Source organism: Streptomyces sp. NPDC048255 (genome assembly GCF_040652415.1).
Lineage (GTDB): Bacteria > Actinomycetota > Actinomycetes > Streptomycetales > Streptomycetaceae > Streptomyces.
In genome coordinates this window covers 1-57,671 of the sequence record NZ_JBEZMA010000019.1, presented here as the reverse complement: position 1 = coordinate 57,671, position 57,671 = coordinate 1, and the positions used below count along the sequence as shown (strand labels likewise).

Below are 57,671 nucleotides of genomic sequence, written 5' to 3'. Positions count from 1 at the left end.
GCGACCGGGTCGCCGGTCTTCGGGGCGCCCTTCGCGTCGTACGCCAGGATCCGCAGCGGCCACGCCGCCGGGGCGTAGACCGTGCGGGTCGCCAGCTGGACGCCGGCGTGGGTGAGCGCGATCGGGCGGGCCCCGGTGGTCTTGGTGTACTCGACCCGGGCCAGGACCAGGCCGTGCTTGGCCAGCAGGGACCGGCCGAACTCCGTCACCAGGCCGTACGAGCCGTCGAACAGGGCCGGGGCGGCCGCGCGCAGGGCGGCCACGTACTCCGGGTAGCCCGGGGTGTGGTCGTCCGAGGCGAAGTTCACCGGGAGGCCGCCCCCGATGTCGAGGGTGTCGACCTGGCGGCGTCCGGCCGCCGCGTTGATCTCCTCGGCCAGCGCGTGCAGTTCCCGTACGCCCTCGGCGATCAGGGGCAGCGGGACGCCCTGGGAGCCCGAGTGGGTGTGCAGGCGGGTCAGCCACGGCCGGTCCAGGTAGGCCCGTACCAGCCATGCGCGCGCCCCGGGATCGCGCAGCGGGACGCCGAACTTCGAGGTCGCCGTGGCGGTGGACAGCGCGTCGATGGCGCCCGCCCCGGTCTGCGGGTTGATCCGGATCCCGACCGGGGACGAGGTGGGCGCGGCGGCGACGAGCGCGTCGAGGCGGTCCAGCTCCTGCCGGTTGTCGGCGTTGACGGCGATGCCCAGGGCCAGGGCCTCGCGCAGTTCGGCGGCCGTCTTGGCGGGGGAGTCCAGGACCGTCCGCTCCGGCTCCACCCCGGCCGCCCGGGCCAGGGCCAGCTCGCCGGGGCTGGCCACCTCGCAGCCGAGACCGGCGTCGGCGAGCAGCCGCAGCACCGGGACGAGCGGGGCGGCCTTGACGGCGAAGGCGTGCAGGACGGGGGTGCCGGGCGGCAGCGCGGCCGCGAAGGCGCCGGTCAGGGCGGCGGCCGAGGAGCGGATCCCGGCCGTGTCCAGCAGGCAGGCCAGCGGCTCGGCGGTGTCGGCGCCGCCGACGAGGCCCTGCTCCACGGCGGCCCGTACGGCCCGGTCCCGGCGCGCGGCGGCGCCCTCCGCGTCCGTCGGCGTGTGCGTCTCGGCAGCCATGACCGCCATCCCATCATCCGACGCCGCCGCCCGCAGCTGTTGACTGAATCTATTCAGGGCGCGAGGATGTGAATGGATTGACCAACATCGGAGGAGGCACCGCCATGTCAGGACCCCGCCCCGTACGGGCCGCGCGAGGCACCGAGCTCAGCACCCTGGGATGGCAGCAGGAGGCCGCGCTGCGGATGCTCCAGAACAACCTCGACCCCGAGGTCGCCGAGCACCCCGACAAGCTGGTCGTCTACGGCGGCACCGGCAAGGCCGCGCGCGACTGGCGCTCGTACGACGCGATGGTCCGCACCCTGCAGACCCTCAAGCAGGACGAGACGATGCTGGTCCAGTCCGGCCGCCCGGTCGGCGTGATGCAGACCCACGAGTGGGCGCCGCGCGTCCTGCTCGCCAACTCCAACCTCGTCGGCGACTGGGCCAACTGGGAGGAGTTCCGCCGCCTGGAGCACCTCGGCCTGACCATGTACGGCCAGATGACGGCCGGTTCGTGGATCTACATCGGCACCCAGGGCATCCTCCAGGGCACCTACGAGACCTTCGCGGCCGTCGCTGCGAAGAAGTTCGGCGGCACCCTTGCCGGCACCATCACCCTCACCGCCGGCCTCGGCGGCATGGGCGGAGCCCAGCCGCTCGCCGTGACGATGAACGACGGCGTCGCGATCTGCATCGACGTCGACCCGCGCGCCATCGAGCGCCGCATCGAGCACCGCTACCTGGACGTGAAGGCCGACAGCCTCCAGCACGCCCTCCAGCTGGCCGTCGAGGCCCGCGACGCCCGCAAGCCGCTCTCCATCGGCCTGCTCGGCAACGCCGCCGACCTGCTCCCGCAGATGCTGGCCGAGGGCGCGCCGATCGACATCGTCACGGACCAGACCTCCGCGCACGACCCGCTCGCCTACCTGCCGACCGGCGTCGACTTCGAGGACATGGCCTCCTACGCCGCCAAGGACCCGGCCGGCTTCACCACCCGGGCCCGCGAGTCCATGGCCAAGCACGTCGAGGCCATGGTCGGCTTCATGGACGCGGGCGCCGAGGTCTTCGACTACGGCAACTCCATCCGCGGCGAGGCCCAGCTGGCCGGCTACGACCGCGCCTTCGCCTTCCCCGGCTTCGTCCCCGCCTACATCCGGCCGTTGTTCTGCGAGGGCAAGGGCCCCTTCCGCTGGGCCGCCCTGTCCGGCGAGGCCTCGGACATCCACAAGACCGACAAGGCGATGCTGGAGCTCTTCCCGGAGAACGAGTCCCTGCACCGCTGGATCAAGATGGCCGGCGAGCGGGTCCACTTCCAGGGTCTGCCCGCGCGCATCTGCTGGCTCGGCTACGGCGAGCGCGACAAGGCCGGCGAGCGCTTCAACGACATGGTCGCGAGCGGCGAACTGGCCGCCCCGCTGGTCATCGGCCGTGACCACCTCGACTGCGGCTCGGTGGCCTCCCCGTACCGCGAGACCGAGGCCATGCTCGACGGCTCCGACGCCATCGCCGACTGGCCGCTGCTCAACGCCATGGTCAACGTCGCCTCCGGCGCCTCCTGGGTCTCCATCCACCACGGCGGCGGCGTCGGCATGGGCCGCTCCATCCACGCCGGCCAGGTCACCGTCGCCGACGGCACCCCGCTGGCCGGCGAGAAGATCCGCCGGGTGCTCACCAACGACCCGGGCATGGGCGTCATCCGCCACGTCGACGCGGGCTACGACATCGCCGAGTCGGTCGCCGACGAGCGCGGCGTGCGGGTTCCCATGCGCGAGGGTGACTCCGCGTGAGCGAGCCGGATTCAGCCTCGCCGGCGTTTGAGGCGCGAGGGTCCGGGGGCGGAGCCCCCGGGAACGGAGGAAGGGCGGGGCGGGGAGAAAGCAGCTCGTTCCACGCCATGTGGGCCGAGCTCGCGCCCATCGGCCGCCACGCCGACTCCGGCGGGTACCGCCGCTACGCCTGGACCGGGGCCGATGCCGACTGCCGGACCTGGTTCCAGGAGCAGGCGCTGGCGCGCGGGATGACGTACGAGACCGACCGCAACGGCAACCAGTGGGCCTGGCTCGGCGACCCCCTCGCGGGGGACGCCGTGGTCACCGGCTCCCACCTGGACTCCGTCCCCGACGGCGGGGCCTTCGACGGCCCCCTCGGGGTGGTGTCCTCCTTCGCGGCCCTGGACGAACTCCGCAGGAGGGGCGCGGAGTTCGCCAGGCCACTGGCCATCACCAACTTCGGTGACGAGGAAGGGGCCCGCTTCGGCCTCGCCTGCGTCGGCTCCCGGCTCGCCGCCGGACAGCTGACCAAGGAGAAGGCGTACGAGCTGCGCGACGCCGAGGGCATCTCCCTGCCCGAGGCCATGGAGGCCGCCGGGTACGACCCCGAAGCCATCGGGGCCGACCCCGAACGCCTGGGCCGCATCGGCGCCTTCGTCGAACTGCACGTGGAACAGGGCCGGGCCCTGGACCTCTCCGGGGACCGGGTCGGCATCGCCTCGGCGATCTGGCCGCACGGCCGCTGGCGGTTCGACTTCCGGGGCGAGGCCAACCACGCCGGCACCACCCGCCTCGTCGACCGCCGCGACCCGATGCTCACCTACGCGGCGACCGTGCTGGCCGCCCGTACGGAGGCGGCCCTCGCCGGGGCCGTCGCCACCTTCGGGAAGATCTCCGTCGAGCCCAACGGGGTCAACGCGATCCCGTCCCTGGTGCGCGGCTGGCTCGACTCGCGCGCCGCCGACCAGGCCACCCTCGACACGGTCGTCACCGCCATCGAGAAGGCCGCCCACGAGCGCGCCGGCCAGGACGGCATCGACCTCGCGGTCGTCCGGGAGTCCTTCACCCCGGTCGTGGAGTTCGAGCACGCCCTGCGCGACGAGATGAACCGGATCCTGGGCGGGTCCGTCCCCGTCCTCGGCACCGGGGCGGGACACGACGCCGGAATCCTCTCCGCGGCCGTCCCGACCGCGATGCTGTTCGTACGGAACCCGACCGGCGTCTCCCACTCCCCGAAGGAGTTCGCCGCGGAGGACGACTGCGTGGCCGGAGTCCTGGCCCTCGCCGACGTACTGGAAGGACTCGCATGCAGTTGAAGGGGCACGCGGTGACCGCGCACAAGACGTACTGGCTGGAGCACGCCTGGCTCGGCACCCACGTCGAGCCGGGCGTCGCCCTGGAGGTGTCCCCGGACGGGCGGATCGCCGCCGTCCGGACCGGGGCCCCGACCCCGCCCCCCGGCGCCGAGGTGCTGCGCGGCCTGACGATCCCGGGCCTCGCCAATGCGCACTCCCACGCCTTCCACCGGGCCCTGCGCTCCACCGTCCAGGTGGGCAGCGGCACCTTCTGGACCTGGCGCGACTTCATGTACAAGGTCGCCCAGAACCTCACCCCCGACAGCTACTTCGCGCTCGCGCGCGCCGTCTACGCCGAGATGGCGCTGGCCGGCATCACCGACGTCGGCGAGTTCCACTACGTCCACCACGCCCCCGGCGGAGCCGCCTACGCGGACCCGAACGCCATGGGCGAGGCCCTGATCGAGGCGGCCGCCGCGGCCGGCATCCGCATCACCCTCCTGGACACGGCGTACCTCTCGGCCGGTTTCGGGGAGCCGCCCAACCCGCACCAGCTGCGCTTCTCCGACGGCACCGCCGAGGCCTGGGCGCAGCGGGTGAGCGACCTCAAGCCGCGCGAGCACGCTCTGATCGGCGCCGCGATCCACTCGGTCCGTGCGGTGCCCGCCGACCAGCTGGCCACCGTGGCCCGCTGGGCCGAGGAACATCAGGCCCCCCTGCACGTCCACCTCTCGGAGCAGACCGCCGAGAACGAGGCCTGCCAGGCCGCCCACGGCCGCACCCCCACCCAGCTCCTCGCCGACCACGGGGTGCTCGGCCCGCGCACCACCGGTGTCCACAACACCCACCTCACCGACGCGGACATCGCCCTCCTCGGCGGGACCACCACCGGCACCTGCATGTGCCCCACCACCGAACGCGACCTCGCCGACGGCATCGGCCCGGCGGTCCGCCTCCAGCAGGCGGGCAGCCCGCTGTCCCTCGGCAGCGACAGCCACGCCGTGATCGACCTGTTCGAAGAGGCCCGCGCGATGGAGCTGAACGAGCGCCTGCGCAGCCGCACCCGGGGCCACTGGACGGCGAACGCCCTACTCACCGCCGCCACCGCCGACGGGCACGCAGCCCTCGGCCGGCCCGACGCGGGCCGCCTGGAGCCGGGCGCGCTCGCGGACTTCACCACCGTCGCGCTGGACTCCGTACGGACGGCGGGGGCGGTGCCCCGTCTCGGCGCCGAGACGGCCGTGTTCGCGGCCACGGCCGCCGATGTCCGGCACACGGTGGTCGGCGGCCGCCACGTCGTCCGCGACGGGCACCACACCCTGGTCCCCGACGTCCCGTCGGCCCTCGCCTCCGCCATCGCCGCCCTCCGCTCCTGACCGTGCCGTCTGCGGCGGGCCTTCTCCCCCACCCCGCCCCTTCCCGAACCGGGGCTCCGCCCCAGACCCCGCGCCTCAAATGCCGGCGAGGCTGAATCCTTCAGCCCGTCCGGCGTTTGAGGACCGGGTCCGGGCAGAGCCCGGTTTCGGGAAGGGGCGGGGTGGGGGACAAGCAAGCCCTGAGAGGAACCCATGACCACCACCGCCATCATGAACATCGGCAGCCTCGTCACCAACGACCCCGCCCTGGGCGAAGGCCCCCTCGGCCTGGTCGAGAACGCAGCCGTCGTCATCGAGGACGACAAGATCGCCTGGGTCGGCCCCGCCGACAAGGCCCCGGCCGCCGACACCACGTTCGACGCGACCGGCCGCGCCGTCATCCCCGGCTTCGTCGACTCCCACTCGCACCTCGTCTTCGCGGGCGACCGCACCGCCGAGTTCAACGCCCGCATGTCCGGCCGCAGCTACTCCGCGGGAGGCATCCGCACCACCGTCGCCGCCACCCGCGCCGCCAGCGACGCCGAGCTGGAGGACAACCTCCTGCGCCACCTCGACGAGGCCCGCCGCCAGGGCACCACCACCTTCGAGACCAAGTCCGGTTACGGCCTCACCGTCGCCGACGAGGCCCGGGCCCTGCGCATCGCCGCCGCGCACACCGAGGAGGTCACCTACCTCGGCGCGCACATCGTCTCCCCCGACTACGCCGAGGACCCGGCGGCCTACGTGGCCCTGGTGACCGGCGAGATGCTGGAGGCCTGCGCCCCGTACGCCCGCTGGGTGGACGTCTTCTGCGAGAAGGGCGCCTTCGACGGGGACCAGGCCCGCGCGATCCTCACCGCGGGCGCCGCCGCCGGGCTGATCCCGCGCGTGCACGCCAACCAGCTGTCCTACGGTCCCGGCGTGCAGCTTGCCGTGGAGCTGGAGGCCGCCTCCGCCGACCACTGCACCCACCTCACCGACGCGGACGTGGACGCCCTCGCGCAGGCCGCCGGCACCACCGTCGCCACCCTGCTGCCCGGCGCCGAGTTCTCCACCCGCGCCCAGTGGCCCGACGCCCGCCGCCTGATCGACGCGGGCGCCACCGTCGCCCTGTCCACGGACTGCAACCCCGGTTCCTCCTACACGAGTTCGATGCCCTTCTGCATCGCCCTCGCCGTCCGGGACATGCACATGACCCCCGACGAGGCCCTGTGGTCGGCCACCGCCGGCGGCGCCCGCGCGCTGCGCCGCGACGACATCGGCGCCGTCACTCCCGGGGCCCGCGCCGACCTGGCCCTCCTCGACGCCCCCAGCCACGTCCACCTCGCCTACCGGCCCGGCGTCCCGCTCGTCTCCGCCGTCTGGCAGCGGGGCGCGCGGGTGGTCTGAACGCGCGGAAACGGCTGAAACCGTGCGGCCGACGGGCCGCTGATCCGGGCTGTCCTTTGTCTTCCCTCCGTAAGGTCCCGGGCGTACCTTGAGCCACCAATCTGATGTGTCGTCAGTAACTTGTGGCCCGAGGGGAAGACGAAGGTGTCCGACCGGAAACGTTCCACCGCGCTCGCGCTGGCCTCCGCGCTGGCCGCATCGGCGGTACTGCTGGCCGCCCCCGCGGCGCACGCCACCGTCGTCGACGTGGCCTACGACTGCAAGACCCCCATCGGGGACAAGTCGGCGGTGTCGCCCATCGACATCAAGGCCGTCAAGGAGGGCGACGCCTACAAGCTGACGATGTCCTTCCAGAAGGGCGTCTCGTCCAGCCCCATCGAGCTCGGCAAGGGCGCGATGAACCCCAGTGCGGTCATCCTCGTCGACGGCGCCGAGAAGGCCTCCGTACCGGTCTCCGGCCCGCCCAACCCCGAGGCCGCCCCCGCCGACACCCCCATCAAGATCACCGACCTCTCGGGCACATACACGCCCAAGAAGAGCGGCAAGGTCACCTTCACCGCCGGGGTGCTCACCATCAAGGCCATGGGCACCACGACCACCTGCACCCCCGGCAACAGCCCCGGACCGGCCCTGGAACTGGACGTCACCGCCCCCGCCGGCAGCGCCCCGCCGCCCGGCGGCGAGGGGCCCGCCACCCTCCCGCAGACCGGACCCACCGACTCCGCCCTCGCCCTCGGCACCCTCGGCGCCACCGTGCTGCTCTCCGGCGCCGCCGGGGTGCTCTGGCTGACCCGGCGCGGTGGGCGGGCCCGGTCCTGAACGGAGCACCCCCGGCCATGCCCGTGCTCCACGCCCTCAAGCGGCACGCGCGCCTCCTCGTGCCGTTCCTCACCGCTGCCGCGCTGTACGCGGGCACCGCGCAAGCCGCGACCACCGTTGCCGCGCATGCCGCGCATGCCGCGCCTGCCGCGAGCGCCGCCGCCGCGCAAGCCGCGACCGCCGACGAGCCCGGCTGGACCGCCGAACCCGCCGCCGGAACCGCCGCCACCAGGCCCGGCGGCGCCCGCCCGTACTTCTACCTCGCGGGCACCCCCGGCACCGTCCTGGAGGACCGCCTCGCCCTGGCCAACACCACCGACCAGGAGCGCACCGTCACCCTGCGCGGGGCCGATGCCTACAACACCGCCGACGGCGCCCTCGCGGTACGCCCCGCCGCGCCCCCGGCCGGGACCGCCGGAGCCGCCGCCGGGGCCGCCGCCGGGGCCGGATCCTGGATCAGCTTCGGGACCGGCACCACCGTGAAGATCCCGCCCCGCACCCGCGCCGTGGTCCCCTTCACCGTCACCGTGCCGCCCGCCGCCCCGCCCGGCGACCACCCCGCCGCGGTGGTCGCCACCGAAGCCGGCCGCGAGGCGGGCGTACGGGTCCACCTGCGCATCAGCGGCCCCGCCCTCGCGGCCCTCACCGTCGAGGACGTCGCCGTCCGGGGCCGGGGCTCCGCCGCGGAGGTCGCGTACACCCTGGTCAACCGCGGCAACGTGGCCCTCGCCCCCGAACTGGAGATCCGCGCGAAGGGCCGCCTCGGCGAGGTGCCCGGCCGCGCGGCCCGCGCCCTGCCCCTCGAACTGCTCCCGGGCCAGCGGGTCGAGCTCACCGAACCCTGGCCCGGCGCCCCCGTCCTCGACAGGGTCGACCTCACCCTCACCGTCACCGCCCCCGGCGGCGCCCGGGCCACCGCCGCCGCCTCGGCCTGGTTCGTGCCCTGGCGGATCGCCCTCTGGACGGGCGCCGGGCTGCTCCTCCTCGGCGGGACCACCGCGGCCGCACTGCTCCTCGTACGCAGGCGGGCCCGTACGGGGACGCCGCCGGACCGGGCGCCCGAGCCCGAGCGCAGCCGCGCACCGGAACACGAACTGACGGGAGTATCCAGGTGAGTGCCAAGGCCGGCGCCGGCATCCGATCCGGAGCCACCGGAAGGCTCGGGGCCCTCCTCGCGGCGGGGCTGGCGGTGTGCGCCCTGGCCCTGCTCCCGGCGGCCCCGGCCGCCGCCGACGAGGGCAAGCCCGCCGTGACCCTCTCCCTCCAGGAGGCCGCCAAGGGCACGGAGATCACCGTCACCGGCACCGGCTGGCGGGCCAAGACCCTGGTGATGCTGCTGGTCTGCGGGCAGAACATGATCGGCGGCACCAACAGCTGCGCCAACGCCGACGGGGCCGCCGTCTCGGTCGCCGACGACGGGCGCTTCGCCGCCCAGCTGCCGGTGGTGGAGCCGCCCAAGCCCTGCCCCTGCGTCGTCAACGTCACCTCGGTCAACGGCGACCAGTCCACCGTCGCCGTCCCCCTGAAGATCACCGGCCATCCCGTCGCCGAGCTGCCCGCCGAATCCGGCACCCCGCGCCTCGCGATGCTCACCGGGGTCCGGCTGAAGGGCGAGGACGGGGTGCTGACCTGGTTCGGCGCCCCGCCCGGCCGGAAGTTCACGGTCACCGTCGGCAACCTGGGCTCGGCCCCGGTCAAGGACCCCGTCTTCCAGCTCGGCACCGCCCACGGGGTGTTCGCCCCGCTGTGGGAGGAGGTCCGGTGGAAGGGCACCATCCCGCCGGGCGGCAAGGCCGAGATCGCGCTCGACGTGGCCCTCACGGCGGGCGCGTACGGGGACTACACGATCTCCCTCAAGTACGGCGAGACGGTCCTGGCCACGCAGCCCTGGGGCGTGGACCGCCCGTACGGGGTCCTGCTCTTCTGGGGCCTGCTTCTGGTGGTCGTCCCGGCCGCGGTCTTCCGCATCGGCATGGCCGTCGTCGACAAGGTCCGCCCGCGCCGCCCCGTGCCCCCCGGCGGCCGCCACCGGGGCGCCCGGCTCCCGGAGGCGGCCGCGGCCGTGACGGCCCGGCTGCCGCGCGTACGGGCGGCGGCTTCCGCCGTACGAGGACCCGCGCCGGCCCGCTCCGCACCACCGGCGGAGCCCCCCGAGACCCCCACGGCGGTCCTGCCGTGGTTCACCCCGGACAGCGCGCCGGAGACAGCACCACAGACGTCCGCACCGTCTGAGAACCGTTCGACGACGAAGGGACATTCGTGAAAACCCAACGGAGGGTGAGCGCGGCCGCGGTCGCGCTGCTGCTCGGCGGCGCGGGTATCGCCATCTCGGCTTCTCCCGCCCTGGCCGGCGAGGCCACGTACAAGGTCAAGTGCGTTCCCCCGGCGGGCGGTGGCGACCCGGTCGAGGGCACGACCACCGCCAAGATCACCGCCCCGGCCACGGCCAAGGTCGGTGACGAGGTCGACGTGGTCTGGGAGACCGTCAAGCCCGCCTCGAACAACACGGACCTGATGGACATCCCGCAGGACGCGGTCCAGCCCACCGGCTGGATCGCGCTGGGCGGGGGGATGGGCGAGCTGAAGGTGGTCGGGGAGAAGAAGAACCCGCCCATCCCCAAGAAGGCCCCCATGGTCATGTCACCCATGAAGGGCAAGCTGAAGCTCACCAAGGCCGGCAAGATCACCCTGACCCCGGGCAAGTACGACGTCGCCGTCACCTTCTCCTTCGGCACGTTCGTCACCAAGTGCGCCCCGCAGGGCGAGGTGAGCGCCGGGGCCACCATCGACGTGTCGGCGGGCTCCAGCAGCGGCGGCACGACCGGCGGCACCACGGCCGGCGGCTCCACGGGCACCGCCGGCACGACCGGCGGCACCACCACCTCCTCGGGCGGCAGCACCACCTCGGGCGGCACCACCTCCAGCGGCGGCTCCACCAGCGGCGGGGGCGGCGGCCAGACCGACTTCCCGGGCAAGGCCGTCGAGGTGGCCTTCGACTGCGGCCCGGTCGTCCCCGGCGGCATCAAGACCCCCGTCACGATCAACGCCAAGAAGAACGGCGGCAAGTACGACCTGACGGTCAAGACCGCGAAGGGAGCGATGGCCGCGCCCATGGCGCTGCCCGCGGGGGCCCTCAAGCCCTCGATGAACGTGAAGCTGGGCGGCGCCGACAGCGGCATGGTCAAGGTCTCCGGCCCCGCCAACGCGGAGCCGATCCCGGACAAGGCCCCGGTCAGCCTCAGCGACATGACCGGCACCTACACGCCCGGCAAGACCGGCAAGGTGACGCTGAGCCCGGACCAGCTGACGATCGACGTCACCATGGCCCCGGGCGCCACACCGATCAACGTGCCCTGCAAGGCGGCCAGCAGCGGCGTCTCGCTGGAGCTGGACACCACCGCCCAGGCGGGCGGCTCCGGCTCGCCGTCCACCACGGGCAACACCTCCACCGGCCCCACCAGCTCGGGCGGCCTCGCCGACACCGGCGCCGAGGACGACGGCGGCATCAAGGCCCTGGCCCTGGTCGCCGGCACGGTCATCCTGCTCGGCGGCGCGGTCTTCACCTTCACCCCGTGGCGCCGCCTGCGCGGCGCCCGGTAGTCCGTACGGCAGAAAGGGAGCGGCCCGGCACACCTTCCGGTGTGCCGGGCCGCTCCCTTCGGTCAGCGACTCAGGGGCGTCAGTGGACGTCGCCCATCATCGTCTGGACCTTCTTGCGGTACATGTAGATCGCGAAGCCCGCGAGCGCCGCCAGCGCGGCCTGCGCCGCGATGATCGAGGTGCCGTTCAGGTCCACACCGGCGATCGACAGCAGACCCGTGGTGCAGTCACCGGCGGTGACCGCGAGGAACCAGACACCCATCATCTGGCTCGCGTACTTCTGCGGAGCCATCTTGGTGGTGACGGACAGGCCCACCGGGGACAGGCACAGCTCGGCGATCGTCTGGATCATGTAGATCGAGACCAGCCACATCGGGCTGACCTTGTCGCCGCCGTTCGCCATGCCCATCGGCACGACGAAGACGAAGAACGAGCCACCGACCAGGACCAGGGCCATCGCGAACTTCACGATGGTGCTCGGCTCCTGGTTCTTGCGCGCCAGCCAGATCCACAGCCAGGCGAAGACCGGGGCCAGGGACATCACGAAGAGCGGGTTCAGGGACTGGAACCACGTCGACGGGAAGTCGAAGCCGAAGACCGTGTTGGCGGTGTTCTTCTCGGCGAAGGCGGCCAGCGTGGAGCCACCCTGGTCGTAGATCATCCAGAAGACGGCGGCGGCGACGAAGAACCAGATGTAGCCGTTCATCTTCGACTGCTCGGGAGCCGAGAGGTCCTTGTCGCGCTTGATGCGGACGAGGACGCCGATCGGGATCAGCAGACCCGCGAGGGTCAGCGGCACCAGGGCCCAGTTCAGCGTGAAGACACCGGTGAAGCCGATGGCCGCGTAGAAGACGGCGATGATGCCGACGGAGGTCGCGACCTTCGTGATGATCGCGGTGCGCTCCTGCGCCGACAGCGGGTTCGGCACCAGGCTGCTGGTCGGGCTGAGGTGCTTGGTACCCAGCATGAACTGGACCAGACCCAGCGCCATGCCCGCACCGGCCAGGGCGAAGCCCAGGTGCCAGTTGACGGTCTGGCCGACGGTGCCGATGACGAACGGCGCGACGAAGGCACCGAGGTTGATGCCCACGTAGAAGAGGGTGAAGCCACTGTCACGACGCGGGTCCTGCGGACCGTCGTAGAGGTGGCCGACCATCGTGGAGATGTTGGCCTTCAGCAGACCGGAACCGGCCGCCACCAGGGCGAGACCGACGAAGAACATCGCCTGGCCGGGCAGGGCGAGCGAGAAGTGGCCCGCCATGATCACGCCACCGGCGATGGCGACGGTCTTGCGGGCACCCCAGACGCGGTCACCGAACCAGCCACCGGGCATGGCCATGAGGTAGACCATGGCCACGTAGATGGAGTAGATGGCCGTGGCCGTGGCGGCCTTCATGGCCAGGCCGCCGCCCTGGCTGTCGGTCGCGGCGTCGACGCCACCCGAGATCAGGTAGACGACGAGGAGGGCGCGCATGCCGTAGTAGGAGAAACGCTCCCACATCTCGGTCATGAACAGAGTGGCCAGGCCACGGGGGTGGCCGAAGAAGGTCTTCTCGGTGGACGGATCCGCCGGGTCCTTCGTCAGGCTGGAAGCCATGGTCGATCCTTGCTTGCTCGGGACGCTTGGCTTCGTGAGCTCATCCGCGCCCGGTGGGGGTTGGCCGGCACCGGCGACGGATGTCCCGAACCCCACGCCCGGGGGTCTCGCCGCCGGCGTGTGCGTCGGGGGCGAAGGTTCAGCCGTAACCGGGATCCACACCCTGTCGCGCACCTTCGCGCGCAGGGCCCGGGCCACAGGTCATTCACTGTCATCGGGCCGGACCGGGCAGTCCGTCGTGTCAGTCCGTCCAGACTGCCAAACCGGCCAGAACAGAATCAGAGACCTTCGGCTCGCTTTTCGGCACAAAGGTCCCCTGGGTAGTGCATCAGGCGTCTCGCCACCATACGACACGACACTGCGGCATATGGAAGGACTTGAGATATGGATCACAGGATTCCGGGGAACCGTTTGACGGTATTCGAAGGCCGTTAGTAGTTCATAACCCCAGATCGAGAGGGGTATGCAGGCACGCCCCTCCTTTCACCTCTCGCGGACTACCATCACCCACATGACGCGTGTACTGCTCGCCGAGGACGACGCATCCATCTCGGAGCCCCTGGCCCGCGCCCTGCGCAGGGAGGGGTACGAGGTCGAGGTCCGGGAGGACGGCCCCACCGCCCTGGACGCGGGACTCCAGGGCGGCGTCGACCTCGTCGTCCTGGACCTGGGCCTGCCGGGCATGGACGGGCTGGAAGTCGCCCGACGGCTGCGCGCGGAGGGACACGGCTTCCCGATCCTGGTGCTCACCGCCCGCGCCGACGAGGTGGACACGGTCGTCGGCCTGGACGCGGGCGCCGACGACTACGTGACCAAGCCCTTCCGGCTCGCCGAGCTGCTGGCCCGGGTCCGGGCCCTGCTGCGGCGCGGCGCCAACGAGACCACCCAGCCCCCCGCCACCCACGGCGTACGGATCGACGTCGAGTCGCACCGCGCCTGGATGGGCGAGGAGGAGCTCCAGCTCACGGCCAAGGAGTTCGACCTGCTGCGGGTCCTGGTCCGGGACGCGGGCCGGGTCGTCACCCGCGACCAGCTGATGCGCGAGGTCTGGGACACCACCTGGTGGTCCTCCACCAAGACCCTCGACATGCACATCTCCTGGCTGCGCAAGAAGCTCGGCGACGACGCCGCGAACCCCCGCTACATCGCCACCGTCCGCGGCGTGGGCTTCCGCTTCGAGAAGAGCTGACCGCCCCGGTCCCAGGCCCGGCTAGGGCATCCTCTAAGGCATGCGCCGCCGCCTCATCAACTCCACGCTCGCCGTGGTGCTCGTCGTGATCGCCGTCTTCGGGGTCTCCCTCGTCATCGTGGAGACCCGGACGATCACCAGCAGCGCCCAGGACCGGATCGACTCCGAGGCGCTGCGGCTCGTGGGCATCGTCGAGGCCGCCGTCCTGGAGAAGAAGCAGGTCGCCGCCGGCCCGCTCGCCGAGCAGCTCGACGCGGGCCACTACGCCCGCGTCGTGATCCCCGGCCGCCCCGTCGTGGAGGTCGGCGACCGGATCGACGGCAGCGTCGTCCGCGGCACCGCGCGCGGCGAACAGGGCGAGACCGTGATCGTCGAGGAGTCCCGCTCCACGGTCACCCGGGAGGTCGGGCGGACCCTCGCGGTGGTCGGCGCGGTGGCCCTGCTGGCCGTCGTGGCGGCCGTACTGCTCGCCGTACGGCAGGCGAACCGGCTGACGTCCCCGCTCACCGACCTCGCCGAGACCGCGGAACGCCTCGGATCGGGCGACCCCCGCCCCCGGCACCGGCGGTACGGGGTCCCCGAGCTGGACCGGGTCGCGGACGTGCTGGACTCCAGCGCGGAACGGATCGGCCGGATGCTGACCGCCGAGCGGCGCCTGGCCGCCGACGCCTCCCACCAGCTGCGCACCCCCCTCACCGCCCTGTCGATGCGGCTGGAGGAGATCACGGTCACCGAGGACCTGGAGACCGTACGGGAGGAGGCGACGATCGCCCTGACCCAGGTGGAGCGGCTCACGGACGTGGTGCAGCGGCTGCTGACGAACTCGCGGGACCCGCGTACGGGCTCGGCGGTCCCCTTCGACCTCGACGAGGTCGTCAAACAGCAGGTGGAGGAGTGGCGCCCGGCCTACCGCAGCGCGGGCCGGGCCATCGTGCGCTCCGGGAAGCAGGGCGTACGGGCCGTCGGCACCCCCGGCGCGGTCTCGCAGGTGCTGGCGACGCTGGTGGAGAACGCCCTCATGCACGGCGGCGGCACGGTCGCGCTGCGCACCCGGGTGATCGGGAACCAGGCGGTGCTGGAGGTCACGGACGAGGGCCCGGGAGTCCCGCCGGACCTCGGCAACCGGATCTTCGAGCGGGCCATCAGCGGCCGCAACTCCACGGGCATCGGCCTCGCGGTCGCCCGGGACCTGGCGGAGGCCGACGGCGGCCGGCTCGAACTGCTCCAGGCGGAGCCGCCGGTGTTCGCGCTGTTCCTCAGCCGCACCGCGCCGGACCGGACCGAACCGCAGACCACGGTCCGGTGAGGCCCGCCGAGGGGCCGCTGGGACGTACTAGTTGTTCGCCGGCTCCGGCTCAGGCAGGGGCCGCGGGCGGGGCTCGGGCCTCGGCAGCGGAGCCGGCTCGGGTATCGGCTCCGCCGGCGAGTCCGCCGAGGGGACGGGCAGGGCCTTGAAGACCCAGGTCCGGTAGGACCAGAAGCGGAAGACGGTGGCGGTGCCGATGCCGACGAACTTGAACACGTTGCTCGCGACCGGGCCGTCCCAGCCGAAGCCGTACGTGGCGGTGTACAGCACGCCGTTCTCGATGACCAGGCCGATCGCGCTGAAGGCGGCGAAGAGGATCAGCTCGCGGGTGCGGCCGCTCTGCGCCCGGTCCCGGTAGGCGAAGTACCGGAAGCCGAGGTAGTTCGTGGCGATGGCCACGACGGTGGCTATCACGCTCGCACGGACCACCTGGAGGTCGGTGGTGTGGCGGATCAGGTTGAAGACGCCCAGGTTGACCAGCACGCCGAGGCCGCCGACCGCCCCGAACTTGGCGACCTCTCGCATGAGGCCGCGTACGCGTTCGACGGCGGAACCGTTCCCCGGAGTGCTCATCTGATGGTTCAGTCCCTGTCGGTCACCGCCCCGCGCGGGGACGTCCGGATCATCGTCAACCCAGCCATCGTAAGTGTCCCCCCTGTGGTCCGTCTGTGCCATGGAGTCCCTTGCGACGCACGGCACACCGGCGGGTCCGCGCCAGGGCTGTGTCCACGCGGGTCCCGATGGCCGAATACCGCCGGATACCCTGGAGGAGTGACGTTCCCGGTAGTCGGCATGGTCGGCGGCGGACAGCTCGCCCGCATGACCCACGAGGCGGGTATCCCCCTCGGTATCAAATTCAAGATCCTCAGTGACACCCCAGAGGACTCGGCGGCCCAGGTCGTGAGCGACGTCGTCATCGGCGACTATCGCGACCTGGAGACGCTGCGCGCTTTCGCGCGCGGCTGTGACGTGATCACCTTCGATCACGAGCACGTGCCCACCGAACACCTCCGGGCCCTGGAAGCGGACGGCATCCCCGTCCGCCCGGGGCCCGACGCGTTGGTGCACGCCCAGGACAAGGGGGTGATGCGCGCCAAGCTCGACGAGATCGGCGCGCCCAGCCCCCGCCACCGGATCGTGCGCGATCCGGCGGACGTGGGCGCCTTCGCGGAAGAGGTCGGCGGTTTCCCGGTCATCCTCAAGACGGTGCGCGGCGGATACGACGGCAAGGGCGTGTGGTTCGTCCGCACCCCCGAGGATGCGCAGGCCCCGTTCAAGGCGGGCGTCCCGGTCCTCGCGGAGGAGAAGGTCGACTACGTCCGCGAGCTCGCGGCCAACATCGTCCGCTCCCCCCACGGCCAGGCGGTGGCCTACCCGGTCGTCGAGTCCGTCCAGGTGGACGGGGTCTGCGACACGGTGATCGCCCCCGCCCCGAACCTCTCGGAGGAGCTGGCGGGCGAGGCCCAGGCCCTCGCCCTGCGCATCGCCAAGGAGCTCGGCGTGACCGGCCACCTGGCCGTGGAGCTGTTCGAGACCACCGACGGGCGCATCCTCGTCAACGAACTGGCCATGCGCCCGCACAACAGCGGCCACTGGACCCAGGACGGTGCGATCACCTCCCAGTTCGCCAACCACGTACGGGCGGTCCTCGACCTGCCGCTGGGCGACCCGCGCCCGCGCGCCCGCTGGACGGTCATGGCGAACGTGCTGGGCGGGGACTACCCCGACATGTACGCGGCGTACCTGCACTGCATGGCCCACGATCCGCAGCTGAAGATCCACATGTACGGCAAGGACGTGAAACACGGCCGCAAGGTCGGCCACGTCAATACCTACGGCGACGACCTGGACGATGTGCTGGAGCGCGCACGTCACGCTGCCGGCTACCTCAGGGGAACGATCACCGCATGAGCACCACCTCTTCCGCAGGCTCCGCCGGTCCCGCCGTCGGCATCGTCATGGGTTCGGACTCGGACTGGCCGGTCATGGAGGCCGCCGCCCAGGCCCTGGACGAGTTCGAGATCCCGTACGAGGTCGACGTCGTCTCCGCGCACCGGATGCCGCGCGAGATGATCGCGTACGGCGAGCAGGCCGCCGACCGCGGCCTGAAGGCGATCATCGCGGGCGCGGGCGGGGCCGCCCACCTGCCCGGCATGCTCGCCTCGGTCACCCCGCTGCCCGTCATCGGCGTGCCGGTCCCGCTGAAGTACCTCGACGGCATGGACTCCCTGATGTCGATCGTCCAGATGCCCGCCGGGGTCCCCGTGGCCACCGTCTCGGTCGCCGGGGCGCGCAACGCCGGACTGCTGGCCGTACGCATCCTGGCCGCCCACGACACCGAGCTGCTGGCCCGGATGCGGGACTTCCAGCAGGAGCTCAACGACCAGGCCACCGAGAAGGGCAAGCGGCTGCGTACGAAGGTCGCGGGCGCGGACTCCTTCGGATTCGGCAAGTGAGCGCGGCGCAGCACCTGGCCGAGGCCCGTGAGCTGCTGGCCGAGCACCCCGTGGTGGACGGCCACAACGACCTGCCCTGGGCGCTGCGGCAGCAGGTGCGCTACGACCTCGGCCGGCGGGACATCGCCGCGGACCAGAGCGGCCGCCTGCACACCGACATCCCGCGGCTGCGGGCCGGCGGGGTCGGCGCGCAGTTCTGGTCGGTCTACGTCCGCTCCGACTACGCGGGCGACGAGGCGGTCAGCGCCACCCTGGAGCAGATCGACGCCGTCGCCCAGCTGATCGACCGTTACCCCGGCGACCTGGTGCGGGCCCTGACGGCGGAGGACATGGAGGCAGCCCGCGCCGACGGCCGGATCGCCTCGCTGATGGGCGCCGAGGGCGGCCACTCCATCAACAACTCCCTGGCCACCCTGCGCGCCCTGCACCAGCTGGGCGTGCGGTACATGACGCTCACGCACAACGACACGATCGACTGGGCGGACTCGGCGACCGACGAGCCGCGCCACGGAGGTCTGACGGACTTCGGCCGCGAGGTCGTCCGCGAGATGAACCGCGTCGGCATGCTCGTGGACCTCTCGCACGTCGCCGCGACGACGATGCGGGACGCGCTCGCGGTCTCCGAGGCGCCGGTGATCTTCTCGCACTCCTCCGCCCGGGCGGTGTGCGAGCACCCGCGCAACGTGCCGGACGACGTGCTGGCACTGCTCCCGGCCAACGGCGGGGTGGCGATGGCCACCTTCGTACCGAAGTTCATCCTGCCGGCGGCGGTCGAGTGGACCCTGGCCGCCGACGAGAACCTGCGCGCGCACGGCTTCCACCACCTGGACACCACGCCCGAGGCGATGGCCCTGCACCGGGCCTTCGAGGCGCAGCGCCCCCGGCCGGTGGCCACGGCCGCCACCGTCGCCGACCACCTCGACCACATGCGCGAGGTCGCGGGCGTCGACCACATCGGCATCGGCGGGGACTACGACGGCACGGCCTTCACCCCGGCCGGTCTGGACGACGTGGCGGGCTACCCGAACCTGATCGCGGAGCTGCTGGCCCGCGGCTGGTCGAAGGCCGACCTGGCGAAGCTGACCTGGTCGAACGCGGTACGGGCGCTGCGCGACGCGGAAGCGGTGGCGCGCGACCTCTCGGCCTCGCGGGGCCCGTCGAACGCCGTACTGCACGCGCAGCAATAGCGCGGTCCGGGGCGCGGAGCCCCGGGGAACGGTGGGGAAGGGCGGGTGGGGGACGGCTGCTCCGCGCAGCGGCGCCCCTGTCCGCCCCGCCCCCGCCCCTGTCCGCCCCGCCCGCCTCGCCCGGTCACGGCAAGGGCCGCCACCCGAACGCCACATCCGCCGGGCGGCAATCGCGTCCCACGTGTCACGGTGGCTCCATCTCTCCCTGCTGCCGCCGAGACCGGAGCGAATGCCATGGCCGACCTGCAGGATGAACGACCCGACGCGGGCCACGTCCCCGTCGGCCCCGCCTCCCTCGGAGCCGAGGACATCCCCGCCACGACGGTGCCCGGCGCCCTCGACCGGGCCGCCGCGCTGCTGTCCGTCCATCCCGTCGCGGACGGGTGCAACACCCTGGTCTGGACCCTGCGCCAGAGCCCGTACCACGACATCGACACCCCGGACACCGGGGTCGACACCGACATCCCGCGGCTGCGCGCCGGCGGGGTGGGGGCCCAGTTCTGGTCGCTGCTGACCCCGCACGAGGCGGTGGCCGCCGACCAGGTGGTCTCCGACACCCTCGAACAGATCGACGTGGCGCTGGCCCTGATGCGCCGCTACCCCGACAGCCTCTGCCTCGCGCTGAGCGCCGACGACCTGGCGGACGCCCGCAACCGGGGCCGGATCGCCTCGTTCCTCGGCCCCGTGCCCGGCCGCGCCCTCATCGACTCCCTGGGCGCCCTACGGGCCTTCCACGCCCTGGGCGTACGGATCCTCGCGCCCGCGGGAGCGCCCTGGGCGCAGGAGGGCCTCACGGCCTTCGGCCACGAGGCGGTCCGGGAGGCGAACCGGCTCTCGATCCTGCTGGACCTGGCCGGCTGCCCGTCGGCCGCGGCCTGCCAGATCGCGGGAGCCTCCAAGGCCCCGGTGATCATCTCGAACACGGCCGCGGCGGCGCTGAACCCGCACCCGGGGAACGTGACCGACGAGGTGCTGCTCGCGCTGCACGCGGCGAACGGCCTGGCCATGGTCACCTTCGACACCGCGCGGACCGGGGACTCCCTGCACGCGGTGGCCGACCACGTCGAGCACGTACGGGCCGTCGCGGGCCCGGACTGCGTCGGCCTCGGCGCCGCCTTCGGCGCCGAACCGGGCAGCCCCCGCCCCTCCGGCCTGACCGACCCCTCGGGCTACCCGAGGCTGATCGCGGAACTCCTGGACCGGGGCTGGTCAGAAGCCGACCTGGCCCTGCTGACCTGGGGCAACGCCCAACGGGTCATCCGCGACGCGGAATTCACCGCCCGCGCGGCCCAACACCGCAGGGCTGCTCCTACTCCCTTTTGACGCAGCCCTCGCACCGCTCGGCGCCGGGGCGCCTCCCGGGCATCGGCCCGCTGCGCCGAACTCCGTCCGTCGGAGGCCGGGCCGTACCTTCCCCCGGCCGGGGTCCGGCGCATCCAGCCTTGCTGGCGGCCCCCGGCCGGGGTCCGGCGCATCCAGCCCCGCCGGCGTTTGAGGCGCGGGGTCTGGGGCGGAGCCCCAGGAAGGGGCAGGGCGAAGCCCGAGCCCCCGGCGGGGTCCGGGGCGGCAGCCCCGGTTACGGGAAGGGGTGGGGTGGGGGAGGCCCCGCGCAGCGGCCCGGCGGCCCGGCGGCCGGCCCCCGCTCCCGCCCGGCGCTACGCGCGGGGCCGCCCCATCGCCCGGTAGGTCCAGCCGGCGGCCCGCCACCGGACCGGATCCAGCGCGTTGCGGCCGTCCAGGACCAGCCGGTCGGTGACGACGCGGCCCAGCTCCGCCGGATCGAGGTCGCGGAACTCGCGCCATTCCGTCAGGTGCAGCACGACCTCCGCACTCCGGGCCGCCTCCACCGCGGAGTCCGCGTACCCCAGGGTGGGGAAGACCCGCCGGGCGTTGTCCATGCCCTTGGGGTCGTAGACGGTGACCTGCCCGCCCTGGAGGTGGATCTGTCCGGCCACGTTCAGCGCGGGCGAGTCCCGTACGTCGTCGGAGTCGGGCTTGAAGGTCGCGCCGAGCACGGCGACCCGCTTGCCGAGGAAGGACCCGCCGACGGCCTCCCGGGCCAGCTCGACCATGTGCCCGCGGCGCCGCATGTTGATGGAGTCGACCTCCCGCAGGAAGGTCAGCGCCTGGTCGGCCCCCAGCTCACCGGCGCGCGCCATGAAGGCCCGGATGTCCTTGGGCAGGCAGCCGCCGCCGAAGCCGATCCCGGCCCGCAGGAACTTCGCGCCGATCCGCTCGTCGTAGCCGATGGCCTCCGCCAGCTTGACCACGTCACCGCCGGCGGCCTCGCACACCTCCGCCATCGCGTTGATGAAGGAGATCTTGGTGGCGAGGAAGGAGTTCGCGGCGGTCTTCACGAGCTCGGCCGTCGGGAAGTCGGTGACGACCAGCGGGGTCCCCTCCGACATGGGGGTCTCGTACACCTCCCGCAGCAGCTTCTCGCCGCGCTCGCCCTGTACGCCGACCACGATCCGGTCCGGGTGCAGGGTGTCCTGCACGGCGAAGCCCTCCCGCAGGAACTCCGGGTTCCACGCCAGCTCCACGTCCGCGCCCGCCGGAGCCAGTTCCGCGAGCTTCGCCGCGAGCCGCTCCGCCGAGCCCACCGGCACCGTCGACTTGCCGACGACCAGCACCGGCCGGGTCAGGTGCGGGGCCAGCGAGGCCATCGCGGAGTCCACGTAGGACATGTCGCAGGCGTACTCACCGTGCTTCTGGGGGGTGTTCACGCACACGAAGTGGACGTCGCCGAACGCGCCGACCTCCTCCCAGGAGGTGGTGAACCGCAGCCGCCCGGTCGAGCCCGGCAGTCCGGCCACGTGCTGGGCCAGCAGCTCCTCCAGCCCGGGCTCGTACATCGGCACCCGGCCCGAGGCCAGCATCTCGATCTTCTCGGGCACGACGTCCAGCCCCAGCACCTCGAACCCCAGCTCCGCCATCGCCGCGGCGTGGGTCGCGCCGAGGTATCCGGTGCCGATCACTGTGATCCTGAGGGGGGCCATGGGTGCTCCAGAGGTGCGGGGCCGTTTGCGGCCACTGAGCATAGTCGGGCCCGCCCGGGGGGACGTTCTCCAGCGGGTGCCCGGCTCCGACACCGCTGTCACGCAGCTCACGTACGCCGTACATATCGCTGCCGGGACGCCGGACACTAAGATTTGGGTTACTTAACGGTAGTTAGCATCACGCATCATCTTGGGGAGTGAGAGATCTTGGCGGGTTCTGCCGACTTCGACCTGTACCGCCCGGCCGAGGAGCACGACATGCTCCGCGAGTCGGTCCGCTCGCTCGCCGAGGCGAAGATCCTGCCGTTCGCAGCCGCGGTCGACGAGGAGTCCCGCTTCCCGCAGGAGGCGCTGGACGCCCTGGTCGCCAGTGACCTGCACGCCGTCCACGTGCCCGAGACCTACGGCGGCGCGGGCGCCGACGCCCTCGCCACCGTGATCGTGATCGAGGAAGTGGCCCGCGTCTGCGCCTCGTCCTCCCTCATCCCGGCCGTCAACAAGCTCGGCTCGCTCCCGGTGATCCTTTCCGGCTCCGAGGAGCTCAAGGCCAAGTACCTCGGCCCGCTGGCCAAGGGCGACGCGATGTTCTCCTACGCGCTCTCCGAGCCGGACGCGGGCTCCGACGCCGCCGGCATGAAGACGCGCGCCGTACGCGACGGGGACTTCTGGGTCCTCAACGGCGTCAAGCGCTGGATCACCAACGCGGGCGTCTCCGAGTACTACACGGTCATGGCCGTCACCGACCCCGAGAAGCGCTCCAAGGGCATCAGCGCCTTCGTCGTGGAGAAGGGCGACGAGGGCGTCTCCTTTGGCGCCCCGGAGAAGAAGCTCGGCATCAAGGGCTCCCCGACGCGCGAGGTCTACCTCGACAACGTCCGGATCCCCGCCGACCGCATGATCGGCGCCGAGGGCACCGGATTCGCCACCGCGATGAAGACCCTCGACCACACCCGCATCACGATCGCCGCCCAGGCCCTCGGCATCGCGCAGGGCGCCCTGGACTACGCCAAGGGCTACGTCCAGGAGCGCAAGCAGTTCGGCAAGCCGATCGGCGACTTCCAGGGCGTGCAGTTCATGCTCGCGGACATGGCCATGAAGATCGAGGCGGCCCGCCAGCTGACCTACGCGGCGGCGGCCCGCTCGGAGCGCGTCTCCGCCGGCGGCGCCCACGAGGACCTCACCTTCTTCGGCGCCGCGGCCAAGTGCTTCGCCTCCGACGTGGCCATGGAGGTCACCACCGACGCGGTCCAACTCCTGGGCGGCTACGGCTACACGCGTGACTACCCGGTGGAGCGCATGATGCGCGACGCCAAGATCACCCAGATCTACGAAGGCACGAACCAGGTCCAGCGCATCGTCATGGCGCGCAACCTGCCGTAAGCGGTACCCGGCCGGAGGCGGATCTCATCCCCCGCCTCCGGCCTTTTCATGCCTCCGGATGGGCTAAATTTGAACCTTCGTACGCCAGAACCGGTTGGGGAGAACGTAATGACGGAAGCGATCCTGCTGGTCGGCGGACAGGGGACGCGCCTGCGGCCCGTCACGGTGAACACCCCCAAGCCGATGGTTCCCACAGCCGGTGTCCCCTTCCTCGCCCACCAGATAGCCAGGGCCGCCGCCGCCGGTGTCACGCACATCGTGATGGCCACCTGCTACCTCGCCGAGGTCTTCGAGCCCTACTTCGGCGACGGATCCGACTTCGGCCTCACCCTTGAGTACGTGGTCGAGGACGAGCCCCTGGGCACCGGCGGCGCCATCCGCAACGCCGCGCAGCTCCTCACCGGCGGCCCGGACTCCTCCGTCCTCGTCTTCAACGGCGACATCCTCACCGGCCTGGACATCGCCGGCCTGGTCGAGTCCCACCGGGCGGCCGACGCCGACGTCTCCCTGCACCTGGTGCAGGTCGAGGACCCGCGCGCCTTCGGCCTGGTCCCCACCGACTCCGAGGGGCGGGTGCTGGCCTTCACCGAGAAGCCGCAGACCCCCGAGGAGATCATCACCGACCAGATCAACGCCGGCTGCTACGTCTTCCGCCGCAGCGTGATCGACTCCATCCCGGCCGGCCGCCCCGTCTCCGTCGAGCGCGAGACCTTCCCCGGCCTGCTCGCCTCCGGCGCCCGGCTGCACGGCGTCACCGAGAACACCTACTGGATGGACCTCGGCAAGCCGGAGTCCATCATCCAGGCCTCCGCCGACCTGGTCCGCGGCGTCGTCCCCTCCCCGGCGGTCCCCGGCCGCCGCGGCGAGTCCCTGGTGCTGCCCGGCGCCGAGGTGGCCGCGGGGGCCAAGCTGTCCGGGGGCACCGTCGTGGGCGCCGGCGCGCGCATCGCGGCGGGCGCCGTCGTACAGGGCTCCATCGTGCTGGCCGACGCCGTCATCGGCCCGGACGCCCAGATCAACGCCAGCCTGATCGGGGCCCGCGCCGAGGTCGGCGCGCGCACCGTGCTGGACGGCACCGTCGTGGGTGACGGCGCCGTCGTCGGGGCCGACAACGAGCTGCGCACCGGCGCCCGCGTGTGGTGCGAGGCCCAGCTGCCCGCCTCCGCGATCCGCTTCTCGTCGGACTCCTGACACCGGGTCACCGCCGCGGCCGGACCCCGGCGCGCGCCTGCCGTACGAGGCACCGCGCGCGCCGCCCGGCGTGGCCGCCCGCCGGGGCGGTCAGTTCCCGCGGACGGTGACCTTCTCGTCGTTCTGGATCTGCTTCACCAGCTCCTTCACCTTGGCCTTGTCCCAGACCAGGTTGCCGCCGCGCTGGCCGGAGATCGGCATGTTCATCGACACGCCGTCACCGCCGTTGACGCCCTTCATCGCGAAGAACATCTGGCCCATGTCCCACAGGCCCATGTCCTTGTCCACGATGAGGGTGTCCAGACCCGCGCCCAGCGTCGGGTACAGGGCGAACGGGTTCATGACCGTGGCCGGGGTGGCCGCCTGGCTCGCGAGGGCCGACAGGAACTTCTGCTGGTTCTTGGTCCGCTGGAGGTCCGACTCCGCGAAGGCATAGCGGGTGCGGACGAACGCCAGTGACTGCTCGCCGTTCAGCGTCTGCTTGCCGGCCTTGAAGTCGGCGCCCGACTTCTCGTCCTTGAAGCCCTCCTCGATGTTCAGCTCCACGCCGCCGAGCGCGTCCACGATGTTCGCGAAGCCGGCGAAGCCGATCTCCGCGTAGTGGTCGATGCGCAGACCCGTGTTGTGCTCCACCGTGCGCACCAGCAGCTCGGGACCGTCCTCCGCGTACGCCGCGTTGAGCTTGACCCGGCGCCCCTCGGCGGCGAACTTCTTGCCGGACTGGGAGCCGACGAAGGAGGGGATCTCCACGTCCGAGTCGCGCGGCAGCGAGATCATCGTGTTCCCGCTGGAGCACTTCGCGAGGATCATCATCGAGTCGGTCCGCTTGCCGTCGGCCGAGCCCGTGTGGAGCTTCTTCTTCTCCTCGTCGGACATGCCCTCGCGGCTGTCGGATCCCACGATCAGGTAGGTCGTGCAGTCGCCCTCCTTGGGGCGCTCGATGACCTTGGACAGGTCCACCTCGCGGCGCACCTTGGAGTCGGCCCAGAAGTACGTGGAGATCGTGGTCACCAGCAGCGCGGAGACCAGCACGATCGAGCCGACCTTGATCCGCTTGCGCCAGTCGACAACGACCCGGACCGGGACGGGTCCGCCGCCCGGCCCGCCCGGCCCGCCGGGTCCGCCGGGTCCGCCCGGAGCGCCGCCCGTGGGCGCGCCGTAGACCTGGCCGGTGTTGTAGCCGCTGTCGTAGCCGCCGTACGTGTCGTGGCCCGGCGTCTGCTGCGGGGGCACCCCGTACGCGGGCGGGCCCGCCGGGGGCCGGCCGGGCGGCGGGACCGCCGGCTGCCCGGGACGCCGCTGCGGGGGCTGTGCCGGTTGCGGGGGCCCCGGCTGCCGCTGGACGTGCCGCATCCGCTGCGCGCCCTCGGGCTGCGCCTGCGCGCTGCCGCGCCCGTATCCGTCGTCGCGCCGGCCGCGCTGGTCGCGGTCGCCGGTCCACCCCTCTGGCCAGTCATTCATGCGCACAAGGATGCCTGGCCCGGCGTGTCGACCGACACCCCGGTGGGGGTTCCGTACCGGGGCTGTTGCAGAGCTGATGCCTCCGGTACGGCTCTAAGGTGTGCGTATGACACAGATAGCGGGCGAGCTGCCGGGGAAGCCCACCTCGGCCTCCCGGACCACCCTCAGCCACATCATGACCGCCAACGACACCAACCTCCTCGGCACGGTGCACGGCGGCGTGATCATGAAGCTGGTGGACGACGCGGCCGGTGCCGTGGCCGGCCGCCACTCCGGCGGCCCGGCGGTCACCGCCTCCATGGACGAGATGGCCTTCCTCGCCCCCGTGCGCGTGGGAGACCTCGTCCACGTGAAGGCCCAGTGCAACTGGACCGGCCGCTCCTCCATGGAGATCGGCGTGCGGGTCCTCGCGGAGCGGTGGAACGAGTCCACCCCCGCCACCCAGGTCGGCAGCGCCTACCTCGTCTTCGCGGCGGTGGACGCCGAGGGCAAGCCCCGCGGGGTCCCGCCCGTCCTGCCCGAGACGGAACAGGACGAGCGGCGCTACCAGGAGGCCCAGATCCGCCGCACCCACCGCCTCGCCCGCCGCCAGGCGATCATGGCGCTGCGCGAGGAGCGGGCGGCGCAGGGCTTCGACGACTGACCCGCCACGCCTGCCCTGCCCGGACCGGCGCCCGCTAGTTCCCGCAGACCACCTGGTCGCCGGTGACCACCCCGAACTGGCCCTGGTACGGGTCCTCGGCCCGCACCGGCACCACCTTGCGGTAGTCCGCGCCCGCGGTCACCAGCACCGTCCGCCCCTGGCCCGCCACCGCCCGCAGCTCACTGCCGGGCAGCGCGGTCGCCACCGTGCGGGCCGAGCGGTCCCAGCGCGGGTCGTACGTGATCACCGTGCGCTTGACCTCGCGGCTGGCGCCGTTGCCGGGGGCCCGGGTGGTGTCGAAGCCGGTGGCGCGCAGCGCCGTGTCCACCCGCCCGCCCAGCCCGTCGATCCGCGTCCCGTTCTCGACCTGGACCCGGATCTGCTGCGGGGGCACGTCCACGGGCACCGCGGCGGGCCGCCCGGCCGGCCGCCCGGGCCGGGCCGGGGCCAGCGGCCGGTCCTCCCGCAGGGCCTCGAACAGCTTGGCGGCCTTCGCCTCGTCCCATTTGACGGTGGAGCCGATGCCCTTGACCCGGTACGAGGGATTGCCGACGGGCACCGAGGCGAATTCGGAGGAGGTCGGGGTGAAGTCCCGCATCGCCTGGCCGAGCGCGAGCATCTGCTCGGAGCCGAAGCCCTCGTCGGCCCGTACGGAGCTGAGCAGGGTGGAGCTGACCTGCTTGAACTTCACGGGGTTGAGCAGCACACCGCCGTTGGTCGCCTGTTTGATCAGGGCGGCGACGAACCGCTGCTGGCGCTGCATCCGTCCGAGGTCGGAGGCGCCGTCGACATGGCGCGAGCGCACGTACTGCAGGGCCTGTCCGCCGCTGAGCCGGTGGGTGCCGGGCAGCAGGTCGAGGCCGGTGTTGGGGTCGCGCATGGTCTTGGCGGTGCAGATCTCCACGCCGCCCACGGCGTCGACCGTCTTCATGAAGCTGGTGAAGTCCACCTCCAGGTAGTGGTCGATCTTCACCCGGGTCATGTTCTCGACGGTCCGCACCGTCAGCCCGGGCCCGCCCTCCGCGTACGCCGCGTTCAGTTTCAGGGGGTGGGCCTTGTGCGCCTTGCCGGTGACCAGGTCGTGGTGCGCGGGCACCTGGGCGTAGCTGTCGCGAGGCAGGCTGATCACGCTCGCGCGCTCCCGGTCGGCCGACAGGTGCACCAGCATGATCGTGTCGGTGCAGCGGCAGGGAGCCCCGCCGAGGCGGTACTCGCGCTTCTCCTCCGGGCTGATCTTCTCCCGGCCGTCGGTGCCGACCAGCAGGAAGTTCAGGCCGTGCCCGGCCTGCGGCCGGTTCTTCATGTCCTTGAAGGGGTCCACGCGCTGGATCCCGGTGTCCAGGCCGGTCATCACCGCGTGCCCGACGGCCCCGCAGCCCAGGACCGCCAGCGACAGCCCGGCCGCGATCCGCACCCCCCACCGCGGCCGGTCGCCCCCGCGCCGCGCCGGACCGCCACCGCCGCGGGCACCGCCCCCGCCTCCGCCGCGGCCACCGACACCGCCGCGCCGCGCACGCTGCGGCTGGGGTGGCCTGGCGGGACGGGTGGGACGGTGCGGCTGGGGCACGGTGGACACCTCCGCGGGGGTCGGCTGGGAGACCGGTCGACAGATGGGCCAGATTCGTCTGATTCGTCAGAACAGTAGGCCCATACGATCAGCCGCTGTCCGTACTGCCCGCTCGGCGCGCACCCGGTTCCCCCGTACGCGGTAACGTGACACCGATACCCGACCTTGAAGGACCACATGCCCGCCCAGCAGCCCGCAGTCTCGGTGATCATGCCGGTGCTCAACGAGGAGCACTACCTCCGCGACTCCGTCCGCCACATCCTGGAACAGGAGTACGCGGGCGAGATGGAGGTGGTGATCGCGCTGGGGCCGTCCACGGACCGCACCGACGAGATCGCCGCAGAACTCGTCGCCGAGGATCCCCGAGTCCACACCGTCCCGAACCCCACCGGCCGGACCCCGGCGGCGCTCAACGCCGCCATCAAGGCCTCGCATCACCCGATCGTGGTACGCGTAGACGGCCACGGCATGCTCTCGCCGAACTACATCGCCACCGCCGTCCGCCTCCTGGAGGAGACGGGCGCGCAGAACGTCGGCGGCATCATGCACGCCGAGGGCCAGACCGCCTGGGAAGAGGCCGTCGCGGCCGCGATGACCTCCAGGATCGGCGTCGGCAACGCGCCCTTCCACACCGGCGGCCAGGCGGGGCCCGCCGAGACCGTCTACCTCGGCGTCTTCCGCCGCGAGGCGCTGGAGCAGCAGGGCGGCTACAACGAGGAGTTCATCCGCGCCCAGGACTGGGAGCTGAACTTCCGCATCCGCGAGGCCGGCGGGCTGATCTGGTTCTCGCCGGAGCTGAAGGTCCAGTACCGCCCCCGGCGCTCCGTGCGGGCCCTGGCCAAGCAGTACAAGGACTACGGCCGGTGGCGGCACGTGGTGGCCCGCTACCACGCGGGCTCCATCAACGTGCGGTACCTGGCCCCGCCGACCCTCGTGTCCGCGCTCGCGGCCGCGGCGGTCGTGGGCGTGGCCGTCACCCCGTGGGCCTTCGCCCTCCCGGCCTCCTACTTCGCGGCGATCACCGCGGGTTCCGTACCGGCGGGCAAGGGCCTCCCGCTGAAGGCGCGGGCGCAGATCCCCGTCGCCCTCGCGACCATGCACCTGTGCTGGGGCTTCGGCTTCCTGACCAGCCCGCGCGCACTCGCGAACAAGGTCATCGCGAGCCGCCGCCCGGCGGTGCACCGCGACGCCTCGCAGGTCTGAGACGTACGCGAAGGGGGCCCGGCGGCTGTGTCATCACAGCCACCGGGCCCCCTTCGTACGCGCTTACCAGGTGAAGCCGGGCTGGACCGCCATGCAGGCCTTGTCGTTGTCACCGTTGAGCGGGTGCGCGGAGTCCGGGGCCTTGGTCGGGGCGGGCGGCGGCGGGGCGGGCAGGTCGCCGGTCCGCCAGTCCTTGCCGACGAACAGGACGATCCCGGCGACCTCTTCGGACTTCTGCACCGAGGTGGCCGGCAGGCCGAGCACGGTGGCCAGGGCGTTCGCGTCCGCCTCCTGCTCCGCACGGGCGAAGCGGACCACCGTGGTGTCCTCGGCGCCGGTCCGGTTGTCGGCGGTGGCCCTGGTGAAGCCCTTGGCGGTCAGCAGGGCCGCGACCTCGGTCGCCCGGCGCTTGGCCGTGGCCTCGGCGCCGTCCTTGCCGCCGGTGGAGTTGCGGACGGTGACCGCGATCTTCGAGCGCGCCGCGGCCGACGCCGCGGACTCGGCCGGGGCCGCGCCCGGCGCGGTCGGGCCGGCGGCCGCGGGGCTGCTCGGCTGCTGGCCCGCGGGAGTCGGGGCGCCGGGGGACGGGGACCCGGACGGGGAGGCGGCGTCCGCGGGAGCCGCGGAGCCCTGGCCGTCGAGGGCGATGTCCTCGCGGACCATCCGGAACAGGGCCTCGGCCTCGCCCGCCTTGGGCTCGACCCGGCCGTCCATGCCGGGCCGGGTGCTGTAGACCCACGGCATGGTGGTCATGGTGATCCGGCCCGGCGGGACCTTCTTGAGCTCCATGCTGAGGTCGTACAGCTTGTCGATCTTGTTCAGGCCGGTGTCCACGACCATGGCGTCGATCGCGGCCTGCGCCAGGCTGTTGAGCTTCACCGGATTGGTGAGCTTGGCGTTCTTGCGGAACTCGCGGGCCATCGAATTCATGTACTGGTGCTGGGCGTGGGTGCGGCCGATGTCGGTGCCGTCCTCGAAGCCGTAGCGGGTACGCAGCCATTGCAGGGCGGTCTCGCCCTGGATGACGCTCGTGCCCGCCGGCAGCTTCAGACCGGAGCCCTCGCCCTTGCTGTTGCGCGAGTGCACGTTCTCCTGCACGCAGACGGGGACGCCGCCGATGGCGTCCGCCATCGAGACCACGCCCTTGAAGTCGATCATCATGAAGTGATCGATGGGGATCTTGGTCAGCTCGGTCCAGGCGGCGACCGTACAGCCGGGTCCGCCGCGCTGGAGCGACTCGTTGGTCTGCACGAGTCCCTTGCTGGCGGGGTGCACCTTGCCGTTCGGCTCCGTGCACTTGGGCATCATCAGCAGGGTGTCGCGCGGCATCGACACCACCGACATGTTGGTGCGGTCCGCCGAAAGGTGCAGCAACATCTGCACGTCCGCGAGGGGCGGGCCGTCGAAGGTGTCCGAGGCCCCGCCGAGGGCCTGGTTCTCCGCGCCGTCGCGCGCGTCCGAACCGATGAGCAGGATGTTCAGCGGGGTCTGCCCGAAGGCGTTGGGCTTGGACCCGCCCAGCTTGTTCTCGCCGAGGTTCAGCGCGTCCGTGTGGATGCTGCCGTTGAGGTGGCGGTAGTAGAGGTAGCCGGCCGCCGCCGTCCCGAGTATGAGCAGGGACAGTACGGAGGACACCCAGCGCAGTACGCGGCGCCGGCCCCGGCGGTTCTGACGGCCGGCCAGGCGCCGTCGGGCCGCCCGCGAGCCGCCCCGGGGCGGGGGTATCGCGCCGGACGCGTCCGTGCCGTCGACGGGTATGCCACCGTCGGCCTGGGCGGCCGCCCCCTCCCCTCGCACGCTGCTGTGCCTCACACGTACCCCCCTTTGAAAAAACCCATGTGGTCTGTTCCGTGCCGGTCCTACCGGCCGCGGTCGTCGCGGTCCGTCACTTCACGCAGACCGACTTGTCCGCCTCGATCCGCTGGACCCCATCGGAGAGCTCCTGCGGAGCCGGCGGCGACAGCGGCGTCCCCGCCTCCTTGAAGTCCGGACCGAGCGTCAGCTTCATCGGGGTCTTCGGCCCGGCGTCCGCGGCCCCCATCTTCAGGGCCGAGGCGGGCAGCCCCATGATGTCCGCCAGGGCGCGGGCCTGGTCGGCCTGGTTGGGCGCGTACTCGAGCTGCGTGGCCCCGACCTTCGGGCCGTTGCCGAGATTGCTGGCCCGGGCGAGGCCCTTGGTGTTCTGCATCCAGTTCAAGGTGGAGGAGGCCGCGCCCTTGGGCCCGCCGCCGTTGTAGACGTCCACCCGTACGTCACCCGGCGCCGCCCGGTTGCCCTCCAGCAGCGCGTCCTGCTTGCCCTTCGCCTCCGCGTCGGCCGCCTCCTTCGCGGCCTGCTCCTTCTTCTCGACCTCCGTGAGCGAGACGTCCCCCCGGATCATCTGCAGCAGCGGGTCGGCCTGGGCCTGGTCGAGCACGACGGTGGCCTTGACCTTCTCCGCCGGGTTGTCGAGCACCGGAAGGGTGGTGAAGGTGATGTTCTTGAGGTCTATGTCCTTCAACTCGCCCGCGAGATCGGTGAGTTTGCCGATCGATCCAAGACCCTGGTCCACCGTCAGCGACTTGGTGGCCGCCTCCGCCAGCGAGAAGAACTTCTTCGGGCTGGTCAGCGTCTCCTTCGACTTCATCTCGCGCATCATCGAGCTGAGGAAGGCCTGCTGGGTCTTGATCCGGTCCAGGTCGCTCTCGTTGCCGAAGGCGTGCCGGGTCCGTACGAAGGCCAGCGCCTGCTCGCCCGACAGCCGGCTCTCGCCCGCCGGCAGCTGGAGCTTGGAGTCGGGGTCGTTGACGGCCTTCTCCACGCAGACCGGGACTCCGCCGACCGCCGTGCTCAGGTTCTTCACCGCGTTGAAGTCGACCATCATGAAGTTGTCGATCTCGATGCCGGTGAGCCCCGTGACGGTGCGCATCGTGCAGCCGGGGTCGCGCCCCTCCTGCCCCAGGCTGTTGTTGAAGCGGGTGCCCTTGGTCGCGGGGACGTTCTTCGTCGTGCCGTCCGGCTGCTTCGTCGGGCAGACCGGGATGTCGGAGATCAGGTCCCGGGGGATGGACAGCGCGGTGGCGTTGGTGCGGTCCTTGGAGACGTGGAAGAGGATCGTGGTGTCCGCGTGGCCGACGCTCTCCGCGTCCCCGTACCCCTCGTTGCCCGCACCGCTGCGCTTGTCGGTGCCGATGACCAGGATGTTGATGGCCTGGTTCTTCTTGAAGCCGCCGGTACCCGCGCCCGAGATGTCGGTGACGCTGAGGTTGCCGTTGAGGTGGTCGTAGTAGAGGTACGCCGCCAGCGAGCCGCCGACCAGCAGGAACGCGAGGGTTCCGCCGGTGATGAGCAGCGCCTTGCGGCGGCTGCCGCCGCCGACCTTGCGCGAGCGCCCGCCGCGCCTGCCGCCGGGCGGCCCGTCGCCGCGCCGCGGCTTGGGCACCGCGGGCGAGGGGGCGGTGGGGGCGGGGGCCGTGCGCGGCGGGGCCGATCTGCGCGGCGGGGTGACTGAGGGGGTCGACTGCGGAGCGGATTGGCTCAGTTGCAGTTCGTAGTGGCCGGTGCGGGGGTTGATCACCCACTGGTCAGCGGGGTCGATCTCGTCTGCCCGCCCACGGCTTTGCGCGTCCACGGTTGCTCGAATCCTCCGTCGGTGCCTCGCGACGCGCCTCCCCCAGGCGCACGGTCAACGATCCGGCTGCTGGTGCACGGCCTTCTTGGCTGGTCGGTGCACCGGATCGCTCACCTTATCCGCCAGGTTCGGCTGCAAACCATGCTGGTGACAAATTCCACTCCCCTTATAACGGGGCGAACTGCTCATCCCGCTCGGTTCGGTCACCGGCTTTTGAGATTGCTTTACCGGCAGTCGGCCGTACCCGCCGTGGTGCCGGTGAAAGTGGGGACGGGAACGGCGGTCGTGCCGGTTCCCTCACCGGTGGCCTCACCGGTGGCCTCACCGGTGGCCTCACCGGTTCCCTCGCCGGCCTTCCCGCCCGGCCCGACGGTCGGGTCGGCCTCCGCCGGCTCGATCCCGGTCCCCGGCGCGGGCGGAGCCACCGTCACCGGCCGGTCCGTCCGCAGCTGCTCGAACAGCCGCGCGGCGTCCGGCTCCACCAGCTCGTCCCGATTCGGGTCGGCGGTGTACGGCCGACGGGGCACCGTCAGGAACTTGACCTGGTCGGTAGGTATGTCCCTTACGCCCCGAACGAGTTCGTACAGGCCCCGCAGCGAGGCCAGCTCCGGGTCCGTGGTCACCGAAGAGGTCGCCGCGTCCAGGAGCGGGTACAGCCGGCCCGGGTTGAGCAGGACCCCGTTGCTCTGCACCTTCTTGACGAGCGAGCCGAGGAACTGCTGCTGACGCTCCATCCGTTCGGTGTCGCTGCCGTTGCCCAGGCTGTAACGGGCGCGGACGAAGCCGAGCGCCTGCTCGCCCGCCAGGATCTGGCGCCCGGCGGGCAGCTTCAGCTTGGCCTCGGAGTCGTTCACCGGCCCCTTGAGGCAGACCTCCACCCCGCCGATGGCGTCGACCATCTTCTTGAAACCGCCGAAGTCGATGACCACGTGGTGGTCGATCCGGATCCCGGTGAGCTTCTCCACCGTACGGATCGTGCAGGCGGCCCCGCCCCACTGGAAGGCCCAGTTGAACTGGGCGAACTGCTCGGTGGTGCGGCTCCCGTCCGCCTTCAGGCAGGCCGGGATCGGAGCCATCAGGTCCCGCGGGATCGACACCGCGGTCGCGCTCCTGCGGTCCGCCGGCAGGTGCAGCAGGATCGTCGTGTCCGAGCGCTGGGTGCCGCGGTCCTGCCCGTACCGGGCGTTCACCTCGCCGGAGCGCGAGTCCGAGCCGATCAGCAGGACGTTCTGGGCGGCCGTGGTGAAGTGGCCGGGGCGGTCGCGCTCGTAGCGCCGCAGCTCGGCCGCGGCGGAGGTGTCCTCGGTGATGTTCCCGTCGAGCTTGTTGTAGAGCCACCAGCCGGTCGCGGCCCCCGCGAGCACCAGCAGGGCCACCCCGAGGCCGATCCAGCGCAGCAGGCGGCGCCGGCGGCTGTGCGGAGGCCTGTGAGTGCCTCCGGCCGCATCGGTGCCACCCGGTATGCCTGCGCTGTCGGTCACTCGCGTCCGTCCCCTCGCCGCTGCGACAACAAGCCGTACGGGTGAGTACGGCCACTGCCGATCCTCCCCCCGGGGTGTCCGGGCAGCCCGGGGGCAGGGTCCTGTCTAGGGCCGTCCGGGTGACAAATCGGGCCGTTCCCACAGTCGAGCGGTGTGGGTGACCGGGGGAGGAGCGGAAGGAAGGAGCGGAAGGAAGGAGTGAAAGGGAGGGCCGGAAGGGAGGCCGGAGCGGACGAGCGGAGAGGGAGCGCGGAGCGGGCGCCCGGGATCAGACGGTGTGGGTGACGCGCTCGCTCTCGATCCGCTGCGCCCGCCCCTGCTCCGACACCTGGTCGAGGTTGCGGCACAGCACCACCGACCCGCCGGAGGCCAGGGCGGCGAAGAGCCCCGCCGAGAGCCCTTCCCAGGTGTCGTAGCCGAGCCCGGTCAGCACCCGGGAGCCCTCCCCGAGGCCGAGCTTCTCCGCGTCCTGGCGGGCCCGCCCGGTCAGCTCCGCGTACGAGAGCTCCTCGCCGCCGACGACCAGCCCCGGCCCCTCGGCGTCCACCGGGGCGAAGGGAGCGAACCGGTCGCCCTGCCCCGGCACCTCCACGGCGTAGTCCATGAACCCGGCCGGCGGCTGCGGGAACCGCCCGCCCAGCGGGCGCAGCGCCAGCGCCACCCGCTCCCCGGAACAGGCCAGCGCCTCCTCCAGCGTGTCCGGCCCGCTGACGACGAGATCGGCCCCGGCCGGATCCCCGCCCACCTCGGCGACCACCCCGACCGAGGCGCAGGCGAGCAGCCAGACGGCGCTCTGCCAGTGCGCGGGGAGCATCAGCGCGAGCCGGTCGCCCGGCTCCGCGCCCAGGTCGCCCTGGAGCAGATTGGCGGTCTTGGCCACCCAATTGGCGAAGGTGGCGACGGACAATTCGACGCGCTCGCCCGTGGCATCGTCGTAGAAGGTGACGAGCGGGCGGCCGGGATCGGCGGCGAGCGCGGATCGCAGCAGGTCGGCAGGGGTGCGGTCAGTGGCGTTCACCCGGCACAGGGTACGCGGGCCCGTCGCCCGTACGGGGGCCGTCGGATCGACCGTACGGGGGAGGGGTGTGCGAGCCGCTTCGGACGGACAGTCAGTTCTCGGATGGCGCCGGGCGTTGACCCTGCCCACCATCCTTTTCATGCGTGGATTCCTTGCTTCCTCGATCGGCGTCGCGACGGCCGCCGTACTGGCCCTGCCCCTCGCGCTCCCCACTCCGGCCCTGGCTGAGTCCGTCCCCGTGGCCCCGGCCGGGTCCACCCAGTCGCTGCCGCTCGTCCCCCTGGGACCCGCGGTGAACCGGACCCCAGGTGTCCCCGGCATGAGCGCCTCACCACAGGTGCCGGAAACGCAAGGGCTGCCGGCCCGCGAGGTCAAGACCTTCTCGCTGGTCGGCGTCGTCTGGGACGACGTGAGCAGCCAGCTCCACGGCCGGGTCCAGGTACGCACCCGCTCCACGCGGACGGCCACCTGGTCCGACTGGCAGGACGTCGAGACGCACAACAGCGAGCACGCTGCCGACCCGGACGCGGTGGAACGGGGCTCCGGCCGGGTCCGCGGCGCCACGGCCCCGCTGTGGGTCGGCGAGTCCGACGGGGTGGAGGTCCGCGTCCAGGCGGAACCGGGCGCCCCCGCCACCCGCGCCGGCGCCCGGCTGCCCTCGGGCCTGCGGATCGAACTCGTCGACCCCGGCGCGGACCAGCCCGCGACGCCGGACGGCAAGAACAGCGGCCCCGTGGGCGACGACAAGGGCGAAGTGGTCGTGCCGGGCCTGTCGATGGGCACGGCCGAGTCCTCCGCGGCGAACCTGCCGCACGCCTCGCTCGGCGCCAACGAGATCACCGCGCTCGACAAGGCCGACTCCACCGCCGACGCGGTCTTCGCCAGCGACGGCGCGCTGAGCGCGGCGGCGGTCCCGTTCATCGGGCCGCGCCCGCGCATCGTCACCCGCAAGGGGTGGGGCGCGGACGAGTCCCTGCGCGAGCCGGGCTTCGTCTACACCAGCACCGTCAAGGCGGCCTTCGTCCACCACAGCGCCTCCGGCAACAACTACGCCTGCAAGGACGCCCCGGCGGTCCTGCGCAGCCTGTACCGCTACCACGTGCTCAGCAGCGGCTGGCGCGACATCGGCTACAACTTCGCCGTCGACAAGTGCGGCACCGTGTACGAGGGCCGCGCGGGCGGGGTCTCCAAGGCGGTGCTCGGCGCGCACACCCTGGGCTTCAACACGAACAGCATCGGCATCGCGGTGCTGGGCACCTACACCTCCACGGCGCCCCCGGCGGTGGCGGTCGACGCGGTCGCCCGCCTCACGGCCTGGAAGCTCGGCCTCTTCGGCCGCGACCCGCGCGCGAAGACGACCCTGACCTCGGGCGGTGGCAACCGCTACCCCAAGGGCCAGAACGTCTCGATGAACGTCATCTCGGGCCACCGAGACGGCTTCGCCACGGAATGCCCGGGCAAACAGCTGTACGGCAAACTCGGCACGACCCGCACGTCGTCGGCGAAACTCCAGGGCCGTCCGTAGCCACATCCAGCCCGGCCGGGCGGGCGGCAGCCGAATCCAGCCCCGCCGGGCCGACGGCACCAATCCAGCCTCGCCGGGGACGGCAGCCAATTCCAGCCTCGCCGGGCGGGCGGCACCAATCCAGCCTCGCGGGGCGGGCGGCAGCCAAATCCAGCCCCGCCGGGCGGGCGGCACCAATCCAGCCTCGCGGGGCGGGCGGCAGCCAAATCCAGCCCCGCCGGCGTTTGAGGCGCGGGGTCTGGGGCGGAGCCCCAGGTCCCGGCGGAGCCCCAGGTCCCGGCGGAGCCGGGCTCCACCGGGACGGCCCCGCCGGGCGGCACGGCATCAGCCGAATCCAGCCCCGCCGGGCGGGCGGCAGCAATTCCAGCCCCGCCGGCGATCGAGGCGCGGGGTGCGGGGCGGAGCCCCGAGGGGTTCGCGGCGCGGGGGCTACGCTCAAGGCATGGCCGGCCGCTTCGATCCGCTCACCCGCGCCGCCGTCCGCGGCGGCCGCGCCGACGTACCGCCCAGGCGGGTCACCGCCCCCGGCAGGGCACCCGGCACCGGGGCCCCGGCCGCGGCAGGGGCCAGGGAACGCCGCTGGGCCCCCACCGGCCCCGTAGACCTAGGTCTCACCCTCGGCCCGCTCCGCCGCGGCCCCGCCGACCCCACCTTCCGCGTCACCCCCGACGGCTCGGTCTGGCGCGCCAGCCTGACCCCCCAGGGCCCGGCCACCCTCCGCGTGAGCGGGACGGCGGCGGAGGTCCACGCCGAAGCCTGGGGCCCCGGCGCCGAGTGGATCCTCGACCAGCTGCCCGCGCTCCTCGGCTCCGGCGACGACCCCGCCGCCTTCGTCCCGCGCCACCGCCTCGTGCACGCCAGCCACCGCCGCCGCCCGGGCCTGCGTCTCACCCGCACCGGGCTGGTCCTGGAGTCGCTGATCCCCACGGTCCTGGAGCAGAAGGTCACCGCCGACGAGGCCTACCGCGCCTGGCGCCGCCTGGTGCGCCAGTACGGGGAGCCCGCGCCGGGCCCGCAGGACCTGTTCGTCATGCCGTCCGCCCGGGCCTGGGCCATGATCCCGTCCTGGGACTGGCACAAGGCCGGGGTCGACGCCAAGCGTTCGGCGACCATCGTGCGGGCCGCCCGCGTGGCCCACCGCCTGGAGGAGGCGGCGGCGATGGCACCGGAGCAGGCCGCGGCGAGGCTGGAGGCCGTCCCCGGCATCGGCCCCTGGACGTCCGCCGAAACCCTCCAGCGCAGCAACGGCGACCCGGACGCCGTGACCACCGGCGACCTGCACCTGCCGGGCATCATCGGCTACGCCCTCGCCGGGAACCGGGACGCCGACGACGCCGCCATGCTGGAGCTCCTCGCCCCGTACGCGGGCCAGCGCCACCGCGCCGCCCGCCTCATCCTCCTCGCCGGCCGCGTTCCGCCCCGCCGGACCCCGAAGATGCCGAAGACGGATATCGGCAAACTCTGAACACCAACGCCGAGACAGTCGCCAACGCCGAGCCGGCTGCCAACGCCGAGCCGGCTGCCAACGCCGAGCCGGCCGCCAACACCGACACCAACACCGAGACCAAGGCCAACACCAACGCCAAGCCGACCGCCAACGCCAAGACGGCCGCCAACGCCACCCCGAGCCAGAACAACAAGGCCAGCACCATCGCTACCGCACCTCGATGAACTCGGAAGTGGCCCGCGCCCCCCGCTCACGCGGCGGCTCCGCCGCGTGCCCCACCGCCACCGCCCCCATCGGGTCCCAGTCGTCCGGCAGGCCCAGCACCTCGCGCACCACGTCACGGCAGAACATCGTCGAGGACACCCACGCCGAGCCCAGCCGTTCCCCGGCCAGCGCGACCAGGAAGTTCTGCACGCCCGCGCCCATCGCGACCACGAACATCTCCCGCTCCGCGCCGTCGCGCCGGGCGTCCCCGTAGTGGTGCGCGCCGTCCGTCACCAGACAGGGCACCACCAGGTACGGGGCGGCCCGCAGCACCTCGCCCCGGCGCACCCGCTTGGCGACGGACTCCTCGGACTTGCCGTCCGCGCGCAGGTCCGCGATCCACGCGTCCCGCATCGCGTCCAGCAGCTCCAGCCGGGCCGGGGCGGACTCCAGCAGCACGAACCGCCACGGCGTCGTGTGGTGCGGGGCCGGGGCCGTCACGGCCGCCGCCACCGCCCGGCGCACCGCGCCCGGGTCCACCGGCTCCGCCGTGAAGGCCCGTACGGTGCGGCGCTGCGTCACGGCTTCCCGTACCGCCTCCGAGGTCCCCAGCCGGAACATGTCGTCCTGCGGGGAGCGGACCAGCTCCCGCGCCGAGCCCTCGCCCAGCAGGTGGCCGAGGCCGCGTACGACGGCCACCGGCAGCCCGGCCGCCTTGCCCTTGACCAGGTCGCCCGCGGCGGCCAGTTCGTCGGCGGTCGCCACCACGGTGGCGCTCAGCGGGTTGCCGTGCGCGTCGGTTTCCCCGCGCAGGTCGTCCAGGACCCGTACGCCGGCCGAGCCGATCGCCACGTCGGTGAGGCCGGTGCGCCACGGCCGCCCGAAGGTGTCCGTCACGACCACGCCCACGTCCACGGAGAGTGCGTCACGGATCCCCGCGCGGATCGCGGCGGCCGAGGCGTCCGGGTCCTCGGGCAGCAGGAGCACGGTGCCGGGGGCCGTGTTGGAGGCGTCCACGCCGGCGGCCGCCATCACCAGGCCCTGCCGGTTCTCGACGATCCGCAGCGTGCCCCGGCGCGCGACCACCCGTACCGTCTCGGCGTCTATGGCCTCCTCGCGGGAGCCGGCCCGGGTGATCCGGCCCTCCGCCTTGGAGACGATCTTCGAGGTGACCAGCAGGACGTCGCCGTCCCGCAGGTCGGGCGCGGCCGTGGTGATCAGCTTCGCCAGGTCGTCCCCGGGCCTGACCTCCGGGATCCCCTCGACGGCCCGCACCTCGTACGAGGGACCGTGCTCGCGAGGGGGGTGCGCGGCGCTCACCGGGAGGCCTCGGCCAGGTCCAGCGCGGCCCGGGCCATGTCGGCCGTCGCCGCCAGGTCGGTCATCATCAGGGGCACGGCCCGGCAGGTGATCCCGGCGGCCTCCACCGCGGCCACGGCGTCCGCGTCCGCGGTGTCCACGAGCCAGCCGTCGAGCAGCCCGGTCCCGTAGTGCAGGGCGACCGCCGAGGCGGTGGACTCGACGCCCACCGAGGCCAGCACCTTGTCGGCCATGCCGCGCACGGGCGCGCCGCCGACGATGGGAGAGAGGCCCACGACCGGCGCCTGGGCGGCGGCCACGGCCTCGCGGATGCCGGGCACGGCGAGGATCGTCCCCACCGAGACCACCGGGTTGGAGGGCGGGAAGAGGATCACGTCGGCGGCGGCGATGGCCTCCAGCACGCCGGGAGCGGGCTTGGCCTGCTCGGCGCCCACGGGTACGACGGCCTCCGCGTCCACCGAGGCGCGCAGCCGGACCCAGTACTCCTGGAAGTGGATGACGCGGCGCTCCCCGGTGCCCGCGTCGGTGATCGCGACATGGGTCTCGACCCGGTCGTCGGTCATGGGCAGCAGCCGGACCCCGGGCTGCCAGCGGTCGCAGAGCGCCTCGGTGACGGCGCTCAGCGGGTAGCCGGCGCCCAGCATCTGGGTACGGACGATGTGGGTGGCGAAGTCGCGGTCGCCGAGGCCGAACCAGGTGGGTCCGACCCCGTACGCCGCGAGTTCCTCCTTGACGGTGAAGGACTCGTCGACGCGCCCCCAGCCCTGGTCCTCGTTGATGCCACCCCCGAGGGTGTACATCACCGTGTCCAGATCGGGGCACACCTTGAGCCCGAACAGGTGAATGTCGTCACCGGTGTTGCCGATGACCGTGATGTCCGCGTCGGGCACTGCCGACTTGAGTCCGCGGAGGAACCGGGCGCCGCCTATACCGCCGGCCAGAACAACGATGCGCATGCACCGAAGTCTGTCAGGCCGCGGGGCTCAGGCGGAGACGGCCTCGGTCTCGGCCTCGGAACCGGCCGGGGAGCAGCTGTGCATCGGCATCTCGGTGAGGCCGGGGAAGTAGACGTGCAGGCTGACCGCTCCGTCGAGGGTGTCGTTGACGACCTCGTGGGCGTAGCCGGGGGCGAAGACGCGCTGGGAGCCGGCCCGCAGGGCGAGCCGTCCGCGGGGGGTGTGCTCGGTGAGCTCGCCGTCGAGGACGGTCATGACGCCGGAGGAGTCCCCGTGGCCGTGCAGGCCGCTGCCCTGGCCGGGGACCCAGCTGAGCAGCCAGACCTCGTAGCCGGGGCCGGTGCGCAGCCGGTGGTACCAGCGGGTGGTGGCGTCGTACTGGACCAGGTGCTCCCAGGAGGCGCGGTCCGCGGCGACGGAGCGGGCGAGGCCGGCGAACTCGGCGACGGTGGCCGGGTGTTCGCGGGCGGGCTGGAGGAGGTGCTGGACGGCGAGGATGTCGCCGGCGATCTGGAGGTCGCTCTCGGTGTTCGTGAGGGGGGCGGTGCTGTTGGTGCTCTTCATCGTGGAGGTACCTCGACGGATGTCAGTGGTGCTGGCGGTTGCTGTGGGGGGCTGGCCGGAGCTCAGCGGAGCCGTGGCTCCACGGGCATCAACAGCTGCAACAGCAACAGTGAACCTGGGCAGCGCACAGGAACCCACGAATGGGGGTCCCGGGGGTGGCTGCGGTCACTGACATGCGAACAAGGAGAACGGGTCGGGGGTCGGACTGTCAACCCAATGTCTGGTTTGGGGCAAAAGTTTCACCTCATCCGGTTACTGTGCACGGAGAAAGGTTTGTGCAGTCCGGGCCAGGGGATGTGCCGCGATGGCCGGGCTCAAACCCGACCCGCCATGTCGTGACCGGAATGTGATCTGCGCCGCTTCACCCGCTTGATCGCAACCGCACCGCAAGGTGGCACGTGGGTTACAGGTGAAGACGGGATCTTGGTCGCCCGTTGCATGTGTCACGATTTTTGGCGATATGAACACTTTCCGCATACGCTTGGTTCCGCAGAGTGAATAAGGGGCCCAATAGCAGATCTCGGCTTGACTGCTCCGGAGCCACGCACTTGTAATTTCACTCGTGTCGTTACGTAGCGATCAGTAACGGCAACACCACGGGGACGCACAGACAGAGCGAGGGGCGCACATGACCGAGCTGTTTCAGGAACTGCTGGTCGAGGAGGCGGACGAGGAGCTCGGATGGCAGGAGCGCGCTCTGTGCGCCCAGACCGACCCCGAATCCTTCTTTCCCGAGAAGGGCGGCTCCACCCGCGAGGCCAAGAAGGTCTGCCTGGCCTGTGAAGTCCGTTCCGAATGCCTTGAGTACGCCCTCGCCAACGACGAGCGATTCGGCATCTGGGGCGGCCTGTCCGAGCGCGAACGGCGCCGGCTGAAAAAGGCAGCGGTCTGAGGCTCCCGAGGCACTCTCCGCAGGCCGTCCACCGCACACCGCACCGCACACCGCACGACCCACCGCACGGCATATCGAGCCGCACCTCCGACGGAGCACCGGCTGGAGCAAACGGTCCGCCTCCCGCACCTTCCCCGCAGGAGGCGGACCGCTCTGCTGCCAGCCGTTAGTGTGGGGCGCTGTCCAGCAGCCTCCGAGGGCACACCACCCCCGGACCCCCGGCCGGAGGGCCCGTACCGCGATGTCCCTGCACAGCCAGTCGACGGCCTCCCACCAGGCCCCCGCCACCCCCGAGTTCCCCCGGCACGTCGTCACCGCGGTCCTCGTCGCCCACGACGGCGCCCGCTGGCTGCCCCGGACGCTCGCCGGCCTCTTCGGCCAGGAACGCCCCGCGCAGAACCACATCGCCGCCGACACCGGCAGCGCCGACGACTCCGCGAGCCTGCTCCACCAGGCCCTCGGCGACGACCGGGTCCTCCACCTCGCCCGCCGCACCGGATTCGGCGCCGCCGTCGAGGAGGCCGCCCGCACCGCGGGCACCCTGACCGCCGAGGACCTCCCCTACCTCAAGCGCCCCAGCGGCTGGGACCCCGTCAGCCGCACCTGGCGCGACGACAACTACGACCTCCCCGAACTCCCCCACGGCGAACCCGTCCAGTGGCTCTGGCTCCTCCACGACGACAGCGCCCCCGAACCCGACGCCCTCACCGAGCTCCTGCGCGTCGCCGAGGAGAACCCCGACGCCGCCGTCATCGGCCCCAAACTGCGCGGCTGGTACGACAAGAAGCAGCTCCTCGAAGCAGGCGTCAGCATCGCCCGCAGCGGCCGCCGCTGGACCGGGCTCGACCGCCGCGAACAGGACCAGGGCCAGCACGACCAGGTCCGCCCCGTCCTGTCCGTCTCCACCGCCGGCATGCTCGTGCGCCGCGACGTCTACGACGCCCTCGGCGGCTTCGACAGACGCCTGCCCCTCATGCGCGACGACGTGGACCTCTGCTGGCGCGCACAGAGCGCCGGCCACACCGTCCTCGTCGCCCCCGACGCCGTCCTGCGCCACGCCGAAGCCTCCGCCCGCGAGCGCCGCACCGTCGACTGCGCCGGACGTACGACGTCCAGCCCGCACCGCGTCGACAAGGCCGGCGCCGTCTACACGATGCTCGCCAACAGCTCCGGCCGGGCCCTGCCCTACGTCCTGCTGCGCCTGCTGCTCGGCACCCTGCTGCGCACCCTCGCCTACCTCGTCGGCAAGGCCCCCGGCCAGGCCGTGGACGAGTTCACCGGCCTCCTCGCCACCCTGCTCCGCCCCGGCCGCGTCCTCGCCGCCCGCAAGGCCCGCCGCCACCCCGCCGTCCCCGCCGCCGAACTGCGCCCCCTCTTCCCGCCGCCCGGCGCCTCGCTGCGGGCCAACGCCGAACAGCTCGCCGGATACTTCGGCGACGGCCGCGACACCGAGTCCGCCGCCGCCGGACGGCACGGCGCGCCCAGCGTCCTGACCGCGCCCGGGGAGGACGGCGACTACCCGCAGACCACCGAGCGGTACGCGCGCCTCAAGCGCATCGCCCGCAACCCCGCACCCGTCCTCTTCGGCCTGCTCCTGCTCGTCTCCCTCGCCGCCTGCCGCTCCCTGATCGGCGGCGGCTCCCTCATGGGCGGCGCCCTGCTCCCCGCCCCCGACAGCGGCCTCGACCTCTGGCGCGGCTACACCGACACCTGGCACGCCGTGGGCACCGGCTCCACCGCCGACGCACCCCCCTACCTCGCCGTCCTCGGCGCCCTCTCCACCCTGCTGTTCGGCTCCACCCACGCCGCACTGACCCTGCTGCTCGTAGGCTCCGTCCCGCTCGCCGGACTGACCGCCTACTTCGCGTCCCGGCCGCTCGTCGAATCCCGCCTGCTGCGCGCCTGGGCCGCCCTCGCCTATGCCTTCCTCCCCGCCGTGACCGGAGCCCTCGCCGGCGGCCGTCTCGGCACCGCGGTCCTCGCCGTACTGCTGCCGCTCACCGCCCGCGCCGCGGTCTCCGCCTTCGCCCTCGGCGACAGCGAGGCCCGGGGCGCCAAGGGCGGCTGGCGCGCGGTGTGGACGTACACGCTGCTGCTGACCCTGGCCACCGCCTTCACCCCCGTCGTCTGGCCGCTGGCCGCCGTACTGGGGACCGCCGCGCTCGTCCTGCGCCGCGCGCAGTGGAAGACGTACGGCCCGCGGCTGCTCGCCACCCTCGCCGTGCCCCTCCTCGCGCTCGCCCCCTGGTCGCTGGGCCTGCTCACCGACCCCGGCCGCTTCCTGCGCGAAGCCGGACTGCCCTACGGGACCGGCTCCGCCACCGCCCTGGACCTGCTCGGCACCAGCCCCGGCGGCCCGGGGACCTCCGGCGGCCTGCTGCTCGCCGGGATCGTCCTCGCCGCCCTCGGCGCCCTGCTCCGCACCGACCGGCAGTTCGCCGTCCGCACCGCCTGGGCCGTCGCCCTGACCGCGCTGCTGCTGGCCGTCCTCCTCAACCGCACGGCCTGGGCGGGGCCCGCCACCCTCCTCTACGGACTGGCCCTCCTCGCCGCCGCCGCGCTCGGCGCCGACGGAGCCAAGGAGCGCGTCGCCGCCCGCAGCTTCGGCTGGCGCCAGCCGCTCGCCGCGCTCATCGCCCTCGCCGCCGCCGTCGGCCCCGTCCTCGGCGCGGCCGGCTGGCTGCTCGCCGGCGCCGACGGCCCGCTGGAGCGGCGCGACCCCGTACAGGTCCCGGCCTTCGTCGCCGAGGCAGGCGGGGACGACAACCAGACCCGCACCCTGATCCTCGACCCCGGCTCGCCCGCCACCATCTCCTACAGCCTCGTCCGGGGATCCGGCGGCCGTCTCGGCGCCGCGGAGACCGCCGCCCGCAGCGGCAGCGACCCCCGCCTCGACAAGGTCGTCTCCAACCTCGTCGCCGGCTCCGGCGCCGACCAGTCCAGCCAGCTCAGCGCCTACGCCATCCGCTTCGTGATGTTCCGGCCCGGCGGCCCCGAAGAGATCCGCCGGGTCCTCGACGCCACCCCCGGCCTGAGCCGGCGCCACCAGCAGGACGGCACCGCGCTGTGGGGCGTCGAACCCTGGCTGCCCCGCGCCGTCATCGTGCCCGGCACGGCGGGCGAGGCCCCCGTCCCCGTCGCCTCCGGCCCCGTCGAGGCCCACGGCAAGATCCCGGCCGGCGAGGCGGGCCGCGTGCTGCGCATCGCCGACCGCGCCGCCCCCGGCTGGCAGGCCACCCTCGACGGCAAGCCCCTCACGCCCAAGACCCTGGACGGCTGGGCGCAGGGCTTCGAACTGCCCGCCGCCGGCGGCCGCCTCGACCTCGTCCACGAGACCTCCCTGACCCGCACCGCCTGGCACTGGTCCCAGGGCCTGCTCGCCCTCGTGCTGCTGGTCATGGCCCTCCCGGGCCGCCGGGCCCGGCTCGACGACGACCTGCCCGAGGAGGAGGCCGCACTCCCCTCCCAGCCCGGCCCCGGCGAGGCCGGGGAGGGCCGCCGCGCCCGCCGGCTGCGCGCGGAGGCGGAGCCCGCCCCCGCCGCGCCCGTGGAGACGGCCGCGGCCGCCGACCCGTACGCGCAGATCCCGGCGCAGCCGGTGTACGGGGAGGAGACCTACGCGTACCAGCCGCAGGCCGACCAGGGCGGCTACGCCTACGAGCAGCAGCCGGCGCAGCCCTACACGCCCGCGCCGGAGTACGAGCCGTACCCCTACCCGCAGCAGGGCGCGCCGGCGTACGAGACCCCCTACCCCCAGCAGCAGCCGTACCCCTACCCGTACGAGCCCTACGAGCCGTACGACCCCCACGCCCAGCACGACGTGCGTCCGGACGGGAGCCCCCAGCAGTGAAGCAGCGAGCACCTCTCACGCTGGCCGCCGTGGCCGCGGCCCTCGCCGCGGTCACCGGCATCGCCTCCCTCACCGCTCCCGCCGGCGAGGGCAAGGCCGCCGAAGGCAACGCGGCGGCCGCCGCCCGGATGCCGGTGGAGCGGTCCCTGCTGGTGTGCCCCGCGCCCAGCACCTCGGACATCGCGGACACCACGTACACGGCGTTCACCCCGGGCCCGGCCGGATCCGCCGAGGGCAAGGGCGCGGCCCGGCTGCTCGGCGCGAACAAGGACGCCAAGGCGGTACTGGAGCTCAAGGAGACCGGCAAGCCCGCGGGAGCCACCGCCACCGGAGCCGACGCCCCCGCGCTGAACGGCAGCGCCGAGGGCGTCCTCGCCCCCGGCTGGACCGCCCAGCTGACCACCAAGGTCTCGGTCGGCCGCGCGCGCGGTGTCCTCGGCGCCGGCTGCACCGCGCCGGACACCGACTTCTGGTTCCCCGGGGTGAGCACCGCCAAGGGCCGCGAGGACTACCTCCACCTCACCAACCCGGACGACGCCGCGGCCGTCGTCGACATCAGGCTCTTCGGCCCCGACGGGCTGGCCAAGCCCGACCAGGGCACCAGCGAGAACATCAGGATCGACCCGAAGTCCACCAAGTCCGTCCTGCTGTCCTCCCTCGCCCCCGGGGCCCAGCTCGCGGACGCCACCGCCCATGTGACGACCCGTGCGGGCCGCGTCGGCGCCTCGGTGCAGGTCGCCGAGGAGGGGGTGGGCGCCGACTGGCTCGCGGCCTCCACCGACCCGGCGGGCTCACTGGTGCTCCCGGGCATCCCGGCGGACGCCGCCTCCGTACGGCTGGTCGTCTTCGCGCCCGGCGAGGAGGACGCCGACCTGAAGCTCCGGCTGGCCGGACCGAACGGCGCCATCAGCCCGGCGGGCAGCGAACAGCTGCACGTCAAGGCCGGCATGACGGCGAGCGTGGACCTCAAGGACCTGACCCGCGGCGAGGCGGGCTCCCTCCTGCTGGCCCCGGCGGACGCCGCCAAGGCCGCACCCGTGGTCGCGGCGGTACGCGTGGTCCGCGGCAGCGGCGCCAAGCAGGAGCTGGGCTTCGTCCAGGCCACCGGGCCGGTGGGCGCGCGGGCGACCGTCGCCGACAACCGGGCCGACGAGAACGCGACCCTGCTCGCGCTGACGGTCCCCGGCGGGACGGACGCGAAGGTCAAGGTGACGGCCTCGCCGACCACCGGCGGCGGTGAGCCCGCCTCCCAGGAGGTCGTGGTCAAGGCGGGCACGACACAGCCGGTGTCGCTGGCCCCGGCGGGCGGAAAGGGCTCCTACGCCCTCACCGTCGAAACCCTCTCGGGCGGCCCGGTCCACGCGGCCCGCACCCTGTCCCTCCCGCACGAGGGCATCGCGATGTTCACGGTCCAGACCCTGTCGGACGACCACTCCACGGTCTCGGTGCCCCGCGCCGTCCAGGACCTCTCGGTGCTGACCAGGTAATTCAGCCTCGCCGGCGTTCGAGGCGCGGGGGCTCGGGGGCAGAGCCCCCGCAACGGCGCCGCACCTTACGGCGCCGGCGCAGCCGGCGGGTCAGTCCTGCCCGTAACGCGGATCCACGGTCTCCGGCGAGAGGCCCAGCAGCTCCGCCACCTGCTCCACCACGATCTCGTGCACCAGCAGCGCCTTCTCGTCGCGCGTCTTCGTACGGATGTCCACCGGCCGCCGGAACACCACGATCCGGGCGGGCCGCCCCTCGCGGGACTCGTACAGCGCGCCCAGCGGCACCGCCTCGTCGTTCCAGCCGGCGTCCGGGCCGCCCGGCGGGCCCGGGACGTCCCCGATCAGGAACTCCACCTCGGCCAGCTGCGGCCAGCGCCGCTCCAGCCGCTCCACGGAATCCCGTACGAGGTCCCCGAACAGCTCCGCCCGGCTCGCCGACAGCGGCACCTGCGGCGGCGCCACCGGCCCGCGCATCCCCCGGCCGTGCCGGTCGCGCCTGCGCTGGCGCGGCGCGGCGGGGGCCGCGCCCGGGGCTCCGGCGGGGGGCTCGGCGGGGAGGGGAGGCAGGGAGCTGTCCGTCACCCCCGCAGGGTAGCCCTTGCCGGAACGGCTTTTCCGGACTCCGGCCGCGCCGTCGCCGCCCGCCGGGGAGCACGACACGGGGGAGTGAGCGGTGGGAGCGTCGTCGCGGCCCGGTCAAGAGTGCGGTACCGTCCAACGTCGTGAGCCTTGTACGTCGTTGTTCGCGCACCGCGTGCGGCCGCCCTGCCGTCGCGACGCTGACGTACGTCTACGCCGATTCGACCGCAGTCCTCGGCCCGCTCGCCACCTATGCCGAACCCCATTGTTACGACCTGTGCGCCGAGCACTCGGAGCGCCTGACCGCCCCGCGCGGCTGGGACGTCGTCCGGCTGTCCGACGGCTCGGCGCCGTCCCGCCCCAGCGGCGACGACCTCGAAGCCCTCGCCAACGCCGTGCGCGAGGCCGCCCGTCCGCCCGAGCGCGCGGCGGAGCCCGGCGGCCACGGCGGCCCGGTGACCGGCGAGACCCGCCGCGGACACCTGCGCGTCCTGCGTTCGCCGGACTCCTGACGCTCAGATCGTCTGAAAAGCTGCTCCGCGTTCAGGGTAGGTTTGCTGTCCGCACAGGACCTTCAGGAGGGCAGGCAGTGGCCGCAGATCTTTCGAACATCGTCAAGGCGTACGACGTGCGTGGCGTCGTACCGGACGAGTGGGACGAGCCCCTGGCCGAACTCTTCGGCGCCGCGTTCGTCGAGGTCACCGGTGCCACGGCGATCGTGGTCGGCCACGACATGCGCCCCTCCTCGCCCGGCCTGTCGGGCGCCTTCGCCCGGGGCGCGGCCGCCCGCGGCGTGGACGTCACCCTGATCGGCCTGTGCTCCACCGACCAGCTGTACTACGCCTCGGGCTCCATGAACCTGCCCGGTGCGATGTTCACCGCCTCGCACAACCCCGCCCAGTACAACGGCATCAAGATGTGCCGGGCCGGCGCCGCCCCCGTGGGCCAGGACACCGGCCTCGGGCAGATCCGCGAGCTCGCCGAGAAGTGGAGCGACGAGGGCGCGCCCGCCATCGCCCCCGGCACCGTCCCGGGCACCGTCACCGAGCAGGACACCCTGACCGGCTACGCCGCGCACCTCAAGGGCCTGGTCGACCTCACCGCGATCCGTCCGCTCAAGGTCGTCGTCGACGCGGGCAACGGCATGGGCGGCCACACCGTGCCCACCGTCTTCGAGGGCCTGCCGCTGGACCTGGTCCCCATGTACTTCGAGCTGGACGGGACCTTCCCCAACCACGAGGCCAACCCCCTCGACCCGAAGAACATCGTGGACCTCCAGGCCCGCGTGCTCGCCGAGGGCGCCGACCTCGGCATCGCCTTCGACGGCGACGCCGACCGCTGCTTCATCGTCGACGAGCGCGGCGAGGGCGTCTCCCCGTCCGCCGTCACCGCCCTGGTCGCGGCCCGCGAGCTGGACCGCAACGGCAACACCGGCACCGTGATCCACAACCTGATCACCTCCTGGTCGGTCCCCGAGGTCGTCCGCGAGCACGGCGGCAGCCCCGTACGCACCCGCGTCGGCCACTCCTTCATCAAGGAGGAGATGGCCAAGACGGGAGCGATCTTCGGCGGCGAGCACTCGGCGCACTACTACTTCAAGGACTTCTGGAACGCGGACACCGGCATGCTCGCCGCGCTCCACGTCCTGGCGGCCCTCGGCGGCCAGGACGGCACGCTGTCGGACCTGGTGTCCTCCTACGACCGCTACGCGGGCTCCGGCGAGATCAACTCGACCGTCGCCGACCAGGCGGCCCGGCTGGCCGCGGTCAAGGAGACGTACGGCGCCCAGGGCGACCTCACCCTGGACGAGCTGGACGGCCTGACCGTCACCGCCGCCGACTGGTGGTTCAACGTCCGCGCCTCCAACACCGAACCGCTCCTGCGCCTGAACGTCGAGGCCCGCGACACCGCGACCCTTGCCAAGGTCCGCGACGAGGTCCTCGCCCTCATCCGCGCCTGACCCACCACCCGGCGGGGCCGCAGAGCCCCGCCGGGCGGACACCTCCGGCCGAGACCGCAGATCCAGCCCCGCCGGGGGACACATCCAGCCCCCGGCGGACAGATCCAGCCCCGCCGGGGCCGACCTCCGGCCGAGACCGCAGATCCAGCCCCGCCGGGGCACACATCCAGCCCCGCCGGCGTTTGAGGCGCGGGTCCGGGCAGAGCCCGGTGCCCGGCGCAGCCGGGTTCCCCGGGGCGGAGCCCCGGGACTCCGGACCCGCACCGGAGGCGACCGGCCGAGCAGGGTCCCCCGGGGCGCAGCCCCGGGGCCACCTTCGGGCGCACCGCAGGTGACTCGGCGGTACGCTGACCACGCCCCACCCGCATCCCCGAAGGGAACCGCCCCATGCCGCTCGAAGCCGGTCTTCTGGAGATCCTCGCCTGCCCCGCCTGCCACTCGCCCCTTGAGGACAAGTCGGCCGACGAGACGGCTCCCGAGCTGATCTGCACCGGCCAGGACTGCGGACTCGCCTACCCGGTCCGCGACGGCATCCCCGTGCTCCTCGTGGACGAGGCCCGCCGCCCCGCCTGACCCCCCGGGCCGCGTCCGGGCCGGCACCGCCCCGGACGCGCGCAGACTGGTTCCGTCACACAACAGCCGGAGGCCGCCATGCTCGACGAGTCGCTCCTCGACGCACCGGACGCGCTCGCCCGCGCCGACCGCCGCGGCCTGCTCCGCGGCGCCGCCGAGGCCGGCGCCAGGGTCCGTACGGCAGCCCGGCACGCAGCCGAGGCGGGCCTCGCCGACCTGAACCCCGACGGCCGCCCCCGCGCCGTCCTCATCGCCGGGCCCGGCACCGCCGCCACCGGCGTCGCCGACCTGCTCGGCGCCCTCGCCGGCGCCTCCGCCCCCGTCATCCGGCTGGACCCGACCGGCGTCGCGCACGCCGCCGGAGCCCTGCGCTGGGCCCTGCCCGGCTGGGTCGGCCCGGTCGACCTGCTGCTCCTGACCACCACCGACGGCACCGAGCCCGGGCTCGCCGTCCTCGCCGAGCAGGCCTACCGGCGGGGCTGCAACGTCGTCGCCGTCGCCCCCGAGCGCTCCCCGCTGAGCGAGGCCGTGGACGGGGCGCACGGGCTCCTCGTACCGATGGCCAAGGCCCCGTACCAGGAGTACGACGAGTCCGCCGCGGCCGGACCCGGCGCGCTGTGGGCCCTGCTGACGCCGCTGCTGGTGCTCCTCGACAAGCTCGGCCTGGTCACCGCCGACCCCGCCAGCCTCCAGCTCGTCGCCGACCGGCTCGACCGCACCGCCGAACGCTGCGGGCCCGCCATCGCCACCTACTCCAACCCGGCCAAGACCCTCGCCGCCGAGCTCGCCGACTCCCTCCCGCTCATCTGGAGCGAGGGCATCGGCGCCGGACCCGCGGGCCGCCGCTTCGCCGCGACCCTGGCCGAACTCGCCGGGCGCCCCGCGCTCGCCGCCGTCCTGCCCGAGGCCCTCCCGGCCCACGGCGTCCTGCTCTCGGGGGCCCTCGCCGCCGGAGCCGATCCCGAAGACTTCTTCCGTGACCGGGTCGAAGAGCCCCAGGCCCTGCGCGCCCGCATCGTCCTGCTGCGTGACCGGCCGGCCGGCGGCCTCACCGCCGCCCCCGCCGCACGCGAGCTCGCCCTCAGCCACGACACGGCCATCAGCGAGCTCGAACCGGAGGAGGGCGTCGAGCTGGAACAGCTCGCCGAACTCCTCGCCGTCACGGATTTCGCCACCGCCTACCTGGCGCTGGCCTCCGGGGGACACAGCTGAGGCACACTTCCCCTGCCCGGCTCTATCCAGGAAGACGACGATGGACCGCCTGACCAACACGATCCGCCCCTACGCCTGGGGATCCACCACCGCCATCCCCACCCTCCTCGGCACCGAACCCACCGGTGAGCCCCAGGCCGAGATGTGGATGGGCGCGCACCCCGGCGCCCCCTCCCGGCTCGACCGCGGCTCCGGCGAGACCACGCTGACCGAGGTCATCGCCGCCGACCCCGAGGGGGAACTCGGCGCGGCCGCCGTCGCCAGGTTCGGCCCCGGGCTGCCCTTCCTCCTCAAGATCCTCGCCGCCGGCGCCCCGCTCTCCCTCCAGGTCCACCCCGACCTGGAACAGGCGAAGGCGGGCTACGCGGACGAGGAGCGCCGCGGGGTCCCCGTGGACGCGGGCCACCGCAACTACAAGGACCCCAACCACAAGCCCGAGATGATCTGCGCGCTCACCCCCTTCGACGGGCTGTGCGGCTTCCGTGCCCCGCACGAGGCCGCCGACCTCCTCGAAGGCCTCGGCGTCGACTCCCTCAAGCCGTACGCCGACCTGCTGCGGGCCCACCCCGAGGACGCTGCGCTGCGCGAGGTGCTGACGGCCGTACTCACCGCCGACCGCGAGCAGATGGCCGCCACCGTCGCCGAGGCCGCGGCCGCCGCCGAACGCCTGGGCGGCCCGTACAAGGCGTACGCCACCCTGGTCCACGACTACCCGGGCGACCCGGGGGTCATCGCGGCCATGCTGCTCAACCACGTCCAACTCCAGCCCGGAGAGGCGATGTTCCTCGGCGCGGGCGTCCCGCACGCCTACATCGAGGGCCTCGGCGTCGAGCTGCTGGCCAACTCCGACAACGTGCTGCGTGCCGGGCTCACCCCCAAACACGTGGACGTACCGGAACTGCTCAAGATCGTGAAGTTCGAGTCGGGCGACCCGAAGGTGCTGCGCCCCGAGGGCGACGCCGAAGAGGTCTACGAGACCCCCATCGACGAATTCCGGCTCTCCCGCTTCCTCCTCGCCCCCGGCGGCGCCTCCCGCACCCTCCCGGCCGGCGCCCCGCAGATCCTGCTCTGCACGGCGGGCTCCGTGAAGGCCGGCGAACTGGCCCTGGCCCCCGGCGAGTCGGTCTTCGTACCGGCGGGCGAAACGGTCGAACTGTCGGGAACCGGTACCGTATTCCGCGCCACCGTGGTCGTCTGACGTAGCCTCCGTCCCGGCGGCTGCAACAATGTGCGGCCGGTAGGTCAGTGGCTAGGAAGGACACCCCGCATCCATGAGCGCGTCGGGCGGTACCAAGGCGATCGTGGCGGCACTCGCCGCCAACCTCGCCATCGCTGTAGCCAAATTCGTGGCATTCCTCTTCAGCGGATCCTCGTCGATGCTCGCGGAAAGCGTCCACTCGCTGGCCGACTCCGGGAACCAGGGGCTGCTGCTCCTCGGCGGGAAGAAGGCCCAGCGCGAGGCGACACCGCAGCACCCCTTCGGGTACGGGCGTGAGCGCTACATCTACGCCTTCCTCGTCTCCATCGTGCTCTTCACCGTCGGTGGCATGTTCGCCATCTACGAGGGCATCGAGAAGATCAACCACCCGCACGCGATCGAGGCCTGGTACTGGCCGGTCGGCGTCCTGGTCTTCGCGATCATCGCCGAGTCCTTCTCCTTCCGCACCGCGATCAAGGAGTCGAACGCGATCCGCGGCAAGCAGACCTGGGGCCAGTTCATCAAGCGGGCCAAGGCTCCCGAGCTGCCCGTCGTCCTGCTGGAGGACCTCGGCGCGCTCGTCGGTCTGGTCCTGGCCCTCGTGGGCGTCGGCCTCGCCCTGCTGACCGGTGACGGCCTCTGGGACGGCATCGGCACCCTGTGCATCGGCATCCTGCTGATCATCATCGCGATCGTCCTGGCCGCAGAGACCAAGTCCCTGCTGCTCGGCGAGGCCGCGGGCACCGAAGAGGTCGAGAAGATCACGGCCGCGCTGGTCGACGGGGTCGTGGTCACCCGCGTGATCCACATGCGCACCCTGCACCTCGGCCCCGAGGAGCTGCTGGTCGCCGCCAAGATCGCCGTCGAGAGCCACGACACCGCGACCCAGGTGGCGGACGCGATCAACGCCGCCGAGGCGCGCATCCGCGAGGCGGTCCCGATCGCCCGCGTGATCTACCTGGAGCCGGACATCTACCGCCCCGAGGCGGCCACCCCGCTCACCAAGTAGCCCCCGGACGTACGAAGGCCCCGCGAGCAGCGACTCGCGGGGCCTTCGGAGTGTCCCGGGGCAGTCGCCTCAGTCGGCGTGTACGGCCCCGTGGACGGGCTGGGCCGGCCAAGGCGCCGGCCGCCTGCGCCGCACCACCAGCGCCGCGATCCCGAGTCCGGCGCCGACGAGGACGAGCGGGATCCCGCCGAAGCCCACGGCGCCGGCCGCCAGCAGTCCGACGGGAGCCTCGATCGTCCGGCCGTGGACCGCGGAGACCTCGACCGTGCCGCTGCCCTCCTCGGCCGTGTTGAGGGAGGAGTCGACGGAGTTGACCCGGTTGTCCCCCATCAGGAAGACCCGGCCGTCAGGAACGGCCACGTCGAAGTCGAGCACCGCGGGCATCGCGGGGTCCCGGAGGTACGGCTCGTCGAGCGGCTCGCCGTTCAGCCGCAGCGACGACTCCTCGCGCGTGTAGGAGATGCGGTCACCGCCGACGGCCACGACCCGCTTCAGCACCGGTTTTTCCGGGAACCACGGAGCCCGGACCAGTACGACGTCGCCGCGCCGGACGTCCTGGAGGGGACCCCTGACGAACCAGATCCGCTCGCCGGGGCGGTAGGCGGGCCGCATCGAGTCACCGGCCATCATCAGCATGTCCAGGCCCTGCGGTGGCGGGGCTGCGACGCCGTAGCCGATGGAGCCGCCCCAGGCGAGCGTCCCGAGCACCAGCAGTACGACCGCCCAGATCCCCCGTCTGCGTCCCGGCCTGTGTTCCATGGATCCGTTCCCCTCCCAGCGGTGCATGTGGCGGGAAGAATATGGGCGGGCCGGATCTGCACGGCGGCCGGGCCCCGTACCTCCGCGGTCCGCGACCCGACCGCACGCCGGGGTGGAGACAGGACCGGCTACCGGATCTCGCGCAGCACGTCCAGGATCGACGCCTCGTCGGGCGCGGCCTGGAGCCGCTCCCGGAACCCGCCGTCCATCAGCTTGCGCGACAGCAGCGCCAGGATCCGCAGGTGCTCGTCGCCCGCCGCGGCCTCCGGCACGGAGATCATGAAGACCAGCCGGGCCTTCGTCCCGTCCAGCGCGCCCCACTCGATGCCCTCGTCGGACCGGGCGAAGCCCACCGTGGGCCGGGCCACCGCGTCCGTCTTGGCGTGCGGGATCGCGATCGACTCGCCGAGACCTGTCGTGCCCTGTGCCTCCCGGGCCAGGGCGACCCGTACGAGCTCGTCCACGTCCCGGACGTTCCCGGTGGTGGCCAGCATCTCCGCCATCTCGCGGATCGCCGCCTCCTTGGAGTCCGAGGCCAGCTCCGTCTTCACGGTCCGCGCGGTCAGGTACCCGGAGAGCACCTCCGGCTCGGCGGCCTGGTCCGTGGCCGCGGCTGCGGCTGCGGCCGGAGCCGCGGCGGGCGCGGCCTGCGACCGTACGGCCGTCCCGGCACCACCGCGGCCACCGGCACCAGCGGCAGCACCGACACCACCGGCGCCCACGCCCGCCGGGACCGGCTCGGCGGAGGGGGAGCCCGGCGCCGCCCGGCCGTTCCTGCGCTGCTTGATCCCGATGAGCGCGTTCGTGGCCAGCGCGGTGACGAGGGTGCCCGCCGCGATCGCGACGAAGAACATGGCGACACCGCTCACGGCACCGAAGAGCGAGACGATCGGGCCGCCGTGCGGCACCGAGTCCTCGACCCCGGCCAGCCCCGCGATCGCGCCGGCCACGGCGCCGCCGAGCATGTTCGCCGGAATGACCTGCGCCGGCCGCGCGGCGGCGAACGGAATGGCGCCCTCGGAGATGCCGAAGAAGCCCATGAACAGGGCGGCGATGCCGGTCTCCCGCTCCTGGTCGCTGTAGAGCTTGCGGCGCAGCAGCGTCGCCAGGCCCTGGCCGAGCGGCATGACCGGGATGGCTGCGGCGGCCATGCCCATGACCGCGTTGTTGGTGCCGATCAGGCCCACCGCCACGAGGAAGGCGGTCTTGTTGACCGGGCCGCCCATGTCGAAGGCGATCATCAGGCCGATGATGGCGCCGAGCACGATCGCGCTGGAGCCGGTCATCCCGTTCAGCCAGCTGGTGAGGTGCGTGAACACCCAGGAGATGGGCCGGCCGATCACATAGATGTAGAACAGGCCGAGGGCGAGCGTCGAGACGATCGGGATCACGATGATCGGCATGATCGGCTGGACGAACTTGGGGACCTTGACCTTCTTGATCCAGACCACCAGATAGCCGGCCAGGAAGCCGGTCGCGATCGCGCCGAGGAAGCCCGCGTTGGCCTCCGCCTTGTAGATGGTCGTGGCATTGGCGGCCAGGAAACCGCCGATCATGCCGGGGACGAGCGCGGGCCGGTCACCGAGGGCGTAGGCGATGTAGCCGGAGAAGATCGGCAGCATCAGCGTGAAGCCGAGGGTGCCCAGGGCGTTCACGTAGAACCAGAACGACCCCTCGTCGAACGTGATCCCCTCGGACGTGGAGTGTCCGCCGAGCGCGATCGAGATGGCGAGCAGCAGACCGCCCACCACGACGAAGGGGATCATGTGCGAGACGCCGTTCATCAGCGCCTTGTACGCGGCGCTGCGCTCGTGGCCGCCGCCGCCTCCACCCCCGCCGCCCCCGCTCGCGCCCCCGCCCTGGCCCCTGCCGCCGGCGGCCTGCACGGGCGCGCTCTGCACGCGCTCGATCAGCTCCTCGGGCTTGTGGATGCCGTCCGCGACACCGGTGGACAGCACCCGCTTGCCCGCGAAGCGCTCGCGGGCGACCTCCGTATCGGCGGCGATGATGATGCCGTCCGCCTCTCTGACATCGTTGTCAGAGAGCACGTTCTCAGCCCCGATCGAGCCTCGGGTCTCCACCTTCATGTCGATGCCGAGACGGTCGGCGGCCTGCTGCAGCTTCTCCGCGGCCATGTAGGTGTGCGCGATCCCCGTGGGACACGCGGTGACGGCGAGCAGCTTCAGGCGCTTCTGCCCGCTTGCGCCCCCGCCTGCGGGAGGGCCGGCCGGACTGGTCACTGAAATCTCCTTCACGGCATGGGTCCTGCGGGATCGCGCAAGAGTTCCGATCCACCGGCATCCTGCCCCACCCCAGGGGCCGATCAAAAGTCCTAAAGGCCTCAAACCTGCCCGCCGGAGGACCCGAAGCCGGGCCCGAAGCCGGACACGCCTCATTAGATGAGCGAGTCCGAAGTGGCGCCTGCGGGGAGGCGCCAGCCACGCGCGTCTGCGGCGTTGTCGTCGGTCGCCGACGCTCCGCGTCGTCCGGCGGGCAGGTTTGAGGCCTTTAGGACTTTTGATCGGCCCCTGGGGTGGGGCAGGATGCCGGT

General features: G+C 72.9%; 45 protein-coding genes (1 of these 45 running past the window's edge). 29 read left to right on the top strand and 16 right to left on the bottom strand.

What is annotated here, in order from left to right; all coding sequences use genetic code 11:
• Window positions 1-1,088 carry the 5' portion of a diaminopimelate decarboxylase gene (locus tag AB0D94_RS17540; protein WP_362052196.1) on the bottom strand. Its footprint begins 277 nt before the window's first position, so the window shows 1,088 of its 1,365 coding nt (coding positions 1-1,088); the start codon lies at window positions 1,086-1,088; the stop codon falls past the left edge of the window.
• Between the two features lie 104 nt (window positions 1,089-1,192).
• Between AB0D94_RS17540 and hutU the strand changes: the two genes are divergently transcribed.
• The 8 genes from hutU (at window position 1,193) to AB0D94_RS17500 (ending at window position 11,297) form a co-directional block, all read left to right on the top strand.
• Window positions 1,193-2,857 (top strand): urocanate hydratase, encoded by a 1,665-nt coding sequence (gene hutU, locus AB0D94_RS17535; protein ID WP_362052194.1) that lies wholly within the window; start codon window positions 1,193-1,195, stop codon window positions 2,855-2,857.
• Window positions 2,858-2,964: 107 nt separating this feature from the next.
• Entirely contained in the window at window positions 2,965-4,155 is a 1,191-nt protein-coding gene (locus AB0D94_RS17530; protein WP_362052192.1) for an allantoate amidohydrolase, read from the top strand.
• Entirely contained in the window at window positions 4,146-5,510 is a 1,365-nt protein-coding gene (locus AB0D94_RS17525; protein WP_362052190.1) for a formimidoylglutamate deiminase, read from the top strand. The genes AB0D94_RS17530 and AB0D94_RS17525 overlap by 10 nt, the downstream gene beginning before the upstream one ends.
• 192 nt (window positions 5,511-5,702) lie before the next feature.
• On the top strand, window positions 5,703-6,878 hold the full coding sequence (gene hutI, locus AB0D94_RS17520) for an imidazolonepropionase (RefSeq protein ID WP_362052188.1): 1,176 nt from the start codon (window positions 5,703-5,705) through the stop codon (window positions 6,876-6,878).
• A gap of 144 nt (window positions 6,879-7,022) precedes the next feature.
• Window positions 7,023-7,697, top strand: coding sequence for an LPXTG cell wall anchor domain-containing protein (locus tag AB0D94_RS17515; protein ID WP_362052186.1), 675 nt, complete (start codon window positions 7,023-7,025; stop codon window positions 7,695-7,697).
• A gap of 17 nt (window positions 7,698-7,714) precedes the next feature.
• Complete coding sequence (locus AB0D94_RS17510; protein WP_362052184.1) at window positions 7,715-8,812, top strand: hypothetical protein; 1,098 nt, start codon at window positions 7,715-7,717, stop codon at window positions 8,810-8,812.
• On the top strand, window positions 8,809-9,960 hold the full coding sequence (locus AB0D94_RS17505; protein ID WP_362052183.1) for a hypothetical protein: 1,152 nt from the start codon (window positions 8,809-8,811) through the stop codon (window positions 9,958-9,960). Before AB0D94_RS17510 ends, AB0D94_RS17505 begins: the two co-directional genes overlap by 4 nt.
• A gap of 14 nt (window positions 9,961-9,974) precedes the next feature.
• A complete protein-coding gene (locus tag AB0D94_RS17500) occupies window positions 9,975-11,297 on the top strand; it encodes a hypothetical protein (RefSeq protein WP_362052181.1) in 1,323 nt (440 codons plus the stop codon).
• A gap of 79 nt (window positions 11,298-11,376) precedes the next feature.
• Here AB0D94_RS17500 and AB0D94_RS17495 read toward each other — a convergent pair whose 3' ends face one another.
• Window positions 11,377-12,894: an oligopeptide:H+ symporter gene (locus AB0D94_RS17495; protein WP_362052179.1), complete on the bottom strand. Its 1,518-nt coding sequence runs from the start codon at window positions 12,892-12,894 to the stop codon at window positions 11,377-11,379.
• Between the two features lie 511 nt (window positions 12,895-13,405).
• On the opposite strand from AB0D94_RS17495, the gene AB0D94_RS17490 reads away from it, so the two are divergent.
• Together AB0D94_RS17490 and AB0D94_RS17485 are read left to right on the top strand one after the other, a co-directional pair.
• Window positions 13,406-14,083, top strand: a complete 678-nt coding sequence (locus tag AB0D94_RS17490) for a response regulator transcription factor (protein WP_362052177.1) — start codon at window positions 13,406-13,408, stop codon at window positions 14,081-14,083.
• Window positions 14,084-14,123: 40 nt separating this feature from the next.
• Window positions 14,124-15,389 (top strand): ATP-binding protein, encoded by a 1,266-nt coding sequence (locus tag AB0D94_RS17485; protein ID WP_362052175.1) that lies wholly within the window; start codon window positions 14,124-14,126, stop codon window positions 15,387-15,389.
• A gap of 27 nt (window positions 15,390-15,416) precedes the next feature.
• On the opposite strand, the gene AB0D94_RS17480 is transcribed toward AB0D94_RS17485, so the two are convergent.
• The gene (locus AB0D94_RS17480; RefSeq protein WP_362052173.1) at window positions 15,417-15,962 is read right to left on the bottom strand and encodes a GtrA family protein; all 546 of its coding nucleotides are present in this window, start codon (window positions 15,960-15,962) and stop codon (window positions 15,417-15,419) included.
• A gap of 219 nt (window positions 15,963-16,181) precedes the next feature.
• Between AB0D94_RS17480 and AB0D94_RS17475 the strand changes: the two genes are divergently transcribed.
• The 4 genes from AB0D94_RS17475 (at window position 16,182) to AB0D94_RS17460 (ending at window position 20,355) form a co-directional block, all read left to right on the top strand.
• A complete protein-coding gene (locus tag AB0D94_RS17475) occupies window positions 16,182-17,300 on the top strand; it encodes a 5-(carboxyamino)imidazole ribonucleotide synthase (protein WP_362052294.1) in 1,119 nt (372 codons plus the stop codon).
• On the top strand, window positions 17,297-17,845 hold the full coding sequence (purE, locus tag AB0D94_RS17470) for a 5-(carboxyamino)imidazole ribonucleotide mutase (protein ID WP_362052171.1): 549 nt from the start codon (window positions 17,297-17,299) through the stop codon (window positions 17,843-17,845). Before AB0D94_RS17475 ends, purE begins: the two co-directional genes overlap by 4 nt.
• On the top strand, window positions 17,842-19,032 hold the full coding sequence (locus tag AB0D94_RS17465; RefSeq protein ID WP_362052169.1) for a dipeptidase: 1,191 nt from the start codon (window positions 17,842-17,844) through the stop codon (window positions 19,030-19,032). Before purE ends, AB0D94_RS17465 begins: the two co-directional genes overlap by 4 nt.
• 234 nt (window positions 19,033-19,266) lie before the next feature.
• The gene (locus AB0D94_RS17460) at window positions 19,267-20,355 is read left to right on the top strand and encodes a membrane dipeptidase (RefSeq protein WP_362052167.1); all 1,089 of its coding nucleotides are present in this window, start codon (window positions 19,267-19,269) and stop codon (window positions 20,353-20,355) included.
• Window positions 20,356-20,687: 332 nt separating this feature from the next.
• Here AB0D94_RS17460 and AB0D94_RS17455 read toward each other — a convergent pair whose 3' ends face one another.
• Window positions 20,688-22,031 carry a UDP-glucose/GDP-mannose dehydrogenase family protein gene (locus AB0D94_RS17455; protein ID WP_362052166.1) on the bottom strand — a complete coding sequence of 448 codons (1,344 nt, stop codon included), beginning with the start codon at window positions 22,029-22,031 and terminating at the stop codon, window positions 20,688-20,690.
• 207 nt (window positions 22,032-22,238) lie between these two features.
• Here AB0D94_RS17455 and AB0D94_RS17450 point away from each other — a divergent pair, with 207 nt between their 5' ends.
• Entirely contained in the window at window positions 22,239-23,411 is a 1,173-nt protein-coding gene (locus tag AB0D94_RS17450; protein WP_266936360.1) for an acyl-CoA dehydrogenase family protein, read from the top strand.
• A 108-nt stretch (window positions 23,412-23,519) separates the two neighbouring features.
• Window positions 23,520-24,602 carry an NDP-sugar synthase gene (locus AB0D94_RS17445; protein ID WP_362052163.1) on the top strand — a complete coding sequence of 361 codons (1,083 nt, stop codon included), beginning with the start codon at window positions 23,520-23,522 and terminating at the stop codon, window positions 24,600-24,602.
• 90 nt (window positions 24,603-24,692) lie between these two features.
• Here the strand turns inward: AB0D94_RS17445 and AB0D94_RS17440 are convergent, their stop codons facing one another.
• On the bottom strand, window positions 24,693-26,063 hold the full coding sequence (locus AB0D94_RS17440) for an LCP family protein (protein WP_362052161.1): 1,371 nt from the start codon (window positions 26,061-26,063) through the stop codon (window positions 24,693-24,695).
• A gap of 106 nt (window positions 26,064-26,169) precedes the next feature.
• Here AB0D94_RS17440 and AB0D94_RS17435 point away from each other — a divergent pair, with 106 nt between their 5' ends.
• On the top strand, window positions 26,170-26,706 hold the full coding sequence (locus AB0D94_RS17435; RefSeq protein ID WP_362052159.1) for an acyl-CoA thioesterase: 537 nt from the start codon (window positions 26,170-26,172) through the stop codon (window positions 26,704-26,706).
• Between the two features lie 34 nt (window positions 26,707-26,740).
• On the opposite strand, the gene AB0D94_RS17430 is transcribed toward AB0D94_RS17435, so the two are convergent.
• The gene (locus tag AB0D94_RS17430) at window positions 26,741-28,120 is read right to left on the bottom strand and encodes an LCP family protein (protein ID WP_362052157.1); all 1,380 of its coding nucleotides are present in this window, start codon (window positions 28,118-28,120) and stop codon (window positions 26,741-26,743) included.
• 330 nt (window positions 28,121-28,450) lie between these two features.
• Between AB0D94_RS17430 and AB0D94_RS17425 the strand changes: the two genes are divergently transcribed.
• Complete coding sequence (locus AB0D94_RS17425; protein WP_362052155.1) at window positions 28,451-29,476, top strand: glycosyltransferase family 2 protein; 1,026 nt, start codon at window positions 28,451-28,453, stop codon at window positions 29,474-29,476.
• A gap of 63 nt (window positions 29,477-29,539) precedes the next feature.
• Here the strand turns inward: AB0D94_RS17425 and AB0D94_RS17420 are convergent, their stop codons facing one another.
• The 4 genes from AB0D94_RS17420 to AB0D94_RS17405 all read right to left on the bottom strand — a co-directional run bounded on the left by AB0D94_RS17420 (window position 29,540) and on the right by AB0D94_RS17405 (window position 35,585).
• Window positions 29,540-31,288 (bottom strand): LCP family protein, encoded by a 1,749-nt coding sequence (locus tag AB0D94_RS17420; RefSeq protein WP_362052153.1) that lies wholly within the window; start codon window positions 31,286-31,288, stop codon window positions 29,540-29,542.
• Between the two features lie 73 nt (window positions 31,289-31,361).
• A complete protein-coding gene (locus tag AB0D94_RS17415) occupies window positions 31,362-33,086 on the bottom strand; it encodes an LCP family protein (RefSeq protein WP_362052151.1) in 1,725 nt (574 codons plus the stop codon).
• Between the two features lie 224 nt (window positions 33,087-33,310).
• Window positions 33,311-34,549, bottom strand: coding sequence for an LCP family protein (locus tag AB0D94_RS17410; protein WP_362052292.1), 1,239 nt, complete (start codon window positions 34,547-34,549; stop codon window positions 33,311-33,313).
• Window positions 34,550-34,835: 286 nt separating this feature from the next.
• Entirely contained in the window at window positions 34,836-35,585 is a 750-nt protein-coding gene (locus tag AB0D94_RS17405) for a TIGR03089 family protein (RefSeq protein WP_362052149.1), read from the bottom strand.
• A 139-nt stretch (window positions 35,586-35,724) separates the two neighbouring features.
• Between AB0D94_RS17405 and AB0D94_RS17400 the strand changes: the two genes are divergently transcribed.
• Window positions 35,725-37,110 carry a peptidoglycan recognition protein gene (locus AB0D94_RS17400; protein WP_362052147.1) on the top strand — a complete coding sequence of 462 codons (1,386 nt, stop codon included), beginning with the start codon at window positions 35,725-35,727 and terminating at the stop codon, window positions 37,108-37,110.
• 442 nt (window positions 37,111-37,552) lie between these two features.
• Complete coding sequence (locus AB0D94_RS17395) at window positions 37,553-38,575, top strand: DNA-3-methyladenine glycosylase 2 family protein (RefSeq protein ID WP_362052145.1); 1,023 nt, start codon at window positions 37,553-37,555, stop codon at window positions 38,573-38,575.
• A 189-nt stretch (window positions 38,576-38,764) separates the two neighbouring features.
• Here the strand turns inward: AB0D94_RS17395 and AB0D94_RS17390 are convergent, their stop codons facing one another.
• The 3 genes from AB0D94_RS17390 to AB0D94_RS17380 are packed head-to-tail and all read right to left on the bottom strand — an operon-like array spanning window position 38,765 to window position 41,601.
• Window positions 38,765-40,081: a coenzyme F420-0:L-glutamate ligase gene (locus tag AB0D94_RS17390; protein WP_362052143.1), complete on the bottom strand. Its 1,317-nt coding sequence runs from the start codon at window positions 40,079-40,081 to the stop codon at window positions 38,765-38,767.
• Entirely contained in the window at window positions 40,078-41,037 is a 960-nt protein-coding gene (cofD, locus tag AB0D94_RS17385; RefSeq protein WP_362052141.1) for a 2-phospho-L-lactate transferase, read from the bottom strand. The genes AB0D94_RS17390 and cofD overlap by 4 nt, the downstream gene beginning before the upstream one ends.
• 27 nt (window positions 41,038-41,064) lie before the next feature.
• On the bottom strand, window positions 41,065-41,601 hold the full coding sequence (locus AB0D94_RS17380) for a cysteine dioxygenase family protein (RefSeq protein ID WP_362052139.1): 537 nt from the start codon (window positions 41,599-41,601) through the stop codon (window positions 41,065-41,067).
• Window positions 41,602-42,229: 628 nt separating this feature from the next.
• On the opposite strand from AB0D94_RS17380, the gene AB0D94_RS17375 reads away from it, so the two are divergent.
• The 3 genes from AB0D94_RS17375 (at window position 42,230) to AB0D94_RS17365 (ending at window position 47,830) form a co-directional block, all read left to right on the top strand.
• Window positions 42,230-42,493 (top strand): WhiB family transcriptional regulator, encoded by a 264-nt coding sequence (locus tag AB0D94_RS17375; protein WP_003983763.1) that lies wholly within the window; start codon window positions 42,230-42,232, stop codon window positions 42,491-42,493.
• 241 nt (window positions 42,494-42,734) lie between these two features.
• Window positions 42,735-46,343: a glycosyltransferase family 2 protein gene (locus AB0D94_RS17370; RefSeq protein WP_362052136.1), complete on the top strand. Its 3,609-nt coding sequence runs from the start codon at window positions 42,735-42,737 to the stop codon at window positions 46,341-46,343.
• Complete coding sequence (locus AB0D94_RS17365; protein WP_362052134.1) at window positions 46,340-47,830, top strand: DUF5719 family protein; 1,491 nt, start codon at window positions 46,340-46,342, stop codon at window positions 47,828-47,830. The genes AB0D94_RS17370 and AB0D94_RS17365 overlap by 4 nt, the downstream gene beginning before the upstream one ends.
• Before the next feature lie 90 nt (window positions 47,831-47,920).
• Here AB0D94_RS17365 and AB0D94_RS17360 read toward each other — a convergent pair whose 3' ends face one another.
• Window positions 47,921-48,304, bottom strand: coding sequence for a metallopeptidase family protein (locus AB0D94_RS17360; RefSeq protein ID WP_266938836.1), 384 nt, complete (start codon window positions 48,302-48,304; stop codon window positions 47,921-47,923).
• Between the two features lie 248 nt (window positions 48,305-48,552).
• Between AB0D94_RS17360 and AB0D94_RS17355 the strand changes: the two genes are divergently transcribed.
• The 6 genes from AB0D94_RS17355 (at window position 48,553) to AB0D94_RS17330 (ending at window position 54,361) form a co-directional block, all read left to right on the top strand.
• Window positions 48,553-48,921, top strand: coding sequence for a DUF3499 domain-containing protein (locus AB0D94_RS17355; RefSeq protein ID WP_362052132.1), 369 nt, complete (start codon window positions 48,553-48,555; stop codon window positions 48,919-48,921).
• A gap of 77 nt (window positions 48,922-48,998) precedes the next feature.
• A complete protein-coding gene (locus tag AB0D94_RS17350; protein WP_362052130.1) occupies window positions 48,999-50,369 on the top strand; it encodes a phosphomannomutase/phosphoglucomutase in 1,371 nt (456 codons plus the stop codon).
• Window positions 50,370-50,756: 387 nt separating this feature from the next.
• A complete protein-coding gene (locus AB0D94_RS17345; RefSeq protein WP_037797711.1) occupies window positions 50,757-50,942 on the top strand; it encodes a Trm112 family protein in 186 nt (61 codons plus the stop codon).
• Window positions 50,943-51,020: 78 nt separating this feature from the next.
• The gene (locus tag AB0D94_RS17340; protein WP_362052127.1) at window positions 51,021-52,154 is read left to right on the top strand and encodes an SIS domain-containing protein; all 1,134 of its coding nucleotides are present in this window, start codon (window positions 51,021-51,023) and stop codon (window positions 52,152-52,154) included.
• A gap of 40 nt (window positions 52,155-52,194) precedes the next feature.
• A complete protein-coding gene (manA, locus tag AB0D94_RS17335; protein WP_362052125.1) occupies window positions 52,195-53,352 on the top strand; it encodes a mannose-6-phosphate isomerase, class I in 1,158 nt (385 codons plus the stop codon).
• A 73-nt stretch (window positions 53,353-53,425) separates the two neighbouring features.
• On the top strand, window positions 53,426-54,361 hold the full coding sequence (locus AB0D94_RS17330) for a cation diffusion facilitator family transporter (RefSeq protein ID WP_362052123.1): 936 nt from the start codon (window positions 53,426-53,428) through the stop codon (window positions 54,359-54,361).
• A 69-nt stretch (window positions 54,362-54,430) separates the two neighbouring features.
• On the opposite strand, the gene lepB is transcribed toward AB0D94_RS17330, so the two are convergent.
• Both lepB and AB0D94_RS17320 read right to left on the bottom strand, forming a co-directional pair.
• The gene (gene lepB / locus AB0D94_RS17325; protein ID WP_362052121.1) at window positions 54,431-55,120 is read right to left on the bottom strand and encodes a signal peptidase I; all 690 of its coding nucleotides are present in this window, start codon (window positions 55,118-55,120) and stop codon (window positions 54,431-54,433) included.
• A 128-nt stretch (window positions 55,121-55,248) separates the two neighbouring features.
• A complete protein-coding gene (locus tag AB0D94_RS17320) occupies window positions 55,249-57,360 on the bottom strand; it encodes a fructose-specific PTS transporter subunit EIIC (RefSeq protein WP_362052119.1) in 2,112 nt (703 codons plus the stop codon).
• Window positions 57,361-57,671: the final 311 nt, after the last annotated feature.

Bases quoted from the DNA above. Each gene is read 5' to 3' on its own strand.
- AB0D94_RS17475 (WP_362052294.1), top strand. From the start codon at position 16,182: ATGGTCGGCGGCGGACAGCTCGCCCGCATGACCCACGAGGCGGGTATC.
- AB0D94_RS17440 (WP_362052161.1), bottom strand. From the start codon at position 26,063: ATGAATGACTGGCCAGAGGGGTGGACCGGCGACCGCGACCAGCGCGGC.
- AB0D94_RS17380 (WP_362052139.1), bottom strand. From the start codon at position 41,601: ATGAAGAGCACCAACAGCACCGCCCCCCTCACGAACACCGAGAGCGAC.
- AB0D94_RS17360 (WP_266938836.1), bottom strand. From the start codon at position 48,304: ATGCGCGGGCCGGTGGCGCCGCCGCAGGTGCCGCTGTCGGCGAGCCGG.
- AB0D94_RS17330 (WP_362052123.1), top strand. From the start codon at position 53,426: ATGAGCGCGTCGGGCGGTACCAAGGCGATCGTGGCGGCACTCGCCGCC.
- AB0D94_RS17400 (WP_362052147.1), top strand. From the start codon at position 35,725: ATGCGTGGATTCCTTGCTTCCTCGATCGGCGTCGCGACGGCCGCCGTA.
- AB0D94_RS17395 (WP_362052145.1), top strand. From the start codon at position 37,553: ATGGCCGGCCGCTTCGATCCGCTCACCCGCGCCGCCGTCCGCGGCGGC.
- manA (WP_362052125.1), top strand. From the start codon at position 52,195: ATGGACCGCCTGACCAACACGATCCGCCCCTACGCCTGGGGATCCACC.
- hutI (WP_362052188.1), top strand. From the start codon at position 5,703: ATGACCACCACCGCCATCATGAACATCGGCAGCCTCGTCACCAACGAC.
- AB0D94_RS17375 (WP_003983763.1), top strand. From the start codon at position 42,230: ATGACCGAGCTGTTTCAGGAACTGCTGGTCGAGGAGGCGGACGAGGAG.
- AB0D94_RS17425 (WP_362052155.1), top strand. From the start codon at position 28,451: ATGCCCGCCCAGCAGCCCGCAGTCTCGGTGATCATGCCGGTGCTCAAC.
- cofD (WP_362052141.1), bottom strand. From the start codon at position 41,037: ATGCGCATCGTTGTTCTGGCCGGCGGTATAGGCGGCGCCCGGTTCCTC.
- AB0D94_RS17490 (WP_362052177.1), top strand. From the start codon at position 13,406: ATGACGCGTGTACTGCTCGCCGAGGACGACGCATCCATCTCGGAGCCC.
- AB0D94_RS17460 (WP_362052167.1), top strand. From the start codon at position 19,267: ATGGCCGACCTGCAGGATGAACGACCCGACGCGGGCCACGTCCCCGTC.
- AB0D94_RS17495 (WP_362052179.1), bottom strand. From the start codon at position 12,894: ATGGCTTCCAGCCTGACGAAGGACCCGGCGGATCCGTCCACCGAGAAG.
- AB0D94_RS17525 (WP_362052190.1), top strand. From the start codon at position 4,146: ATGCAGTTGAAGGGGCACGCGGTGACCGCGCACAAGACGTACTGGCTG.
- AB0D94_RS17345 (WP_037797711.1), top strand. From the start codon at position 50,757: ATGCCGCTCGAAGCCGGTCTTCTGGAGATCCTCGCCTGCCCCGCCTGC.
- AB0D94_RS17435 (WP_362052159.1), top strand. From the start codon at position 26,170: ATGACACAGATAGCGGGCGAGCTGCCGGGGAAGCCCACCTCGGCCTCC.
- AB0D94_RS17445 (WP_362052163.1), top strand. From the start codon at position 23,520: ATGACGGAAGCGATCCTGCTGGTCGGCGGACAGGGGACGCGCCTGCGG.
- hutU (WP_362052194.1), top strand. From the start codon at position 1,193: ATGTCAGGACCCCGCCCCGTACGGGCCGCGCGAGGCACCGAGCTCAGC.
- AB0D94_RS17510 (WP_362052184.1), top strand. From the start codon at position 7,715: ATGCCCGTGCTCCACGCCCTCAAGCGGCACGCGCGCCTCCTCGTGCCG.
- AB0D94_RS17340 (WP_362052127.1), top strand. From the start codon at position 51,021: ATGCTCGACGAGTCGCTCCTCGACGCACCGGACGCGCTCGCCCGCGCC.
- AB0D94_RS17530 (WP_362052192.1), top strand. From the start codon at position 2,965: ATGTGGGCCGAGCTCGCGCCCATCGGCCGCCACGCCGACTCCGGCGGG.
- AB0D94_RS17485 (WP_362052175.1), top strand. From the start codon at position 14,124: ATGCGCCGCCGCCTCATCAACTCCACGCTCGCCGTGGTGCTCGTCGTG.
- lepB (WP_362052121.1), bottom strand. From the start codon at position 55,120: ATGGAACACAGGCCGGGACGCAGACGGGGGATCTGGGCGGTCGTACTG.
- purE (WP_362052171.1), top strand. From the start codon at position 17,297: ATGAGCACCACCTCTTCCGCAGGCTCCGCCGGTCCCGCCGTCGGCATC.
- AB0D94_RS17455 (WP_362052166.1), bottom strand. From the start codon at position 22,031: ATGGCCCCCCTCAGGATCACAGTGATCGGCACCGGATACCTCGGCGCG.
- AB0D94_RS17370 (WP_362052136.1), top strand. From the start codon at position 42,735: ATGTCCCTGCACAGCCAGTCGACGGCCTCCCACCAGGCCCCCGCCACC.
- AB0D94_RS17480 (WP_362052173.1), bottom strand. From the start codon at position 15,962: ATGAGCACTCCGGGGAACGGTTCCGCCGTCGAACGCGTACGCGGCCTC.